The organism is Serratia quinivorans, from assembly GCF_052113645.1.
GTDB lineage: Bacteria > Pseudomonadota > Gammaproteobacteria > Enterobacterales > Enterobacteriaceae > Serratia > Serratia quinivorans_B.
Genome location: NZ_JBIEIU010000005.1, coordinates 1 through 57,671 on the forward strand (window position 1 = coordinate 1; position 57,671 = coordinate 57,671).

53 protein-coding genes, 2 tRNA genes, 1 other RNA gene and 1 other annotated feature (1 of these 57 running past the window's edge) are annotated in these 57,671 nt (G+C 54.5%); of the genes, 18 read left to right on the top strand and 38 right to left on the bottom strand.

Annotated elements, in window-relative coordinates:
• Positions 1-95: 95 nt before the first annotated feature.
• From ACGS9J_RS10910 to ACGS9J_RS10930, 5 genes are all read left to right on the top strand, one after another.
• Positions 96-172: transfer RNA gene (locus tag ACGS9J_RS10910), tRNA-Val, on the top strand.
• A 20-nt stretch (positions 173-192) separates the two neighbouring features.
• Positions 193-269 (top strand) — tRNA-Val (locus ACGS9J_RS10915).
• A 143-nt stretch (positions 270-412) separates the two neighbouring features.
• Positions 413-718: a cupin gene (locus ACGS9J_RS10920; RefSeq protein ID WP_442230948.1), complete on the top strand. Its 306-nt coding sequence runs from the start codon at positions 413-415 to the stop codon at positions 716-718.
• Positions 719-1,121: 403 nt separating this feature from the next.
• On the top strand, positions 1,122-2,534 hold the full coding sequence (pykF, locus tag ACGS9J_RS10925; RefSeq protein ID WP_442230949.1) for a pyruvate kinase PykF: 1,413 nt from the start codon (positions 1,122-1,124) through the stop codon (positions 2,532-2,534).
• A 308-nt stretch (positions 2,535-2,842) separates the two neighbouring features.
• Positions 2,843-3,079, top strand: coding sequence for a major outer membrane lipoprotein (locus ACGS9J_RS10930; protein ID WP_004943717.1), 237 nt, complete (start codon positions 2,843-2,845; stop codon positions 3,077-3,079).
• A gap of 144 nt (positions 3,080-3,223) precedes the next feature.
• On the opposite strand, the gene ACGS9J_RS10935 is transcribed toward ACGS9J_RS10930, so the two are convergent.
• The 7 genes from ACGS9J_RS10935 to sufA all read right to left on the bottom strand — a co-directional run bounded on the left by ACGS9J_RS10935 (position 3,224) and on the right by sufA (position 10,332).
• Positions 3,224-4,237: a L,D-transpeptidase family protein gene (locus ACGS9J_RS10935; RefSeq protein WP_442230950.1), complete on the bottom strand. Its 1,014-nt coding sequence runs from the start codon at positions 4,235-4,237 to the stop codon at positions 3,224-3,226.
• 292 nt (positions 4,238-4,529) lie between these two features.
• Entirely contained in the window at positions 4,530-4,943 is a 414-nt protein-coding gene (gene sufE / locus ACGS9J_RS10940; protein WP_442230951.1) for a cysteine desulfuration protein SufE, read from the bottom strand.
• 233 nt (positions 4,944-5,176) lie between these two features.
• Complete coding sequence (gene sufS / locus ACGS9J_RS10945) at positions 5,177-6,397, bottom strand: cysteine desulfurase SufS (RefSeq protein WP_442230952.1); 1,221 nt, start codon at positions 6,395-6,397, stop codon at positions 5,177-5,179.
• Entirely contained in the window at positions 6,394-7,686 is a 1,293-nt protein-coding gene (gene sufD, locus ACGS9J_RS10950; RefSeq protein ID WP_442230953.1) for a Fe-S cluster assembly protein SufD, read from the bottom strand. Before sufD ends, sufS begins: the two co-directional genes overlap by 4 nt.
• Positions 7,661-8,407 carry a Fe-S cluster assembly ATPase SufC gene (gene sufC / locus ACGS9J_RS10955; RefSeq protein WP_442230954.1) on the bottom strand — a complete coding sequence of 249 codons (747 nt, stop codon included), beginning with the start codon at positions 8,405-8,407 and terminating at the stop codon, positions 7,661-7,663. Before sufC ends, sufD begins: the two co-directional genes overlap by 26 nt.
• Positions 8,408-8,449: 42 nt before the next feature.
• A complete protein-coding gene (gene sufB / locus ACGS9J_RS10960) occupies positions 8,450-9,946 on the bottom strand; it encodes a Fe-S cluster assembly protein SufB (RefSeq protein WP_442230955.1) in 1,497 nt (498 codons plus the stop codon).
• Between the two features lie 14 nt (positions 9,947-9,960).
• Positions 9,961-10,332: a Fe-S cluster assembly scaffold SufA gene (gene sufA / locus ACGS9J_RS10965; protein WP_442230956.1), complete on the bottom strand. Its 372-nt coding sequence runs from the start codon at positions 10,330-10,332 to the stop codon at positions 9,961-9,963.
• Positions 10,333-10,889: 557 nt separating this feature from the next.
• Between sufA and ACGS9J_RS10970 the strand changes: the two genes are divergently transcribed.
• Positions 10,890-11,294, top strand: a complete 405-nt coding sequence (locus tag ACGS9J_RS10970) for a hypothetical protein (protein ID WP_041415357.1) — start codon at positions 10,890-10,892, stop codon at positions 11,292-11,294.
• Positions 11,295-11,347: 53 nt separating this feature from the next.
• Here the strand turns inward: ACGS9J_RS10970 and menI are convergent, their stop codons facing one another.
• Complete coding sequence (menI, locus tag ACGS9J_RS10975; protein WP_442230957.1) at positions 11,348-11,764, bottom strand: 1,4-dihydroxy-2-naphthoyl-CoA hydrolase; 417 nt, start codon at positions 11,762-11,764, stop codon at positions 11,348-11,350.
• On the bottom strand, positions 11,761-14,817 hold the full coding sequence (gene ydiJ / locus ACGS9J_RS10980; protein WP_442230958.1) for a D-2-hydroxyglutarate dehydrogenase YdiJ: 3,057 nt from the start codon (positions 14,815-14,817) through the stop codon (positions 11,761-11,763). The genes menI and ydiJ overlap by 4 nt, the downstream gene beginning before the upstream one ends.
• 244 nt (positions 14,818-15,061) lie before the next feature.
• Here ydiJ and ydiK point away from each other — a divergent pair, with 244 nt between their 5' ends.
• Positions 15,062-16,162, top strand: a complete 1,101-nt coding sequence (gene ydiK / locus ACGS9J_RS10985; protein ID WP_442230959.1) for an AI-2E family transporter YdiK — start codon at positions 15,062-15,064, stop codon at positions 16,160-16,162.
• A gap of 251 nt (positions 16,163-16,413) precedes the next feature.
• An RNA gene (gene rprA / locus ACGS9J_RS10990) (antisense sRNA RprA) lies at positions 16,414-16,524 on the top strand.
• 112 nt (positions 16,525-16,636) lie between these two features.
• Here rprA and ppsA read toward each other — a convergent pair.
• On the bottom strand, positions 16,637-19,015 hold the full coding sequence (gene ppsA, locus ACGS9J_RS10995; protein WP_442230960.1) for a phosphoenolpyruvate synthase: 2,379 nt from the start codon (positions 19,013-19,015) through the stop codon (positions 16,637-16,639).
• 533 nt (positions 19,016-19,548) lie between these two features.
• Here ppsA and ppsR point away from each other — a divergent pair.
• The 9 genes from ppsR (at position 19,549) to ACGS9J_RS11040 (ending at position 28,425) form a co-directional block, all read left to right on the top strand.
• Positions 19,549-20,370 carry a posphoenolpyruvate synthetase regulatory kinase/phosphorylase PpsR gene (ppsR, locus tag ACGS9J_RS11000; protein ID WP_442230961.1) on the top strand — a complete coding sequence of 274 codons (822 nt, stop codon included), beginning with the start codon at positions 19,549-19,551 and terminating at the stop codon, positions 20,368-20,370.
• A 194-nt stretch (positions 20,371-20,564) separates the two neighbouring features.
• Positions 20,565-21,611, top strand: a complete 1,047-nt coding sequence (locus ACGS9J_RS11005) for a 3-deoxy-7-phosphoheptulonate synthase (RefSeq protein ID WP_442230962.1) — start codon at positions 20,565-20,567, stop codon at positions 21,609-21,611.
• A gap of 92 nt (positions 21,612-21,703) precedes the next feature.
• Positions 21,704-22,189, top strand: a complete 486-nt coding sequence (locus ACGS9J_RS11010; protein ID WP_442230963.1) for a glutathione peroxidase — start codon at positions 21,704-21,706, stop codon at positions 22,187-22,189.
• A gap of 168 nt (positions 22,190-22,357) precedes the next feature.
• Entirely contained in the window at positions 22,358-22,543 is a 186-nt protein-coding gene (hemP, locus tag ACGS9J_RS11015) for a hemin uptake protein HemP (protein ID WP_442231236.1), read from the top strand.
• A 93-nt stretch (positions 22,544-22,636) separates the two neighbouring features.
• On the top strand, positions 22,637-24,718 hold the full coding sequence (locus tag ACGS9J_RS11020) for a TonB-dependent hemoglobin/transferrin/lactoferrin family receptor (protein WP_442230964.1): 2,082 nt from the start codon (positions 22,637-22,639) through the stop codon (positions 24,716-24,718).
• Between the two features lie 63 nt (positions 24,719-24,781).
• Entirely contained in the window at positions 24,782-25,816 is a 1,035-nt protein-coding gene (locus ACGS9J_RS11025) for a hemin-degrading factor (protein ID WP_442230965.1), read from the top strand.
• Positions 25,813-26,643 carry a heme/hemin ABC transporter substrate-binding protein gene (locus ACGS9J_RS11030; RefSeq protein WP_442230966.1) on the top strand — a complete coding sequence of 277 codons (831 nt, stop codon included), beginning with the start codon at positions 25,813-25,815 and terminating at the stop codon, positions 26,641-26,643. Before ACGS9J_RS11025 ends, ACGS9J_RS11030 begins: the two co-directional genes overlap by 4 nt.
• Positions 26,643-27,647, top strand: a complete 1,005-nt coding sequence (locus ACGS9J_RS11035; RefSeq protein WP_442230967.1) for a FecCD family ABC transporter permease — start codon at positions 26,643-26,645, stop codon at positions 27,645-27,647. Before ACGS9J_RS11030 ends, ACGS9J_RS11035 begins: the two co-directional genes overlap by 1 nt.
• Positions 27,640-28,425 carry a heme ABC transporter ATP-binding protein gene (locus ACGS9J_RS11040; RefSeq protein WP_442230968.1) on the top strand — a complete coding sequence of 262 codons (786 nt, stop codon included), beginning with the start codon at positions 27,640-27,642 and terminating at the stop codon, positions 28,423-28,425. The genes ACGS9J_RS11035 and ACGS9J_RS11040 overlap by 8 nt, the downstream gene beginning before the upstream one ends.
• Positions 28,426-28,543: 118 nt before the next feature.
• On the opposite strand, the gene ACGS9J_RS11045 is transcribed toward ACGS9J_RS11040, so the two are convergent.
• The 15 genes from ACGS9J_RS11045 to ACGS9J_RS11115 all read right to left on the bottom strand — a co-directional run bounded on the left by ACGS9J_RS11045 (position 28,544) and on the right by ACGS9J_RS11115 (position 44,026).
• Positions 28,544-29,986, bottom strand: a complete 1,443-nt coding sequence (locus ACGS9J_RS11045) for a protein adenylyltransferase SelO (protein WP_442230969.1) — start codon at positions 29,984-29,986, stop codon at positions 28,544-28,546.
• A gap of 236 nt (positions 29,987-30,222) precedes the next feature.
• Positions 30,223-30,960 (bottom strand): EAL domain-containing protein, encoded by a 738-nt coding sequence (locus ACGS9J_RS11050; protein WP_442230970.1) that lies wholly within the window; start codon positions 30,958-30,960, stop codon positions 30,223-30,225.
• Positions 30,961-31,514: 554 nt separating this feature from the next.
• Positions 31,515-32,528 (bottom strand): lipoate--protein ligase A, encoded by a 1,014-nt coding sequence (locus ACGS9J_RS11055; RefSeq protein WP_442230971.1) that lies wholly within the window; start codon positions 32,526-32,528, stop codon positions 31,515-31,517.
• Between the two features lie 57 nt (positions 32,529-32,585).
• Entirely contained in the window at positions 32,586-33,050 is a 465-nt protein-coding gene (locus tag ACGS9J_RS11060) for an NlpC/P60 family protein (RefSeq protein WP_442230972.1), read from the bottom strand.
• A gap of 174 nt (positions 33,051-33,224) precedes the next feature.
• On the bottom strand, positions 33,225-33,617 hold the full coding sequence (arnF, locus tag ACGS9J_RS11065; RefSeq protein ID WP_442230973.1) for a 4-amino-4-deoxy-L-arabinose-phosphoundecaprenol flippase subunit ArnF: 393 nt from the start codon (positions 33,615-33,617) through the stop codon (positions 33,225-33,227).
• Complete coding sequence (gene arnE, locus ACGS9J_RS11070; RefSeq protein WP_442230974.1) at positions 33,614-33,961, bottom strand: 4-amino-4-deoxy-L-arabinose-phosphoundecaprenol flippase subunit ArnE; 348 nt, start codon at positions 33,959-33,961, stop codon at positions 33,614-33,616. Before arnE ends, arnF begins: the two co-directional genes overlap by 4 nt.
• Positions 33,958-35,622, bottom strand: a complete 1,665-nt coding sequence (arnT, locus tag ACGS9J_RS11075) for a lipid IV(A) 4-amino-4-deoxy-L-arabinosyltransferase (protein ID WP_442230975.1) — start codon at positions 35,620-35,622, stop codon at positions 33,958-33,960. The genes arnE and arnT overlap by 4 nt, the downstream gene beginning before the upstream one ends.
• Complete coding sequence (gene arnD, locus ACGS9J_RS11080) at positions 35,619-36,524, bottom strand: 4-deoxy-4-formamido-L-arabinose-phosphoundecaprenol deformylase (RefSeq protein ID WP_442230976.1); 906 nt, start codon at positions 36,522-36,524, stop codon at positions 35,619-35,621. The genes arnT and arnD overlap by 4 nt, the downstream gene beginning before the upstream one ends.
• Positions 36,521-38,503: a bifunctional UDP-4-amino-4-deoxy-L-arabinose formyltransferase/UDP-glucuronic acid oxidase ArnA gene (arnA, locus tag ACGS9J_RS11085; protein ID WP_442230977.1), complete on the bottom strand. Its 1,983-nt coding sequence runs from the start codon at positions 38,501-38,503 to the stop codon at positions 36,521-36,523. Before arnA ends, arnD begins: the two co-directional genes overlap by 4 nt.
• Entirely contained in the window at positions 38,503-39,483 is a 981-nt protein-coding gene (arnC, locus tag ACGS9J_RS11090) for an undecaprenyl-phosphate 4-deoxy-4-formamido-L-arabinose transferase (RefSeq protein WP_442230978.1), read from the bottom strand. Before arnC ends, arnA begins: the two co-directional genes overlap by 1 nt.
• Positions 39,470-40,624 (bottom strand): UDP-4-amino-4-deoxy-L-arabinose aminotransferase, encoded by a 1,155-nt coding sequence (gene arnB / locus ACGS9J_RS11095; RefSeq protein WP_442230979.1) that lies wholly within the window; start codon positions 40,622-40,624, stop codon positions 39,470-39,472. Before arnB ends, arnC begins: the two co-directional genes overlap by 14 nt.
• Positions 40,625-41,035: 411 nt before the next feature.
• Entirely contained in the window at positions 41,036-41,791 is a 756-nt protein-coding gene (gene btuD / locus ACGS9J_RS11100; RefSeq protein WP_442230980.1) for a vitamin B12 ABC transporter ATP-binding protein BtuD, read from the bottom strand.
• A gap of 20 nt (positions 41,792-41,811) precedes the next feature.
• Positions 41,812-42,363, bottom strand: coding sequence for a glutathione peroxidase (locus ACGS9J_RS11105; RefSeq protein ID WP_442230981.1), 552 nt, complete (start codon positions 42,361-42,363; stop codon positions 41,812-41,814).
• A gap of 40 nt (positions 42,364-42,403) precedes the next feature.
• A complete protein-coding gene (btuC, locus tag ACGS9J_RS11110) occupies positions 42,404-43,411 on the bottom strand; it encodes a vitamin B12 ABC transporter permease BtuC (protein ID WP_442230982.1) in 1,008 nt (335 codons plus the stop codon).
• A 174-nt stretch (positions 43,412-43,585) separates the two neighbouring features.
• A complete protein-coding gene (locus ACGS9J_RS11115) occupies positions 43,586-44,026 on the bottom strand; it encodes a DUF2502 domain-containing protein (RefSeq protein WP_442230983.1) in 441 nt (146 codons plus the stop codon).
• A 232-nt stretch (positions 44,027-44,258) separates the two neighbouring features.
• On the opposite strand from ACGS9J_RS11115, the gene ACGS9J_RS11120 reads away from it, so the two are divergent.
• The gene (locus ACGS9J_RS11120; protein WP_442230984.1) at positions 44,259-44,390 is read left to right on the top strand and encodes a hypothetical protein; all 132 of its coding nucleotides are present in this window, start codon (positions 44,259-44,261) and stop codon (positions 44,388-44,390) included.
• A gap of 213 nt (positions 44,391-44,603) precedes the next feature.
• Here the strand turns inward: ACGS9J_RS11120 and ihfA are convergent, their stop codons facing one another.
• The 13 genes from ihfA to ACGS9J_RS11185 all read right to left on the bottom strand — a co-directional run.
• A complete protein-coding gene (gene ihfA / locus ACGS9J_RS11125; RefSeq protein WP_004943604.1) occupies positions 44,604-44,900 on the bottom strand; it encodes an integration host factor subunit alpha in 297 nt (98 codons plus the stop codon).
• A gap of 4 nt (positions 44,901-44,904) precedes the next feature.
• Positions 44,905-47,292 (bottom strand): phenylalanine--tRNA ligase subunit beta, encoded by a 2,388-nt coding sequence (gene pheT / locus ACGS9J_RS11130; RefSeq protein ID WP_442230985.1) that lies wholly within the window; start codon positions 47,290-47,292, stop codon positions 44,905-44,907.
• A gap of 14 nt (positions 47,293-47,306) precedes the next feature.
• Positions 47,307-48,290 carry a phenylalanine--tRNA ligase subunit alpha gene (gene pheS, locus ACGS9J_RS11135; protein ID WP_085116449.1) on the bottom strand — a complete coding sequence of 328 codons (984 nt, stop codon included), beginning with the start codon at positions 48,288-48,290 and terminating at the stop codon, positions 47,307-47,309.
• 118 nt (positions 48,291-48,408) lie between these two features.
• Positions 48,409-48,531: a sequence feature (Phe leader region), on the bottom strand.
• Positions 48,483-48,527 carry a pheST operon leader peptide PheM gene (gene pheM / locus ACGS9J_RS11140; RefSeq protein WP_121626058.1) on the bottom strand — a complete coding sequence of 15 codons (45 nt, stop codon included), beginning with the start codon at positions 48,525-48,527 and terminating at the stop codon, positions 48,483-48,485. It overlaps the preceding feature by 45 nt.
• 114 nt (positions 48,532-48,645) lie before the next feature.
• The gene (rplT, locus tag ACGS9J_RS11145) at positions 48,646-49,002 is read right to left on the bottom strand and encodes a 50S ribosomal protein L20 (RefSeq protein ID WP_004943595.1); all 357 of its coding nucleotides are present in this window, start codon (positions 49,000-49,002) and stop codon (positions 48,646-48,648) included.
• 43 nt (positions 49,003-49,045) lie between these two features.
• Positions 49,046-49,243 (bottom strand): 50S ribosomal protein L35, encoded by a 198-nt coding sequence (gene rpmI, locus ACGS9J_RS11150; protein ID WP_004931418.1) that lies wholly within the window; start codon positions 49,241-49,243, stop codon positions 49,046-49,048.
• A 98-nt stretch (positions 49,244-49,341) separates the two neighbouring features.
• Positions 49,342-49,893 (bottom strand): translation initiation factor IF-3, encoded by a 552-nt coding sequence (infC, locus tag ACGS9J_RS11155; protein ID WP_013812633.1) that lies wholly within the window; start codon positions 49,891-49,893, stop codon positions 49,342-49,344.
• A gap of 3 nt (positions 49,894-49,896) precedes the next feature.
• Positions 49,897-51,825, bottom strand: a complete 1,929-nt coding sequence (gene thrS, locus ACGS9J_RS11160; protein ID WP_041414516.1) for a threonine--tRNA ligase — start codon at positions 51,823-51,825, stop codon at positions 49,897-49,899.
• Positions 51,826-52,096: 271 nt separating this feature from the next.
• Positions 52,097-52,804 carry a hypothetical protein gene (locus tag ACGS9J_RS11165; protein WP_442230986.1) on the bottom strand — a complete coding sequence of 236 codons (708 nt, stop codon included), beginning with the start codon at positions 52,802-52,804 and terminating at the stop codon, positions 52,097-52,099.
• A gap of 2 nt (positions 52,805-52,806) precedes the next feature.
• Entirely contained in the window at positions 52,807-54,726 is a 1,920-nt protein-coding gene (locus ACGS9J_RS11170; protein ID WP_442230987.1) for an SGNH/GDSL hydrolase family protein, read from the bottom strand.
• Between the two features lie 59 nt (positions 54,727-54,785).
• Positions 54,786-56,075 (bottom strand): glycine-rich domain-containing protein, encoded by a 1,290-nt coding sequence (locus ACGS9J_RS11175; RefSeq protein WP_442230988.1) that lies wholly within the window; start codon positions 56,073-56,075, stop codon positions 54,786-54,788.
• A 1-nt stretch (position 56,076) separates the two neighbouring features.
• On the bottom strand, positions 56,077-56,664 hold the full coding sequence (locus ACGS9J_RS11180; RefSeq protein WP_442230989.1) for a DUF2612 domain-containing protein: 588 nt from the start codon (positions 56,662-56,664) through the stop codon (positions 56,077-56,079).
• Positions 56,664-57,671 carry the 3' portion of a baseplate J/gp47 family protein gene (locus ACGS9J_RS11185; RefSeq protein WP_442230990.1) on the bottom strand. The gene runs 231 nt beyond the window's last position, so the window shows 1,008 of its 1,239 coding nt (coding positions 232-1,239); its start codon lies beyond the right edge, outside the window; the stop codon is at positions 56,664-56,666. The genes ACGS9J_RS11180 and ACGS9J_RS11185 overlap by 1 nt, the downstream gene beginning before the upstream one ends.

Below are 57,671 nucleotides of genomic sequence, written 5' to 3' on the forward strand. Positions count from 1 at the left end.
GTCCGTAGCTCAGTTGGTTAGAGCACCACCTTGACATGGTGGGGGTCGGTGGTTCGAGTCCACTCGGACGCACCAAATTCCTAAAGCAGTACAGTGCGTCCGTAGCTCAGTTGGTTAGAGCACCACCTTGACATGGTGGGGGTCGGTGGTTCGAGTCCACTCGGACGCACCAAAATTCTAAAGCAGTGCAGTGCGTCCGTAGCTCAGTTGGTTAGAGCACCACCTTGACATGGTGGGGGTCGGTGGTTCGAGTCCACTCGGACGCACCAAATCATAATTTCCGCAGATTCACCCTATCGGCACCACGCTTCCCCTACTGTTAATCAGCCTGACGAACCCGTAAAACTTTGCTCCTGTCACCGCAAGCCGTATCAGGTATCATCAAGGCCAATACCCAATCAGGACAGATCCCATGCTGAAATTTACCGCAGAGACTGCGTTTGAAAAACTGGATACCGGCCTCTCCCGTCGACATGGGGTCATGAGCGACGGCAGCAAAGCGACGGAAGTGAAGTTCGACGCAGGAACCTTCGGCCAACTGCAAAAGCGCACTTACGCTCTGCAAACGCAGGTGGTTTCCGGTGAGTTTGAATTCACCGTAGGCAATGACATACAGTTGGTGGTAGCCGGTGAAACTGTCATCATCCCCGCTAATATCGCCAGCGGTTGCTTCTGCCTGACCGCCGGCACGCTGTTGGAAATCATCACGGCACGCTGAGCCGGCTAATGGTACGTTCACATTAAGGTTATTTGCGCAACAAACACCTGCTGTCGGTTTGCATTTGCGCCACATTTGCTGCTGATTTGACAGATCCGAGGGATAGCACCGGTTTTTTATTTTGTTTCCCGTCGCTTAGCCTTTATAATGCGCAACGTCTTTCAGTTGAATGGTTTCAGCCCTTGATCTGCGAAAACGCAATAACAACACATTTTCATCTCATCACGTTGCGCAGCATCCCCGCACTCTGGCGCGGGCTGAATTTTTCCGCCCCATTTCGACTCCGGTCACCTATCCTTAACTATGTTTTGCACCATCAGGCACGACTCAAATCCCTTATCAGTGGCTTGACCGCTGGTTTTATTCGTTTTTTTATCCATCACAACTTGTAGAAAACTCCGTCATGAAAAAGACCAAAATTGTTTGTACCATCGGTCCAAAAACCGAATCGGAAGAAATGCTGACCAACCTGCTGAACGCCGGCATGAACGTAATGCGTCTTAACTTCTCCCACGGCGATTACGCAGAGCACGGTAACCGCATCAAGAACATGCGCGCCGTGATGGCGAAAACCGGTCAGAACGCCGGCATCCTGTTGGATACCAAAGGCCCTGAAATCCGCACCATGAAACTGGAAGGCGGCAAAGATGCTTCGCTGGTTGCCGGCCAGACCTTTACCTTCACCACCGATCAGAGCGTTATCGGCAACAACGAACGCGTTGCGGTCACCTACGCCGGTTTTAGCGCTGACCTGAAAATCGGCAACACCGTATTGGTTGACGACGGCCTGATCGGCATGGAAGTCACCAACGTGACCGAACACGAAGTGATCTGTAAGGTGCTGAACAGCGGTGATCTGGGCGAAAACAAAGGCGTTAACCTGCCAGGTGTTTCCATCCAACTGCCGGCATTGGCTGAAAAAGACAAACGTGACCTGATCTTCGGCTGCGAACAGGGTGTGGACTTCGTTGCCGCTTCCTTTATCCGCAAGCGTTCCGACGTGCTGGAAATCCGCGAACACCTGAAAGCCCACGGCGGCGCGCAGATCCAGATTATCTCCAAGATCGAAAACCAGGAAGGCCTGAACAACTTCGACGAAATCCTCGAAGCTTCTGACGGCATCATGGTTGCTCGTGGCGATCTGGGCGTAGAAATCCCGGTAGAAGAAGTTATCTTCGCGCAGAAGATGATGATCGAAAAATGTAACCGTGCACGTAAAGTGGTGATCACCGCCACCCAAATGCTCGATTCCATGATCAAAAACCCGCGCCCTACCCGCGCAGAAGCCGGCGACGTTGCTAACGCCATTCTGGACGGTACCGACGCGGTTATGCTGTCAGGCGAGAGCGCCAAGGGCAAATATCCGCTCGAGGCCGTCACCATCATGGCGACCATCTGTGAGCGCACCGATCGCGTGATGCCAAGCCGTATCGACAGCCTGAATGACAACCGCAAGCTGCGCATCACCGAAGCCGTATGCCGTGGCGCCGTTGAAACCGCAGAAAAACTGGATGCTCCACTGATCGTGGTGGCCACCAGCGGCGGTAAATCAGCCAAGTCCGTACGTAAATACTTCCCTAACGCCGTGATCCTGGCGCTGACCACCAATGAAGTCACCGCTCACCAGCTGATCCTGAGCAAAGGCGTGATCCCGCAGATGGTCAAAGAAATCGCCTCTACCGACGACTTCTACCGCATCGGTAAAGAAGCGGCGCTGGCCAGCGGTTTGGCACAAAAAGGCGACGTTGTGGTGATGGTTTCCGGTGCTCTGGTACCGAGCGGCACAACCAATACTGCCTCGGTTCACGTGCTGTAATATAAAACGTGACATAATTATTTTGATGAAAACGCCGCTTTGCGGCGTTTTTTTTAGCACCAGTAAACTGTTTTCTCAAAAACGCAACCACCGATTGCTCATTATTTAGCTAATTGCAAATCGGAGTTGTCCCATGGAATCCGGCTGTTTTCCCTACATTTTTTAACTATTCTTCAAAAGAAGATGTAAGTTTGAGCGAACGATCAAAATAAAGCACTCCAATACAAAAAAATTATTCTCTTTCGAAAAAAGTTTGTGTAATACTTGTAACGCTACATGGAGATTAACTCAATCTAGAGGGTGTTATAATGAATCGTACTAAACTGGTACTGGGCGCGGTAATCCTGGGTTCCACTCTGCTGGCAGGCTGCTCTAGCAATGCTAAAATCGATCAACTGTCTTCTGACGTTCAGACTCTGAACGCTAAAGTTGACCAGCTGAGCAACGACGTGAACGCAATCCGTTCTGACGTTCAAGCAGCTAAAGACGACGCAGCACGTGCTAACCAGCGCCTGGACAACCAAGCTCACGCTTACAAAAAGTAAGATAGCTTCGGTTATTGAAAACGGCGCACATTGTGCGCCGTTTTTTTTGCCTGTCATTCCCGCTCATTTCCCCCTCCCGCCTCCAGGCGAAAAAAAAGGGCTCAGCAAGCTGAACCCCTCAGTATTGACCGTTATGGCGGCTTTTTAATTCACCGAACTGATAGGTGCGCTCTTGAATGGGCCCTTATTCGCCTCCTGCGAGGCTACAGGCGTTAAACTGACCTCAGAGGGGTTCTGCCCCACGTTAACCAACACCGGCATGCCAGAGCGGCGTACAACCGCACTGTCGAACACTGCCTGATCGGTCTGCGCATCACCGACAAAAGCTTTCTCGGCTTTAGTCAAGGTAATCGGCATGGTCTGCGGATCGTCGCTTTCGACTTTCGACAACGGCTGATGCACTTCTACATAGCGTTTGCCGTCCGGCTCAACGGAAATTTTCACCGGATCGTTAATCACCTGAACACGGGTACCGCGCGGCACCATATTGAACAGCGCTTCGATATCCGTTGGACGCAGACGGATACAGCCGGAGCTGACGCGCATGCCGATACCGAAGTTGGCGTTGGTGCCGTGGATCAGGTATTCACCGTGCCCCATGGCCAGACGCATGGCGAACAAGCCCATTGGGTTCTCCGGACCAGCCGGCACCACTCCTGGCAGTTTCACACCTTTCTCCAGGTAGCGCTTACGGATGTTGGCGGTCGGCGTCCAGGTCGGGTTGGGAATTTTTTGGCTGACGGAGGTCACCTGCAGCGGAGTGTGCATTCCCGTCTGGCCGATACCGATAGGATAAACGATGACCTTGTTCTCGCCTTTCGGGTAGTAATACAGGCGCAACTCGGCCAGGTTGACCACAATCCCCTCGCGCTTGGTGTCCGGCAGCAGCATTTGGGTCGGGATGGTTAATACCGAACCTGGCTTGGGCAAGAATGGGTCGGTGCCCGGGTTGGCTTCCAGCATGCCCAGCAGACCAATTTTATAGTCGGCGGCAATCGCCTCCAACGGACGCCCATCGTTCGGTACGGTATAAGTGGTGTTCTCGCCAATCAGACGGCTGTCCGGCGGCGGCAGCGGGTACTCGCTCGCACTGGCGGCTTGGGTGCCGGCCAGTACGGTGGCGAATAGCATGCCCATTAAACTCAACGCACGTTTCATTATCATCCCTATATGCTTATTACGGTTCGGCCACAAGGCTATCTGGCGCTTGGCGACGGGTAAATCAGACAAGACCTGATTAATACTAGCAACGCTGGCGTTAAAGGCAATAAGTCCTCTAAAAATCAACATGTTATAACGTAATCGCTTTGTCCATTTGTCAATATAACGTCAATGGGTAAGCTGCTGATATGTCACTGATTTGCGGGGTGAATGGCGGGGCCGGGTGGGGTTTGTAAAGACTCATTGACATAAGAAATACAAGCGGCGTATCAATGAGCCTTAAAGAATATCAGAGCTTGGCAGCCTGACTGCGGATCGCGCGGATCATCGCTTCCAGCCCCTGAGAACGCGAAGGCGTCAGGTGTTGGCTCAACGCCAGTTCGGCGAAAAACGGCCGTACGTCCAAGGCGACAATCTGCTGCGGCGTCATTTGGTGATAAAGAATAAACACCACGGCCAGCAGCCCTTTGACGATGGCCGCGTCGCTGTCGCCGTGAAACTCGACCTGCCCTTGTGCGTCAAGCTGCATCACAATCCACACCTGGCTCTGGCAACCGGAAATCAGATTGCTCGCCTGACGTTCGCTCTCGTCAAGCGCCGGCAGCTTCGCGCCCAGTTCAATTACATACAGGTACTTGTCTTCCCAGTTCAGGCAACGGGAAAAATTACGCACCAACTTATCTTTGTCCGGCAAGTTCGCCATGAGGTTCCTTTCAATAATTCAGGGGCCGGCATGCCGACCCACAGACTGCTGACAAAGCCGGTCATTAGGGAGAGCGTGCCGATGGGGTCGTAGCGGCTTGTCCGCCGGAGCGCCCCTCGGTGCGCTAGGCCCGGGTATCTCGGATTCAAAAGCAACTTTGCCATCAAAATCAGGGGCCGGCATGCCGACCCCATGTCACTGGCTACCGGCGTTCAGCCGCCCGGCAGTCTAGCCTATCCCAGCAGTTTTTGAATTCGCTGCAACCCGGCCACCAGCCGATCAACTTCTTCGCGCGTATTATATAACGCCAACGAAGCGCGGCACATGCTCGGCACATTATAAAACGCCATCAGCGGCATCGCGCAATGGTGTCCGGTACGAATAGCAATACCGTACTGATCCAGGAAGCTACCGACGTCATAGGCGTGGTGCTCACCCAGATTGAAGGCGATCACCCCAGCGCGATCCGCCGGGCCATAGATTTTCAGCGTCGGCACCTGCTGCAACGCTTCCAGCGCATAGTGCATCAGCGATTGCTCATAATCAGCAATCGCCTCCAGCCCCAGCGCATTCACATAGTCAATGGCCGCCCCCAGTCCCATCATACCGGCGGTATTGGGCGAACCGGCCTCAAAGCGCCACGGTGGCTCGGCATAGGTGGTACCGTGGGTCAGACTGACCTGCTGGATCATCGAACCGCCCCCTTCCCACGGCGGCATTTGCTGCAACAGCGCCTGACGGCCGTAGAGAATGCCGATGCCGGAAGGCCCATACAACTTGTGGCCGGAGAACACATAGAAATCGCAATCCAGCGCCTGCACGTCAACCCGTTGGTGCATTACCGCTTGCGCGCCGTCAATCAGCACCTTCAGACCGGCAGCCTTGGCCTGTGCCGTAATGGCTTGCACCGGGTTCACCGTGCCCAGCACGTTGGAAACCTGAGTCAGCGCCAGCAGCTTGGTGGAAGCATCGATCAACCCAGGCAACTGCGCCAGATCCAGCGTGCCGTCTTGCTGCAGCGGCCAGACTCGCAAAGTCAGCCCTCGTTCTTGCGCCAGCATCTGCCAGGGCACGATATTGGCATGGTGCTCCATCTCGGTGATGATGATGCTGTCACCGGGCTGCAGGAAATGGCGGCCGAAGCTGTTGGCCACCAGATTGATGCCTTCGGTGGTGCCTTTGACGAAGACAATCTCTTCCGCCGAGCCGGCATTGATAAACGCCGCCACCTTTTCACGCACCGCTTCCATTTCCTGAGTCGCTTCGGCGCTCATGGTATGGATGCCGCGATGCACCGCCGCATAACCGTGACGGTAGAAATCCAGTTCACGATCGATCACCGCCTGCGGCTTTTGCGCGCTGGCGGCACTGTCGAGATAAGCCAGCGGCCGGCCGTTGACTTCGCGTGCCAGGATCGGGAAATCGCTGCGCACCCGTTCAATCGGAAAACTCATGCTGCCTCCCCCGGCTCCGGCAGGCGCTGTGCAATGCGCGCCAGCACCGATTCGCGGATAGTCTCGTTGCCGATCCCCTCAGTCAGCTCAGCGGCAAAAGCAAAGATAATCATCTGCTGCGCCGAGTGCTTGTCGATGCCGCGCGATTGCAGATAAAACAGCTGCTCTTCATCGATGCGCCCGACGGTGGCACCGTGACTGCACTTCACGTCATCGGCATAAATTTCCAACTGCGGCTTGGTATCGACTTCCGCCACCTTGCCCAACAGCAGATTGTGGTTGGTCATCTGCCCATCGGTTTTAATCGCGTGCTTGGCCACTTTGATCATGCCGTTAAACACCGCTTTGGCACGATCGCTGACCACCACCTTGTGCAGTTGGCGGCTCTCGCAGTAACCCTTGTTGTGCTCCAGGTAAGTACGGGTATCGCACACCTCTTTGCCGACCGGCAGCACCAAACTGTTGATCACCAGATTGGACCCTTCACCATTGAGCTGCGCGCTGGTGTTATGCCGCGTCAATCCGGCGCCCAACAGGAAGCTGTCGCTTTTCACCTGCGCGTCGCGGCCAATCACCAAATCGTTATGGGCAAAGTGGTAACTCGGCTGGCTTTCAAACGCCAGTTTGCAGTGATGCAGTTGAGCATTGTCCGCCACATTGGCGGTCAGGCGTGCGCCGGTGAAATGCGAGCTGTCGTTCAGACTCACGTAATGCTCGATCACCTCCGCCTGCGCACTGCGCCCAATCTCAAGGTGATGACGGTGATGCACGGTATTCACTTCGCCTTCAGCACCGCGCCCACTGCTGATATGCAACAGGTATAAAGGGCGAGCCGCGCTTTTGCCGGCCGCCACGCGGATAATGCTGGTTTCCTGCGCCAGGCTTTCGGTCAGGTGCAGAAAAATCTCTGGCTGAACGGGCTCAGGCAACGCCTGTGGCGTCCCATAGGAGGCAACGTCGAACTGGTAATCGCCCAGATCGCCATCGCTCAACGCCGAACTGAAACGCCCGTCGATAAACACCAACCGATAAGCGTCGATGGCCAACGCCAGCGCATCCACCTGCGCGGTGGTGATCTGCTCTACCGGTGGCTCCAGAAACTGTTGTTCCAGCAGGCCTTCCAGCGGAGTGTATTTCCAATTCTCATGCTTGCGGGTCGGCCAGCCCAGGCGCAAAGCCTGTTGCCAATGCGCCAGCGCATGTGCCGAATGCTCGCCGCCGCGCTCTTCGAACAGGCTGTAAAGCTGCTGCAGCGCGCGGGAATTATTGTTCGTCGGTAAGCCAGCCATAGCCCTGCTCCTCCAACTGTTTCACCAGGGAGAAATCGCCGGATTTGACGATGCGCCCCTGAGAAAGAACATGGACGTAATCCGGCTTGATGTAATCCAGAATACGCTGGTAATGCGTGACGATAATGAACGAACGCTTGCCGTCCCGCAGCGAATTAACGCCATTGGCGACGATCTTCAGCGCATCGATATCCAACCCGGAGTCGGTTTCATCCAGAATGCACAGATCCGGCTCCAGCGCCGCCATCTGCAGAATATCATTACGTTTTTTCTCACCGCCGGAGAAGCCGACGTTAACCGAACGGGTCAGCAGATCGGCCGGCATGCTCAGCAGTTCAATTTTCTCTTCGATAAAATCAGCGAAATCGAAGCGATCGAGCGCCTCCTGCTGGCGGTATTTGCGCACCGCATTCACCGAGGTCTGCAGGAAGAAATGGTTACTGACGCCGGGGATCTCCACCGGATACTGGAACGCCAAAAACACGCCTTCGCCGGCACGATCTTCCGGATCCAGCTCGAGCAGGTCCTTACCTTTGAAGGTCACCTCGCCCGCGGTCACTTCATATTCTTCGCGCCCTGCCAGGGTCGCCGAAAGCGTACTTTTGCCCGAGCCGTTCGGCCCCATGATGGCATGCACTTCGCCGGGTTTGATCTCCAGGTCCAGACCCTTGAGGATCTCATTGCCTTCCGCGCTGACTTTTAAATTCTTGATACTTAACATGCTGTGTCCTTAGGTCGCGCTTTCGCGCTGTCAATCCGGCGATTAGCCCACGCTGTGTTCCAGGCTGATGGCCAATAACTTCTGTGCCTCGACGGCGAACTCCAGCGGCAGCTCAGAGAACACGTCCTTGCAGAATCCGTTGACGATCATCGAAATGGCATTGTCTTCGCTGATGCCGCGCTGCAGGCAATAGAACAGTTGGTCATCGCCAATTTTTGAGGTGGTGGCTTCGTGTTCCAACTGCGCACTGTTGTTGCGGGCCTCAACGTAGGGGAAAGTGTGAGCGCCGCTGTCCGGCCCGATCAGCATCGAGTCGCACTGGGTGAAGTTACGCGCGTTTTCCGCCCCCGGCAGGATCTTCACCAGGCCGCGGTAGGTATTCTCGCTGTGCCCGGCAGAAATGCCCTTGGCGATGATGGTCGAACGGGTGTTCTTGCCGATGTGGATCATCTTGGTACCGGTGTCCGCCTGCTGATGGCCGCTGGTCAGCGCCACCGAGAAGAACTCACCGATAGAGTTGTCGCCCTGCAGGATCACGCTCGGGTATTTCCAGGTGATCGCCGAGCCGGTTTCCGACTGGGTCCAGGACATTTTCGATCCTGCGCCTTCACACAACGCACGCTTGGTCACAAAGTTCAGGATCCCGCCCTTGCTGTCGCCGCCGGAGAACCAGTTCTGCACCGTCGAGTATTTCACTTCGGCGTCTTTGTGCAGGATCACTTCCACCACCGCCGCGTGCAGCTGGTAGCTGTCGCGTACCGGGGCGGAACAGCCCTCGATATAGCTGACATAACTGCCTTCATCGGCAATCAGGATGGTGCGTTCGAACTGGCCGGTTTTGGCGGCGTTGATACGGAAATAGGTCGACAGTTCCATCGGACAACGCACGCCCTTCGGCACATAAACAAAGGTCCCGTCGGAGGCTACCGCAGCGTTCAACGCGGCGAAGAAGTTGTCGTTGGACGGCACTACGCGACCAAGGTATTTGCGCACCAGATCCGGGTATTCCTGGATCGCCTCGCCGAACGAGCAGAAAATCACCCCGCTCTCGGCCAACTTTTCGCGGTAGGTCGTGGAGACCGATACCGAGTCAAAGATCGCGTCCACCGCCACTTCACTGCCTTCACGCACCGGCACGCCGAGCTGGTTAAACGCCAGTTCAACCTCGCTGGTCAGGTAGCTGTTGTCCGTGGCCGCGCCGGGTTGCTGTTCGGCACCGGGCTGCGAGCCGCAGGCGTCATCACAGCTGCCGCAGGAGGGGGCAGAGTAATAGCTGTAGTCCTGGTAATTGAGCCGGTCGTAGTTGGCTTTCAGCCAATGCGGCTCTTCCATTTGTAGCCAGGCACGGTAAGCCTCCAGGCGGAATTCCAGCATCCACTCGGGTTCATTACGCTTGGCCGAGATGGCGCGCACCACGTCTTCGTTGATGCCCGTCGCTAATTCATCGGTGGCCAGTTGGGTAAAAAAGCCTTCTTTGTAGCGACCTTCGCTGACCCAAGCCTGCACTTCATTAGGCATTTCTACATTGCTTCGTGTCATGTTGATTGCATCGCTCAAACGCCAAAACTCTCGCCGCACCCGCAGGCATGCTGAGCTTTAGGGTTATTAAATTTGAATATCTGATTCAGCCCTTCACGGACGAAATCCACCGTGGTGCCATCGATAAACGGCATGGCTTTCAACGGCACATACAGTTTGGCGCCATCGCGCTCAAACAGCAGGTCGTCGTCAGCAGGCTCACGGGTGAGATCCAGCACATAGGCAAACCCGGCGCAGCCTGACTGCTTCACCCCGAGTTGCAGCCCCTTCACCTGCGGATCCTGCTGCATTAATTTAGTAATTTGTTGTACGGCGTCATCACTGAGCAAAATGCCTTGCCAGACATTTTCGTCCAGAGAAAAGGTGCCGACATTTTCCGTTTGCATATGGCCTACCTCACACTCGTGTTTTTCCACAGCCAATCTGGGTTGCTTCTATGTTAGTGATAACAATTATCACTTCAACCGTTTGTTTTGCGGGGGTATCCGCCAAAAACCCGGATTTTCGCTTCGATATGCGGCAAGCGCGCGGGACAGTCAGCGAAGCCATCGCTGCAGGTCGGTAAGGAGATCAAATTATCCCTATGAATTTACAGCACATCCTGTACCACCTTCGCGTTTGCCCATTGGCTCGAACGCTTTACAGGGCCGGGTTTTTACTCTTGCTTTAAACATTCATAGAAAATACCTATTTCTGAATTTTGTCTGTCTTAAAAATGCGTTTATCGACAATAAGGCACATTTCTCGTCCTTTCGATCATCGACACAGGCCAATAACTCTGGCGCTCTATAAGTAAAGTTTAGTCGTTACTGACCATATTGGGTTGCCGCACGCCGATTGCATCCCCTCTGCCGCGATAAAACTTTCAACAGAAGGATTGATCGCAAACGCGCCAGTAAATATGATAATGATTATCATTCAATTACAAATTGAGCGCGGGCAAATGAATATCTCGATGAATGCGTGGCTGCTGGGCAAAATTGATGACTATAAGTTCAGCGTGCGCGACGCCACGGTAGATTTCTATATGGCGGAAGCGTCGCTCAAGCGGCCGGAATGCAATATCAACCACCTGAAACGCTACAACAACGTCAGCCTCAACATGGCCAATCTGTGCCTGGAAAACGGCGACGATGAAAGCTATCTGCACGCGTTGAGCAAGCTGCATAACCGGCTGATCGTGGAAATCAACAATCCGCAGCGCTGCCAGCTGTTTCGGGTGCAGAGCTACCATTTTGCCCGTCATACCCTGACCCTGATCTGTCAGAAATATGCGATGGAAGGCACCTGGGAGAAGGCCAATGCCTTCCAGAAGGATTTCGTCAAGCGGGTGCCGTTTCAGCTGTAACCCCGCTGAGCGGCAAGAAACCCGCAGGCCGGGATGCCTGCGGGGGAAGAAATTTAGTCGATCACCGCGGTGGTCAACCGTGAAGTGCAGCACAGGCGATCGCGCGAATCGAAAATTTCGATCTGCCACACCTGATGCCGACGGCCAACGTGCAGCGCGCGACAGACGCCGCGCACCTGCCCTTCAAACACCGCCCGCAGATGGTTGGCGTTGATTTCCAACCCCACCACTTTTTGCTCGCCTTCACTGCACAGGTAACCGGCCATCGATCCCATCGACTCCGCCAGCACCACCGAAGCCCCGCCATGCAGCAGGCCAAACGGCTGCCGGGTACGCTGATCCACCGGCATGGTCGCCTCGAGGTAATCTTCCTCCAGTCGGGTAAACTGGATCCCCACATGGCTGACCATACATCCTTCACCGGACTGGTTTAATTGGTCCAGCGTCGTTTCTCGTTTCCACAGTTTCACGCAATCATCTCCAGAAGTGCCTGTAATGGGTGCCGTACACCGTTACCCTCAATGCGTTTGACCTGGCTGCGGCAGGAATAACCGGTCGCCAGACAACGTTGCCGTGGCAGACGTTGCAATGCCTGGTGCCATGATAACTCATAAATGCCGAGCGAATTCTGCAGGTTCTTCACTTCGTGACCGTAAGTGCCAGCCATGCCACAGCAGCCCACGCTGACATTTTCCAACCTGGCGCCAAAGCGCGCAAAGATCGACGTCCAATGCTGGCCACTGGCCGGCAAGGCTGTGGTTTCGGTGCAATGACCAAACAGATACCAGGCTTCACCGGTTGCCGGCTGTTCAGCCCGCTCGGCCAGCAGTTGCTGCAACCATTCGTGCACCAACTGCACCTGGAAATCACCACGGGTTTCGCCCAGGATCTCGTTGTATTCGTCGCGATAACAGAGTACCAACGCCGGATCGACCCCCACCAGCGGCATACCCAGTTTTGCCACCCGATTGAGGAAATCTGCGGTCTTGCGCGCGGTGTGGGCAAAACGTGTCAGGAACCCTTTGATATGCTGAGCCTTGCCATTCGGTGAGAACGGCAGCAGTACCGGCCGATAGCCGAGTTTTTCCACCAGCCGAACAAAATCCGCCACCACTTTGGCATCGTAATAGCTGGTAAAGGGATCCTGCACGATCAGCACGTACTGTTCGCGTTGTTCGGCGTTCAGCGCTTCGAGCTGTTCCAGCGTCATGGTCATGGCGCCATGGCCGGAAAGTTGCTGACGCAGCGTCGGGCTCGACAGCATCGGCAAATCCACCATGCCGATAGTATTGCGGCTCAGTTCACGCACCCAGGGCTGTCGGAAGAAGAAATTGAACACCTTCGGCGCTTTCGCCATCAGCGGCGTATAGCTCTCTACCCCGGCGACCATATAGTCACGTGCCGGCCGCAGATAACGGGTGTGATAAAGCTGCAGGAAGCGGGAACGGAAGCCCGGTACGTCAATCTTGATCGGGCACTGGGTGGAACAGGCTTTACAGGCCAGGCAGCCGGACATCGCCTCTTTCACCTCGTGCGAGAAATCATATTCGCCTTTTCCGGCGTACCAGCTGTTGCGGGTTTTTTCGATTAGCGTTCGGAAGCTGAGCCGCTGCTGCGGCAACTGTTTTTCCAATACCAAGGGATCGACACCCTGCTCGGACAGCAGGCGTAACCATTCGCGCACCAACGCCGCCCGGCCTTTTGGCGAATGAATGCGACTGCCGGTGATTTTCATCGACGGGCACATAGGGCTGCGCACGTCAAAATTGAAGCACAACCCGTTGCCGTTACACTCCATGGCACCGCGGAACGAAGTGCGCACCTCGATTGGAATACGGCGGTCGAGCGTACCGCGCTTGGCGGCATCCACTTTCATCATCGGCGCATCGACGCCCAACGGCGAACAGATTTTACCGGGGTTGAGCCGGTTGTTCGGATCGAACGCGGCCTTGATGCGACGCAGCTCCAGATACAGCTGGTCACCGAAAAACGCCGGGCTGTATTCGGCGCGGAAGCCTTTGCCATGTTCGCCCCACAGTAACCCGCCATATTTGGCGGTCAACGCCACCACCTGGTCGGAGAGCTGCTTCATCAGCACTTCCTGCTGGGGATCGCACATATCGAGCGCGGGGCGCACATGCAACACACCGGCATCAACGTGGCCAAACATGCCGTAACTGAGGTTATGGCTGTCCAGCAACTGGCGGAACTCGACGATGTAATCGGCCAGGTGCTGCGGCGGCACGCAGGTGTCTTCGGCAAAGGGGATCGGTTTGGCGCGCCCTTTGGCGTTGCCCAATAACCCGACGGCCTTTTTGCGCATGTTGTAAATTCGTTCGATGCCGACCAGATCGCCGCAAATTTGATAGCCGATCACGCCGCCCTGCTTCCCGACGATCAACTCGTCCAACCGCAGGCACAGGCTCTCCATCTGCTGGTCGATCAGCTCCTTGTCATCGCCGGCAAATTCGACGATGTTCAGGCCGAGCATCTCTTTATCCGGCACGTTGGTGATCAGTTCGCTCACCGAATGCCAGACGATATCCTCACGCGCCAGGTTCAAGACTTTAGAGTCGATGGTTTCTACCGACAGCGCCTTGGCTTCCACCATAAAGGGCGCGTTGCGCAGCGCAGAATCAAAGGAGTCATATTTCACGTTGACCAAGCGGCGTACCTTCGGCAGCGGCGTAATGTCCAGCCGCGCTTCGGTGATAAACGCCAACGTCCCCTCGGCGCCGGTCAAGATCCGCGTCAAATCGAAGGTTTGCAGATCATCGCTGAACACGTGGCGCAGGTCGTAGCCGGTCAGGAAGCGGTTAAGCTTGGGGAATTTTTCCAGGATCAGCGCACGTTGGTCACGGCAACTGTTGAGCACCGTCCGGTAAATGCGGCCTTCAAGGGTATCCTCGCAGGCAATCGTTTCCGCCAACGGCGTCGGCATGGCGCGGGTGTCTATCATGTCCCCGCCCAGCAATACCGCCCGCAGGCCCAAGACGTGATCGGAAGTTTTGCCGTACACCAGCGACCCCTGCCCGGAAGCGTCGGTATTGATCATGCCCCCCAGGGTGGCGCGGTTACTGGTGGACAGCTCCGGCGAGAAGAAATAGCCGAAGGGCCGCAGATACTGGTTAAGCTGATCCTTGATGACCCCGGCTTCGACCTTCACCCAACCCTGCTCGACGTTGATTTCAAGAATGCGGTTCATGTGGCGTGACATATCCACCACGATGCCGCAGTTGAGCGACTGTCCATTGGTGCCGGTGCCGCCACCGCGCGGGCTGAAGGTCAGCGCGCTGAAGCGCTCCTCTGCCGCCAGGCGCGCAATCAGCGCCACATCTGCGGTTGAACGGGGAAACACCACCGCGTCGGGCAACAACTGATAGATACTGTTGTCGGTCGCCATCGTCAACCGGTCGGCGTAGCTGGTGGCGATATCGCCATTAAATCCGTTTTGCTTTAACGCTTCCAAAAAGTCGAGCACCCGTTGAACGAGGCCGGGTGCCTGAGAAATCTGTGGGATCATTCGCTTTTTGACCCTGTCTGTCTGTTTTTTATGCGCTTATGCACGCTGAATCAGGCCTTTATTCAGACCCACCCTACTTTTTATTAGGCATAAAAACTAACATACTCGTTTAGTGAAGGCATGCACATTATTAGGCTGGCGAACGACGCGCGACAAAAGGTGCGCCGCATTGTGAAAAGTGACGAAAATGCACCATGCTTAACGTCTATAAAGGATTTAACTTACCAGGATGAGAACCTAATTCATGACACTCCCGCAATCCCGATACGATTTGCCACGGATTATTTTTGGTGTGCTGTTTATCGCCATTATGATCGTCGCCTGTTTTTGGGTCATTCAACCGTTTATTCTCGGCTTTGCCTGGGCCGGCATGGTGGTCATCGCCACCTGGCCTTTATTAATCAAGCTGCAAAACATACTTTGGGGTCGACGCTCGCTGGCGGTGATTGTCATGACGTTGCTGCTGATCCTGCTGTTCATCCTGCCGATTTCTCTGCTGGTCAGCAGCGTGGTGGACAACAGCGCGCCGGTGGTTGCCTGGGCCAGCACGCCCGGCAAGCTGCATATTCCCGATCTGCTCTGGCTGCAATCGATCCCGATGATCGGCGATAAGATTTACAACAGCTACCATACGCTGGTGAGTGCCGGTGGGACCGCCCTGGTGGCGAAAGTGCAGCCCTACTTCGGCCAGACCGCCACCTGGTTTGTGGCACAGGCGGCGCATATTGGTCGCCTGTTGCTGCATTGCACGCTGATGCTGCTGTTTAGCGTGTTGCTCTATGCACGGGGTGAGCAGGTTGCTCTGGGCATTCGTCACTTTGCGACCCGTCTTGGCGCCGAACGTGGCGATGCTGCGGTAGTGCTTGGCGGTCAGGCGATCCGCGCGGTGGCGTTGGGGGTCGTGGTGACGGCGCTGGTGCAATCGGTACTGGGCGGCATTGGCCTGGCGGTAACCGGCATTCCTGCCGCGACCCTGCTGACGGTGCTGATCTTTATCTGCTGCGTCGCGCAGTTGGGGCCGCTATTGGTGCTGGTGCCGGCCATTATCTGGCTGTACTGGAGCGGTGACACCACCTGGGGAACCGTGTTGCTGGTCTGGAGCTGTGTGGTTGCCACGCTGGATAACGTGCTAAGGCCGGTACTGATCCGCATGGGGGCCGATTTGCCGATGCTGTTGATCCTCTCCGGCGTGATCGGCGGTTTATTGGCTTTCGGCATGATTGGCCTGTTTATCGGCCCGGTGGTGTTGGCGGTGTCTTACCGTTTGCTCACCGCCTGGATGGATGAAGCGCCGGAACCGACGACCGATCTGGAAGAGGTCGCCGAAAACCTGGAACAGAAGTAACACCGATCTCTGCCCGGGCTGCCGGGCAGAATCTCCCCTTTCCCATTCCCCTGCCATTGAACCCATTGTCGCGATAATAAAAATCACCGTTCTGAACGCGGTGCAGAGCATTAATTAAACATACGGAATAAATACATCTTTTTTAGCCCAGAGATAAAATTGAGCAGGGTTAAAAATAAATGAGAATGCGGATATTGATTAGGATGATTCTTAATGACTAATTTCATTTAAATATCTAGTATTATGGCCATCTATTGCTTCAAACATCTGATTTAAAGCAAGATTTCCAAACAATGTAATGCCATACATGTGAATTGCTGTGTGTAGTCTTTGCCCGTCTCCTATGATGGGCTTTTTTTTATTCTTTTTTTGGCTAAGGTTATTCCCGAACCTCCTGTTATTTACATTCAGAAATAATAAAGCCGTAACCAGAGTTACGGCTTTAGCGTCAGTGTCGGATGCGATGCCGAAGAATTACTTTTTCTTCGACAGATTGACCCAGGTTTGCACGACGGTATCCGGGTTGAGCGACAGGCTGTCAATGCCTTGCTCCATTAGCCATTCGGCGAAGTCTTCATGATCGGAAGGCCCCTGCCCGCAAATACCGACGTACTTGCCATGGCGCTTGGCCGCCTGAATCGCCATCGACAGCAAGGCTTTCACCGCCTCGTTACGCTCGTCAAACAGTTCAGACACCACGCCCGAGTCGCGGTCCAGGCCCAGCGTCAGCTGAGTCATGTCGTTGGAACCGATGGAGAAACCATCGAAGTGCTCGAGGAACTGATCCGCCAACAGGGCATTGGAAGGGATCTCGCACATCATGATCACTTTCAGGCCGTTTTCGCCACGTTTGAGCCCCTGGCGCGCCAACTCGGCGACCACCGCTTCCGCCTGCGCTACGGTGCGAACGAAAGGCACCATAATTTCGACGTTGGTCAGGCCCATTTCATTACGCACGCGTTTTACCGCGTCACATTCCATCGCAAAGCAGTCGCGGAAGCTGTCGGCCACGTAACGGCCGGCCCCGCGGAAGCCCAGCATCGGGTTCTCTTCGTGCGGCTCATACTTCTCACCGCCAACCAGGTTGGCATATTCGTTGGACTTGAAGTCAGACAGACGCACAATCACCCGCTTCGGCCAGAATGCCGCCCCCAGCGTGGCGATCCCTTCCGTCAGGCGCCCTACATAAAACTCGACCGGATGGTCGTAGCCCTGCATCAGCGCCTTGATTTCTTGTTGCAGCTCCGGGGTCTGCTGATCAAACTCCAGCAGCGCCCTCGGATGCACCCCAATCATGCGGTTGATGATAAATTCCAGACGGGCCAGGCCCACGCCTTCATTCGGCAAACGCGCGAAGTCAAACGCACGGTCCGGGTTACCGACGTTCATCATGATTTTCAGCGACAGCTCAGGCAGTTCGGTCACTTCGGAGCTCTGTACGCTAAAGTCGAGCATATCGCTGTACACAAAACCGGTATCTCCTTCTGCGCAGGAGACGGTGACTTTCTGGCCCGCTTTCAGCAGATCGGTAGCGTTGCCGCAGCCAACCACAGCCGGAATGCCCAGTTCACGTGCGATGATCGCCGCGTGACAGGTACGGCCGCCACGGTTGGTGACAATCGCCGCCGCTTTCTTCATGATCGGTTCCCAATCCGGGTCGGTCATGTCCGTCACCAGCACATCGCCGGGTTCAATAAGATCCATTTCGCTGATGTTGTGGATGACTTTTACCGGGCCTGCGCCAATGCGGTGGCCGATGGCGCGTCCTTCCACCAGCACCGGACTGCTGCCGTTAAGCTGGTAACGCTCCATCGTCTGCTCGTTGGAACGTACGGTTTCCGGGCGGGCCTGCACAATCAGCAGTTTGCCGGTGTGGCCGTCTTTGGCCCACTCGATATCCATCGGGCGGCCATAGTGTTTTTCGATCAGCAGTGCCTGATGCGCCAGCCCCTGCACTTCTTCATCGGTCAGAGAGAAACGATTGCGTTGCTGCTCCGGCACGTCTTCAATTTGTACCTGTTTGCCGTGATCCTGCGAAGGTGCGTACACCATGCGGATTTTCTTCGAGCCGAGGTTGCGACGCACGATCGCCGGGTTGCCTTTGAGCAGCGTCGGTTTATGCACGTAGAACTCGTCAGGGTTGACTGCGCCCTGCACCACCATTTCACCCAGGCCGAAGGCGGAAGTGATAAACACCACCTGATCAAAGCCGGATTCGGTATCGATGGTGAACATCACGCCAGAAGAAGCCAGGTCGGAACGCACCATGCGCTGTACGCCGGCCGACAAGGCCACGCCACGGTGATCGTAACCCTGATGCACACGGTAGGAGATGGCGCGATCGTTGAACAGCGAGGCGAAAACATGCTTGATCGCCACCATTACGGCGTCGATGCCCTGCACGTTGAGGAAGGTTTCCTGCTGGCCGGCAAAGGAGGCGTCCGGCATGTCTTCTGCGGTGGCGGAGGAACGCACGGCAAAAGAGGCTTCCGGCTCGCCGTCTGCCAGTTGCTGGTAAGCCAGGTTGATTTCGCGTTCGAATTCCGCGTGGAACGGCGTATCTATAATCCATTGACGGATTTGCGCGCCGGCCTTGGTCAGTTGAGCAATGTCGTCAACGTCAGTTTGATCCAGTAACTGATAGATGCGCTGGTTAACACCGCTTTGCTCGAGGAAATCGTTAAACGCCTGCGCGGTGGTGGCAAAACCGTTTGGCACGGCAACGCCCAAATCGGAAAGATTGGTGATCATTTCACCGAGGGAGGCATTCTTGCCGCCGACACGGTCAACGTCATGCATGCCGAGCTGGTTGTACCAAAGCACATTACGCAAGTCTGGGCCATTGTTGGACATCGAGACAATCCTTATTGCTATCAGTAGGGTATAGACGGATTTAATTCGCTTGCTTTCTCTGCGCCGCCAAAACGGTGCCGATTCAGACTAGCACAATGATCCATAGGAAATGGAAAGGTGAATCGATCAACCCGGCGAAGAAAATGGATTTTAGGAAAACTTCCTGAAATGGAAAATGGGGATGGAATCGTTCCCTGTCGCACTAATAGCTTAAATCTCAACAAATTAAGTATTTTTTAAACTTCATTTTTAAAAACCATACCCTTTATAATGCATTTGGCTAAAATAACGCCGCAATGCCGAATAATGCCTCATGAAAAAGAAACTTCTATTTTTCATAAAATTTAAAATAGTGTTTCACTTTATCATTGCGCGGCGTTCCGCTTATTCCCTTGTCGCTGAAATTAAGGGCCGACTCTGCCCCCACTATCACATTTTTTTTACCCGCCCCTTTACCGTTCGATCATCTCAAGCCCATGATAAGAGCAAGCAGGCGTGATAACTGCATCACCGTTTCAGGTAAGGAGCCTCGGGTGGAAAGAAGCGTTTTTTATATTTCGGATGGCACGGCGATCACCGCCGAGGTTTTGGGCCATGCAGTGTTGTCGCAATTCCCGGTGAAGGCCACCACCTTTACGCTGCCCTTTGTCGAAACCGAGGCGCGCGCGCGCGGAGTCTGCCAGCAGATTAACGACATCTATCGGGATACCGGCGTGCGGCCACTGGTGTTTTACTCGATCATTTCGCCGGAAGTACGCAACGTCATCACCCAAAGCGAAGGGTTCTGCCAGGATATCGTGCAGGCGCTGGTCGGCCCGCTGCAGGGTGAACTGGAGGTGGATCCCACCCCGGTGCCCAACCGCACTCATGGACTGACGGCCAGCAACCTCGGCAAATATGATGCCCGTATCGCCGCCATTGACTACACGTTAGCCCATGATGACGGCATTTCGCTGCGCAATCTCGATCAGGCGCAGGTGATTTTGCTCGGGGTATCGCGCTGTGGCAAAACCCCCACCAGCCTGTATCTGGCGATGCAATTCGGCATCCGTGCCGCCAACTACCCATTTACCGCCGATGATATGGACAATTTGCACCTTCCCGCCGCGCTGAAGCCGTTTCAGCACAAGCTTTTCGGTCTGACAATTGACCCGGAACGTTTAGCGGCCATCCGTGAGGAGCGCCGGGAAAACAGCCGTTATGCCTCTATTCGCCAGTGCCGAATGGAGCTGGCGGAGGTGGAGGCGCTGTTTCGCAAAAATCAGATCCGCTATCTCAATACCACCAATTATTCGGTGGAAGAGATCTCGACCAAAATCCTGGATATTCTGGGCATGAGCCGTCGAATGTTCTAGCCTTCACGCGGCAGGCCCGTCCCCTGCCGCCTGTTGTTCATTTCTCCACCGTCCGCGTTTTTTGTGCTTTTTTTAGCGATTCTGATCAACAGAACACAGTTTCTCCGGTTGAATTCATCGGTTTTTACGTTATTGTGATCGCCATCACTTCCCGGCACTCCTGCCGCAGCGAAGAAAAGTCTTTAGAGAAAATCATGCACAAAACAGATGAACTGCGGACCGCGCGCATCGACAGCCTGGTCACGCCGCAAGAACTGGCGGAGAAGCTGCCGATCTCGGCGGAAATCGCGGATAACGTGACGGCCTCCCGGCAACGCATTGAAAAAATCCTGACCGGCGAAGATCGCCGTCTGCTGGTGGTTATCGGCCCATGCTCCATTCACGATCTCGACGCTGCCGTCGATTATGCCGGCCGACTGAATGCGCTGCGCATTCGTTACCAGGATCGTCTGGAAATTGTGATGCGCACCTATTTTGAAAAACCGCGCACCGTGGTGGGCTGGAAAGGCCTGATCTCCGATCCGGCGCTGGATGGCAGCTTCCAGGTGAACCGGGGGATCGAAATGGCGCGTCGGCTGTTGCTGGAAGTGAACCAGCTCGGCCTGCCTACCGCTACCGAATTCCTCGACATGGTGGTCGGTCAATACATCGCCGATTTGATCAGTTGGGGCGCGATTGGCGCACGCACCACCGAAAGCCAAATCCACCGCGAGATGGCTTCGGCCCTCTCCTGCCCGGTGGGCTTCAAGAACGGTACCGACGGCAACACCCGCATCGCCATTGATGCCATCCGGGCGGCACGTGCCGGGCACATGTTCCTGTCACCGGACAAACATGGGCAGATGACTATCTATCAGACCAGCGGCAACCCTTACGGCCATATCATCATGCGTGGCGGTAAAACACCGAACTACCATGCTACCGATGTCGTCGCCGCTTGTGACAGCCTGCGCGAATTCGACCTGCCGGAGCACCTGGTGATCGACTTCAGCCACGGCAACTGCCAGAAACTGCATCGCCGCCAGTTGGATGTGGCAGAAAATGTCTGCCAGCAAATCCGCGCCGGTTCCGCTGCCGTGACCGGTGTAATGGCGGAAAGTTTCCTGGTGGAAGGCACACAGAAAATTGTGGCCGGTCAACCGCTGACTTATGGTCAATCCATTACCGACCCTTGCCTGAGCTGGGCCGACAGCGAACAGCTGCTGGCGATGCTGGCCGATGCGGTAGATACCCGCTTCTGATCTGACCCGGGGTGCTCACCCCGGCTTTTCCGTCCATCATCCGCTCTTCTATACTGGTAGCAATTCTTCTGGAAAGGATTTGGAACCTCGGCATGATCCATTCACTGTTATCCATCCCTTGCGTCACCCTGCAAGGCGAGCACAAAACCCTGGGAGATTTCCCGGCCCGGGCTTATCTGGTGGTTAACACCGCCAGCAAATGCGGTTTTACGCCGCAGTATCGCGGGCTGGAAAACCTGTGGCAGTATTATCGCGAGCGTGGGTTGGTGGTGCTGGGCTTCCCATGCAATCAGTTCGGCGCGCAAGAGCCTGGTGATCCACTGGAGATCGCCAACTTCTGCACCTTGAACTACGGCGTCAGTTTCCCCTTGTTCAGCAAGATTGAGGTTAATGGCCCCGGCGCGCACCCGCTGTTCAACGAATTGAAACGTCTGGCACCGGGCGTGCTGGGCAGTCAACGCATCAAATGGAACTTCACCAAATTCCTGCTGACCGCCGACGGGCAACGGGTAAAACGCTTTGCGCCGATCACCAAACCCGAGCGCCTGTTTGATCGCATCGAAACCCTGCTGAAATAACCCTGATTTTGACAGGCCGAGGGGCCTCGGCCCCTGTCACCTCACCTTCCTGCAAAAAGCTTCCATCGGTAAGAAAATTTTCCTTGATGTAACCTTTCGTTCACATGATAATGATTCTCACTTTGATATTAATTACTATTTAACGGTCTGTTTTGTAAACACATGACGATGGATAATCACAACCCTAACCTGCCCGCCAAAGCCACCAGCCCTGCGGCAAGTGGCCTGGCCTCGCCTCCTTGCTACAACAGCGCACAGCTGCTGGATGCCGACGGCGTGGCGATCATCATCCATCAGGGCCAGCGCTACCAACTGCGGCAGACCAAAGCCGGGAAATTGATCCTGACCAAATAATACCCATCCCTTAACGCCAGCCACCCCGATCGCTTTTGATCCAGGCAGCCAGCAAATCTATTGATATGTTTAAAACATACGGAGAGTTGCGACATGCCTCTGACCCCTTACACCCGGCTGCGTTTATCCGCATTGAGTCTGGCGATTGCCTGCACTCTGCCGACGGTGACTTTTGCACAAACCAACAGCACGGCTTCTTCTTCCACTGCGGTATCGGCTAAAACCGACAAAACCCGCGATGAAACTCTGACCGTCGCCGCCACCGGCAACGCACGCAGCAGTTTTGAAGCGCCAATGATGGTGACGGTGATCGAGGGCAATACGCCTGAAAGCCAAACCGCCACCAGCGCCGCCGATATGCTGCGCCGCGTACCTGGGGTGACCGTCAATGGCACCGGCCGCACCAATGGGCAGGACGTTTTCATGCGCGGCTACGGTAAAAACGGCGTACTGACGCTGGTGGACGGTATTCGCCAAGGCACCGACACCGGGCATCTTGGCGCCACCTTCCTGGATCCGGCGCTGGTGAAACGCATCGAAGTGGTCCGTGGCCCTGCGGCCCTGCTGTACGGCAGTGGCGCTCTGGGCGGCGTGATTGCTTATGAAACCGTGGACGCCGCCGATCTGCTGTTGCCCGGCCACGACACCGGTTTCCGGGTTTACGGTACCGCCGGCAGCGGCGATCACAGCCTGGGTATGGGCGCCAGCGCCTACGGCAAAACCGACAATCTCGACGGTCTGCTGTCGTTCGGTACCCGCGACGTTGGCGATCTGCGCCAGGGCAACGGCTTTGATGCGCCCAACGACGAAACCATCAGTAATCTGCTGGCCAAAGGCACCTGGAAAATTGATGATGCCCAATCGTTGAGCGGCGATTTGCGTTATTACAATAACCGGGCGCAGGAACCGAAAAACCCGCAGGAGTCCGCCAGCAGCAGCGGTAACCTGATGACCGATCGTTCAAGCATCCAGCGCGACAGTCAGCTCAGTTATAAACTGAAACCGCTGGGCCAGGATTGGCTCGATGCCGTCGCCAAAGTCTATTACTCCGAGGTGGAGATCAACGCTCACACCAATGGCAGCGAAGACGAGGCACGCAAGCAGACCACCCGTGGCGCGAAGCTGGAAAACCGCACCCGATTGTTTGCCGATACCTTCGCTTCTCACCTGTTTACCTATGGCAGCGAAGCTTACAAGCAGGAACAAACGCCAGGCGGCGCAACAGAGAGCTTCCCACAAGCGAAAATCAATTTTGCTTCCGGCTGGTTACAGGATGAAATTACCCTGCGCGACCTGCCGGTGACCCTGCTCGCCGGGACCCGTTACGATAACTATAAAGGCTCCAGCGACGGTTATGCGGATGTGGATGCTGACAAGTGGTCATCTCGCGGTGCGATCAGTATTACGCCCACCGATTGGCTGATGTTGTTCGGTTCTTACTCGCAGGCCTTCCGCGCACCGACCATGGGTGAAATGTACAACGACTCCAAACACTTCTCTATTCCCATGGGCCCCACCACCATCACCAACAACTGGGTGCCAAATCCGAATCTGAAACCGGAAACCAATGCAACTCAGGAGTACGGTTTCGGGCTACGCTTTGACGATCTGCTGTTAGCCGACGATAGCCTGCAATTCAAAGCCAGTTACTTCGATACCAAGGCCCGAGACTACATCACCACCGATGTCACCATGGAGTTGGGACGCGGCCCCCGTGGCCCTTATTGCATCAGTTGCACCACTTTCTCGACCAACATCGATCGTGCAAAAATCTGGGGTTGGGATGCCACGTTGAGTTATAAAACGCCGATTTTTGGCTGGGACCTGGCGTACAACCGCACTCGCGGCAAAAACGAAACCAGCGGCGAATGGTTAAACAGCATCAATCCTGACACCGTTACCAGCACGCTGGATATCCCGTTGGGTGAAACCGGCCTGTCTACAGGTTGGGTGGCGACGCTGGCCCAACGCGCCAGTCGTGTGGAAACCGGTACCGCTGAGCAAGGCGGCTACGGCGTCAACGATTTCTATCTGAGCTATCAAGGCCGCGATCGCCTGCAGGGCGTCACCACCACGGTGGTCCTGGGCAACGCCTTCGACAAAGAATATTACTCACCGCAGGGCATTCCGCAGGATGGTCGCAACGCCAAACTGCTGGTCAGCTATCAGTGGTAACGTTTTGAATCCGGCGGGCAACCCCAATGCCCGCCGATTGAACCTCACACAGGAGAACTATCTATGAGCAATACCCTTTACGAGCGTTACCAGCAGGCAAAAATCGATAACCCAGGCAAATACGCACGCGATCTGGCGGAACTGCTTGGCGTCAGCGAAGCGGAACTGACCCAGGCGCGCGTCGGTCAGGATACCCGTCGCCTGCAAGCCGATGCCCGTACCCTGCTGAGCGAGTTGGAACAGGTTGGCGTCACCAAATCCATCACCCGTAACAGCTACGCGGTGCATGAGCAGATGGGCCGCTACCTTAACCAACATCTGAACGGTCACGCCGGGTTGATCCTCAATCCGCGCGAGTTGGACTTGCGTTTGTTCCTCAACCAGTGGGCCAGCGCCTTCGCCATGAGCGAAACCAACAAGCGCGGCGTACGCCATAGCATTCAATTCTTCGATCACCAGGGTGACGCGCTGCATAAGGTGTACACCACCGATGAAACCGATCTGTCCGCCTGGATGGCGCTGGTGGAACGTCACCTGAGCGCAGAAAACCCGGCGCTGGAACTGAAAGCTCCGGACGCTACCGTCAGTAACGCCGCACCGGACAACCACAAGATCGACCGTGAATGGCGTGAAATGACCGACGTTCACCAGTTTTTCCAGTTGTTGAGCCGCAATAAGCTGACGCGTCAACAGGCCTTCCAGGCCGTCGGCAACGATTTGGCCTATCGGGTGGATAACAGCGCCCTGTCCCAATTGCTCAACGCCGCGCTCGGCCTGCAAAACGAAATCATGATTTTTGTCGGCAACCGTGGCTGCGTGCAGATCTTCACCGGCCAGATCGAACGTCTGATGCCGCAGGAAGGCTGGATTAACGTGTTTAACCGTCGTTTCACCCTGCACCTGATCGAAGACTCAATTGCCGAAAGCTGGATCACCCGCAAACCGACCAAAGACGGTTTCGTCACCAGCCTGGAGCTGTTCGCCGCGGACGGCACGCAAATCGCCCAGCTTTACGGCCAACGTACCGAAGGCCAGCCGGAGCAAACCCAGTGGCGTGAGCAGGTTGCCGCGCTTGAACCCAAGGATATTGCCGCATGAAACCTTCATTGACCCGTCGCCTGGCGTTGTGCATGGCGCTGGCGTTCCCCTTCACCGCTGCGGCGGCGGAACGTATTGTCTCGATAGGCGGTGACGTCACCGAAATTGCCTTCGCACTGGGCGCGGGCGATGAAGTGATCGCGCGCGACAGCACCAGCCTGCAGCCGGAGGCCGTCAAAAAGCTGCCGGATGTCGGCTATATGCGTCAACTTAATGCCGAAGGTATTCTGGCGCTGAAACCCTCGCTGGTGCTGACAACCGAACTGGCCGAACCGGCGTTGGTGTTCAAACAGCTGGAAGACAGCGGCGTTAAAGTGGTGCGCATTCCGGGCGAAACCACCTTGCAGAACGTGCCGGAGAAAATCGGCGCGATCGCCAATGCGCTGCAACGAACCGAGCAAGGCAAAAAGCTGAGCGAGCGCTACCAGCAACAGTTGGCGGCGGTGAAAACCGATGCGCTGCCGGTCAAGGTATTGTTCGTCATGAGCCACGGTGGCATTACGCCGATGGCTGCCGGGCAACATACCGCTGCCGACGCGGTCATCACCGCGGCAGGGCTGAAGAATGCCATGCAGGGATTCAGCCGCTATCGCCCGCTGTCGCAGGAAGGCGTGATTGCCAGTGCGCCCGATCTGTTGTTGGTCACCACCGACGGGATAAAAACGCTCGGCGGCCCACAACAACTGTGGAATTTGCCGGGTGTGGCGCTCACCCCGGCAGGCAAAAACCACCGCGTGCTGGTGGTTGACGATATGGCGTTACTGGGCTTCGGGCTGGAAACACCGGCCGCATTGGCCAAACTGCGCCATGCGGCGGAGCAAAAGTAATGCGCAGTCGCACTTTCCCCCGTCTGGCGATTGCCGGCCTGCTGGTGTTACTGACGCTGCTGGCACTGGGTGCTGCCAATCTGGGTGCCTTGACCCTGTCGTTCCGTACCCTGTGGCAGCAGCCATTCAGCGACACCACCTGGCATATCTGGCTGAATATCCGTCTGCCACGCGTGCTGTTGGCGGTGGTGATTGGCTGCGCGCTGGCGGTGTCCGGCGCCGTGATGCAGGGGTTGTTTCGTAACCCGCTGGCCGATCCCAGCCTGCTGGGCATCAGCAGCGGCGGTGCCTTGTTTGTCGCGCTGATTATCGTGATGCCGCTGGCATTGCCGCCGGTGATTGCCCTGTATGGCCATATGCTGGCGGCGTTCCTCGGCAGCATGCTGGTGTCACTGTTGATCTACGGCATCAGCCGCAGCGACCATGGCAGCCTGTCGCGCCTGTTGCTGGCGGGGATTGCCATCAACGCCCTGTGCATGGCGGCGATTGGCGTGCTGTCTTACCTCAGCAACGACCAACAGCTGCGCCAGTTTTCACTGTGGATGATGGGCAGCCTGAGCCAGTCGCAATGGCCCACGCTGGTGGTTTCTGCCTCCCTGATCCTGCCGGCTACCCTGCTGACGCTGTTACAGGCGCGTCGCCTGAACCTGCTGCAACTGGGAGATGAAGAAGCGCATTACCTCGGGGTGAATGTTCAGCGCGCCAAGCTGCAACTGTTGCTGTTAAGCGCATTGCTGATTGGCGCTGCCGTGGCGATGAGCGGTGTGATTGGCTTTATTGGCCTGGTAGTGCCGCATCTGGTGCGCATGCGCCTCGGCGGCGACCACCGCTGGCTACTGCCCTGCTCCGCGCTGGGTGGCGCCTGCCTGCTGCTGGTCAGCGATACGCTGGCGCGCACGCTGGTGGCGCCGGCAGAAATGCCGGTCGGGTTGATGACCAGCTTGATCGGTGGCCCTTATTTCTTGTGGCTGGTGATGCGCCAGCGGGAGCCTGTGGGTGGATAATTCAGCAAGCCTGACGGCGCAGCAATTACGTTACAGTCTGGGCTCGCGCCGGTTGATCAACGACGTTTCGCTCAACATCGCCAGCGGCGAAATGGTGGCGATAATCGGGCCAAACGGCGCGGGCAAGTCTACGCTGCTGCGCCTGTTAACCGGCTATCTGGCGCCGGGCTGTGGCGAATGTCAGTTGCTGGGTCGGCCGCTGGAGCAGTGGCAACCGCAGCAGTTGGCGAAGGTGCGCGCGGTGATGCGCCAGCATAGCGATCTGGCCTTTCCCTTTACCGTAGAGGAAGTGGTCAGCATGGGCCGCGCACCGCACGGCAAACGCGATGCACGGCAGGCGGTACAACAGGTGATGGCGCAAACCGACTGCCTTGAGCTGGCCCAACGCGATTATCGCCGGCTTTCCGGCGGCGAGCAGCAACGGGTACAGCTGGCCCGCGTGTTGGCGCAACTTTGGCAGCCGCAGCCTACCCCATCCTGGCTGTTCCTGGATGAGCCGACGTCGGCACTGGATCTCTACCACCAGCAACATACTCTGAGGCTGCTGCGCACGCTCACGCGTCAACAGCCGATTGCGGTGTGCTGCGTGCTGCACGACCTCAACCTGGCCGCGTTGTATGCAGACCGTATTTTGTTGCTGCATCAGGGGCAGTTGGTGGCCTCGGGTACGCCGCAGGAGGTATTGCAGACGGAGATCCTCACCCGTTGGTATCAGGCGGATTTGGGCGTCGTACACCACCCGGAGGTGGCGTTACCGCAGGTGTATTTGCGCCAGTAGTTGCCGACCATTCATTTACCCGATGAATGTCGAGTTGCTGCGCCCCCGAAGGGGCAGACCCACGGATGGGTCTGGTAAAGCCGTGAACAACGCTGCGGCTTGCAATACGACGGGTATTTCAACTCGAGCAGGAAATTTCCAGGTGTTTGCCCCAATCCGGCGGCAATGCGGCGAGATCGTCATATTCCGGCGCGTCGGCAAAGGGGGTCAGCAAGGCCTGATGCAGGCGCGCCAGCTTGCTGACATCATCCTGTTCGGCACTTTCAATCGCCTGTTGCGCCAGATAGTTGCGCAGGATCAGCTTCGGGTTCACTGCCTTCATCGCCTGTTGACGTTCTGCGTCACTCACCTGCTCTTGCTGCAAACGCTGGCGATATTGTTGGTACCAGCCGTCGAACGCCGCACGGTCGATAAATTCATCGCGCAGCGGCGACTGTGCCTGTTGCTGTTCGGTTTGACTCAGCAAACGGAAAGTTCGGCTGTAGTCGCGCCCCTCTTGCGCCATCAGGCTCAGCAACCCGGTGAGCAAATCGTTATCCTGCTGCGATTGGGTGAAGAAGCCGAGCTTGGCACGCATCTGTTCCCCGTAAGCGCGCATCAGGGCCGGTTCATAGGCCGACAATGCCTGCTGCAACTGTTCGGTGCTCATCAGCCCGGACAGAGTCTGCGCCAGCCGGTGGAGATTCCACAGTGCCACCGCCGGTTGATTATCAAAGGCATAACGCCCCTGGTGATCCGAATGATTGCAGATATAGTCGGGCTTGTAGTCATCGAGGAAGCCATAAGGACCATAGTCGATGGTTATGCCAAGAATCGACATGTTATCGGTGTTCATCACGCCGTGAGCGAAACCGACGGTCTGCCAATGGGCGATGAGGCGCGCGGTACGTTCGACCACGTCGGTGAACCACGGCAAGTAGCCATCCGCGTGATCTTGCAACTGCGGCCAGTGGCGGGCAATGACAAAATCGGCCAGCTGCTGCACCTGCTCCGGCTGTTTACGGTAATAAAAATGCTCGAAGTGACCGAAACGCACGTGGCTTTCCGCGACGCGCAGCAGCATCGCCCCGCGCTCAGGCTGCTCGCGGTAAACCGGTTCCTCACTGGTCACAATGGTCAGCGCCCTTGTGGTGGGAATGCCGAGATGGTGCAACGCCTCGGAGGCAAGAAACTCGCGGATCGCCGATCGCAGCACGGCACGGCCATCGCCCATGCGTGAATAAGGCGTCATTCCCGCCCCTTTCAGATGCCAGTCCATGCTGCGGCCATCCGCCAGCCGTTGTTCGCCCAGTAAAATACCTCGACCATCGCCCAGTTGCCCGGCCCAGACGCCGAACTGGTGACCGCTGTACACCTGCGCCAGCGGCCGCATACCCGGCAGCAGCGTTTCACCCGCCCAAATCGGGGTTTTATCCTGAGTAAACCAGCTTTCGTCCAGCCCCAATTCGCGTGCCAGCGGCTCGCTGTGATACAGCAAACGAGCGCCTTTCAGCGGCGTGGGATTCAATTCGGTATAAAAACCGGCTAACTGATGTTGGTAAGCGTTTTCAAACTGCGGCATAGGCCCTCCGTTGCACCTAGTGTAGAGCCTGTGCGGGGTGATTAACACTGAGGAAATGCAGGGAGAACGCATCTGCCTGATACCTGGGCAGATGCGGGGATCAGCATGGGTGCTGATACGGCTTAAACGCCTTTTTATTACGCAGCCAGGAAAAATACCCGTTCAGCGAGAAAACCATAATGGATCACAGCAAAAATCATCCCGTCCATTATTGGCTCCATGGTGTGTGCAGTACTTCAATTATTGTTATCAAACTCATCGGGCGTTGCCCGTAATGCGGCCAGATTATCCACACCAACGCTGGGCCATAAAAAACCTTGCAGGCCAAAAACACCGGCGTGTCTGAGTTTATTAAAATATTCCCTTTTCTCTATTCCTCCGACGATCACCCCTTTGCACAGCAGATTGATATTCTTTAATAGCGAGTCAATGACCACGTCATAGCCCTGGTGGGTAAACAACTGCCAGTAAAAACGCTTGTCGATCTTCACGTAGTCGAACAGCCCGTCATACAAGGCGGTCAGGGTCGCCTGACCGGAGCCAAAATCATCCAACCACAGCGAAAATAATTCGCTAAGCCGGAGGATCTTTGCATTGTTCTTGCCGGCCGAAAGATTCGGAAAACCCTCACTGATTTCAAAGGCAATAAATGGCCACTGCCTGATACGGTCACACAGTTGAGCGTCAGCAAGAATCAAATCGACCAGGGTTTCTTCAATATTAAGCGTCAACAAAACGTCGTTCTCGGCAAACCATGGTGCATTTTGTTCTGCCAATTTCAATTGCTCATTAAATAACTCAATCTTTTGCTCAGCGGTCAGTAAATTAATCCCAATGTCAGCCGGCATAGCCAAATCACCGTCCAGGCTATTAAAGCGGTTCAAGATTTCCACCGCTAACAGCCTGCCCTCCATCGAGTAAACAGGTTGAAAAACATAGCTACTAATAAAGTCAGCTTCGAATTGTATTTTCATTTCAATGCCACAGGCTGAATGGCGAGCATCTCATCGTATATCAATATATTTTATCGATCAATCCCTCTGAGATTAATCGGAAATATCAATGCAATTAGTGATAACTTATCATTTAATTGATAGATTAAAACTATGCCAAACTCACTTGGCGCAGAAACAGAACTCATTTGGCTTAAGGCAAAATCACCGCCACGCCACTGAATTCAAGATATATTTAGGTTAAGTAATATAGTCTCGCTAAAAATTTGGCTTATCATCATTGTTTTCATTAAAGAAATTCTTAGTTAACTTTAAATATCAATTAAGCATGAAATCTATACAAGTGCAAGCCGGACGCCAACTGATTAAATTTAATAACACCTCAATTCCGTACGCTATTCTTTGCATTGAAACAGTGGGAAAAATGCTCCCCTTGATTTTTACGGAATTCATGCTAGCTGGGCGGTTAGGCTGATTTAGCTCGCAGAGAATGGATAACAGCGGGAAAGCGAGGAAAATTTGTGGCGTAAAAAAGGGATGAGCAACCCCATCCCCCGATATTTACCCTGTGATGACTATTTGATCGTTTCGGCCAGCCATTGCCGCAGCTCGGTTAATTCAACGGCCTGTTCCGGGAACTGAGCAATCAACGTATCGCAGCACTCTGCCAACGCTTCACTGCGGTAGGCGCAACCCACCAGCATCTCGGCCAGCCGCTGCAGCGGTGCCGGATGGAGGCTGTCGGTGAAAATTTGCGCCCGGCAGATCAGGCCTTTTTCTACGTCGAAGAAGATATCTACCCCACCCCAGACAAAGCGTTCATTCAGCAAATGACTAAACGCCGGCGCCTTGCCGAAATTCCACTCCCAACTGCTTTGTTTGGCAAACTGCGCGGCAAAATCCGGCAGGTCGGGATAAACATCCGGGGAAATGATTTCCGCCGTGGCGGTCTCGCCATAATGGTCGAAGAACGCCTGGATCACCGCATCGCAGACCTGCTGGTGGCTGATGTCGGGTTTAAACTCCACCAGATTGGCCACGCGAGAGCGCACCGAGGTGATGCCTTTGGCCTGCAATTTCTTGGGATCCGGATTAAGGTAGTCCGCCAGGCGGTCAAGATCGGCATCCAGCAACAAGGTGCCGTGATGGAACCCGCGATCCTGCGTTTCGCGGTAGGCCGAACCGGAAATTTTACGCACGCCTTCCGGCGTTTCGATCACCAGGTCATTACGGCCCGATGCCGTGGCCGAAATACCCAACTGCGCCAACGCCTGCAGGATAATGCCGGTGGAAAGCGTTTTATCGTAACCGGGTTTGCCCGCCATAAAGGTAAAACAAGTGTTGCCCAGATCGTGAAACACAGCACCACCGCCGCTGCTGCGACGCGCCAGACGAATACCGTCCTGCTCCATTCGGCGGGTGTTGCACTCTTTCCACGGGTTTTGTGACTGGCCTATGACCACGGTTTCGGCATTGCGCCATAAGAACAGGATTTTCTGCGTAGTCATTTCGCGGAAGATGCACTCTTCCACGGCCAGATTGAACCAGGGGTCGTAAGAATCGGAAATCAGTAAGCGTAAGCTGTTCATGGCAGTCACCGTGAGGAACGTGATGCCGCCATGATATACCAAATCAACGGCTTAAGGCTAAATGCGCCGTGCCTGCCAGTAGGCTTTCTTCCAGTACACATTGTCCAGCGAGGAACGCATCACGCCACGGCTGGTTGAGGCATGAATAAATTGATCGTTGGTATCATAAATGCCCACGTGCAAACCGTTTTCACCGCCGCCAGTTTTGAAAAACACCAGATCACCCGGCATCAGTTCATCACGTGAAACTTTGGTCCCCAGCGAGGTTTGTTCGACGGTAGAGCGAGGTAATTGCATGTCGAAGCGGTCACGGAAGGTGCGATAAACGAATCCGGAGCAGTCGACGCCGCCGCGGTCCACCCCACCATAGCGATAAGGTGCGCCATACCATTGACGCAGTTGCTCATTTAGCTGCGCCACCACCACGATAGAGTCCGCCAACCGGCCGCTCGGTGGTGGTGCATGGCTGCTGCAACCGGCCATAATTAAACTGGCTAATAAAAACCAAATACGCATCCGCATAATATCCCTTCATTGAACAGGTTGCCGCATCATGCCGCCCGGTAAAAGCATACCGCCTGCGAGGCAAAGCCGGCACCACGTAAGGAGAGCGCTATTTGGGGCTAATTTATCCCCCACCAGGGGAAAAAGGCAAGTGCGGTGAAGGAGATAATCGTATTGGCGCCACTTTTTGCGCTATTGAGGGGTTTTTACCTTGGCCTGGCTGTTAATCAGCCACACGCCAAACAGGATAAACAGCGTCCCCAACGTTTTCAGCAGGGTGGCGGATTCGTTAAACCAGGGCAAGATCACCGCGGCCAGGTACACCAGCGCATAACTCACGCTCAACAGCGGGTAAGCCCGATTCAACGGTAAATGGTGCAGCGCGAAGAACCAGCACAGCATGGACAACGCATAGCCGAAGATACCGCCGCTGACCGCCAGCAAAGGTAACCAGTATTGGGCAAACAGGCTCAAAGTGACATCGGCAAACGACATCAGTGGGATCTGCGCCATGCCCCACTTCATCAGCAACTGCGCCAACGTGACTAACAGCACGCTGGCTGCGCCCCAGGCGTAACCCCTCATGGATTGATACTCATCAGCAGGATCCCCAGCATGATCGAAGCCACGCCGCACCAATGGCGCAGGGTCGTGGGTTCCTTAAACAGCCAACGGGCGGCCAGCGTCACCAGCACAAAATTCAGGCTGAGCGTCGGATAAGCCAGGCTGAGCGGCAAACGCTGCAGCACGTTAAGCCAAACCGCCATGCCCAGCCCCAGCAGCAATACCGCCAGCGCCAGCCAGCGCAGCGTTACCCCCCTTCTGACGTCGGGGGGTAATTGCCAGCTCTGGGCGGCTTGTTTCTGGCACAGCTGCCCACCACAGGTGAGCAGGCTGACCACCACCACCAGCAAGTAGCCGACTATCATGGCTGCTGTTGGTACCAAAGCAGCGCCAAGCGGTTCATCTCAACCACCTTGTCCGCTGCCGGTAAGTTTTGCGGCACGTGATCCCCTCTCGACAGTTGCAATACCAATGAAACGTCACCTTGTTTACGTGCCTGTGCCAGCCACTGCGGGAAATCGGCATCGCTGATGAAATGGCTGCGGGCATCCGGGTAAGCCAGGCCATAAGCCACTTCGCCCTTCTCGCTAAACATCAGCACATCGCTGCGCTTCAACTCCCAGGCCAGCCCCGCCGCCACACCCGCACTGTCGGTCAAAACGTAACGGCTGTGACCCAACTGCGCCATATTCGCGCTAATAAAGTTTTGCGGCAGTTTGGAATCCGTCACCTGCTGCGGAATGGCGTAACCGATCAGCAAACAAAGCAGTACCGGGCAAGCCGCCGCCCAGCGCCAGCGCTGCGCGTTATTACGCGCCGACACCACGGCAAACAAGAGCCAACCGGCGAAGATAATAATGCCGATGACCATCTTCGGCCACTCCTGTGCACCAAACAGCTTCACCTTCGGCAACAATCCTGAGCCCAGCACCAGCAGCGCCACGACGCAAATCAGTCCAAACAGCCCATTGAGCAACGCGTTGATCTTGAACATTTTGCTGCGCAGCGTCGCCGCGTAGTCCTCGGCATAAGCAGCCATCAGCAGTGCCAACGGCGCCATGCACGGCAAAATATAGGTCGGCAGTTTACCCTTGGCAATACTGAAGAAGATCAGCGGCATCATTACCCAACTCAACAGGAAGAACAGCTCCGGCCGTTGGACACGTTCACGCCAGCCCTTGAGCAACGACCCCGGCAGTAATGCCAACCATGGCAACACCGCCGCCATCAAAATCGGGATGTAATACCAGAACGGCGCTTTGTGCTGGGCGTTATCCTCGGCGAAGCGCTGAATATGCTCCACCCAGAAGAAGTAGTTCCAGAAGTCCGGCTCACGCTGAGCAATGGCCAGCGCCCAAGGCAGACTCAACAGTACGGCGGTCAGGATCGCCAGCGGGCCGTAGATTAGCAAGTCCTTGACCCGCCGCTGCTGTATGACAATCGGGATCACCGCAATCACCGGCACCGCCAGCGCCAGGAACCCCTTGGTCATAAAGCCCATGCCGCAGGCCAGCCCCAGCAGCACGTAGCCGCCGATTTTGCCTTTAACCGTAGTGGCTTTCAGCGTCAGGTAGTAACTGACCATCGCCGCAGCCAGCCACAGTGAAATCATCGGGTCCAGGACGCTGTAAGTGCCGATACTGAACACCAGTACCATCGACAGGAAAATCAGCGTCGCCAGGCTGGCGCGGCGCGCGTTGCGCCACATCAGCATAGCCAGTGCAAACACCAGCAGCGCGGTCATGCCGGTACTGAATACCGAACCGAAACGCACCGCGAAGTTGGTATCGCCAAACAGCCATTGGCTGATGTTGTTGAACCAGTATCCGGCAACCGGTTTTTCAAAATAACGCAGCCCCAGCAGATGCGGCACCACCCAGTCGCCGCGTTGCAGCATTTCGCGGCTGATCTCGGCGTAGCGGGTTTCGTCCGGTTGCCACAACAGGCGGCCATTGAGAGGGATCAGGTAAACCAGAGCAAAAAAAATGGCCAACAAAATGGCCCAGGATCCTTTTAGCGCCTTCATGAATCGTCCTTCACATCGGTTTGACAACCCAGCCAACCTTCGCGGCCAGGGAAAGGAGCTCGCTCGACGCGGCCCAATGGCAATGACGCCAAATCCTGAGGCAGCAGTGCGCTTAACGGACAGAATTCTATGCCCTGCCGTTGCGCCCGCTGCAGTAACTGCTCAAACATCACCGCCTGCGACATCCCTTCTACCTCGGTATGAATGGTATACACCGGCACGCCACGATCGTTTTCAATCGCCTGCAGGATGTAATCATTGAAGTCGGCCATACTGACTTCACTGCCAATCACTTCATCAAAGGTCGGTAACGTCACCGGGATCTGTACGGTCCCCACGCGGCCATCGCTCAACACCGGACGGAAAGGATGGGTGCCGCGACAATCGCTGTTGTAGTGAAAACCAAAACGCTGCTTCACCTCCAGTACCCGCGTATCCGCACGCCACCCGGCAACTGCCGAGCATTTGACCGGCTGGCCGGTGCTGGCGACCAGCGCATCCACACCCAGCTGAACCTGTTGCGTCAGTTGCGCCTCGGACCAACGGCCGACTTTAGCCTGCCAGCCCTGATGATCCCAGGCGTGCAGGCCCACTTCATGCCCGGCCTGTGCCGTGAGTTTCATCAATGGCCCCAACGCGCGGGCAATATTGCGCCCCGGCCAGGCGGTACCGGCCAGCAAAATATCCCAGCCGTACAGCGATGCGGCGTTCGACCGCAGCATTTTCCACAGGAATTTCGGACGTAAAAGGCGCCACAGATGGCGCCCCATATTGTCCGGTCCTACGCTGAAGAAGAAACTGGCCTGAATGTGGTACTTGTCGAACAGCTCCAGCAACTGCGGTACCCCTTCCCGGGTACCGCTGAAAGTATCTACATCAACTCGCAGACCGACTTTCTTCATGCACCGTCACCTTCCTGAACGGTGGTGCGCAAGAAGTAATCCAACGTCTCGGCGACGGTTTGCTGCATCGCGATGGTCGGCTGCCAATCCAGCAGGCGGCGGGCATTCTTGATGCTCGGCGTACGGTGCTCGACATCCTGATAACCCTTGCCGTAATAGCTGCTGCTTTCAACATCCTTGAAGCCGGCAAACGGTGGGAAACGATCGCGCAGCGGGTGGTTGTTAAAGCTTTCGAGCAGCATTTCCGCCAGTTCGCGGATGCTGGCCTCATTGGTCGGGTTACCGATGTTGACGATCTGACCATCGCACAGGCCGTCGCGATTTTCGATGATGCGGAACAGCGCTTCGATACCGTCGTTGATGTCGGTAAAGCAACGTTTTTGCGCCCCGCCGTCCATCAGTTTGATTGGTGAACCTTCTACCAGGTTGAGGATCAACTGGGTGATGGCGCGTGAAGAACCGATACGGGCAGCATCCAGGTTATCCAGACGTGGCCCCATCCAGTTAAACGGACGGAACAGCGTGAACTTCAGCCCTTCTTTGGCGCCGTAGGCCCAGATGACCCGGTCCAGCAACTGCTTGGACACCGAGTAAATCCAGCGTTGTTTGTTGATTGGCCCGACGATCAGGCGTGAATGGTCTTCGTCGAATTCCTTGTCGTCGCACATCCCGTACACTTCGGAGGTGGACGGGAAGATGATGCGTTTGTTGTATTTCACGCAGTCACGGACGATCTTCAGGTTTTCTTCGAAATCCAACTCAAATACGCGCAGTGGATTGCGGGTGTATTCGATCGGCGTGGCGATGGCCACCAGCGGCAGAACGACATCACATTTCTTGATGTGATATTCGATCCACTCGGAATGGATGCTGATATCCCCTTCCACAAAGTGGAAGCGCGGGTTATCCAGGAAACGGCTGATGGCGTCAGAGCCAATATCCAGACCATAGATATCGTAACGGTCGTCGCGCAGCAGGCGTTCGGTCAGGTGGTTGCCGATAAAGCCGTTAACCCCGAGGATCAGCACGCGGGTGCGACGTTTCATCACTGCGTTTGGCTTGGCCGCCAGGCGCACGTCGGTGACAATGCCCATTTCCTGTGCCAGTCGGCGGCCCTGCACATACAGGCCCGCGTCGTTTTGACCGGCAACGATTTCCAGTGCGCCTTCACCGCAGGCGATGATCAACGGAGAAGTGCTGAGCACGGTACCGGGCTGTTTGTCATGCTGGGTATCCAGCACGCGAGCACGCCAGACAATCATTTTACGCTGGCCGAGATAGCTGAAAGCGCCAGGGTAAGGTTCGGTCACCGCACGGATCAGGTTGTTGATTTCCTGTGCCGATTTATGCCACAGGATCTCACCGTCAGCCGCAGTCCGACGGCCAAAATAGCTGGCTTCGGCTTCGTTTTGCGCGCTGAATGAGGCCGTGCCGTTTTTCAGTTTTGGCAGTTCGTCTTTCAGCAGTGATTGCGCCGCTTCCAGTACTTTTTTGTGCAACGTCAGCGCTGTATCTTCAGCGCTGATTGCCACTTTGCGTTGGCCAACGATGTCACCGGCGTCCGGACGCTTAACCATTTTGTGCAGCGTAGCGCCGGTTTCTGTTTCGCCGTTAACCAGCGCCCAGTTCACCGGTGCGCGGCCACGGTAGCGAGGCAGCAGGGAACCGTGCAGGTTGAAACCGCCAAGCGGCGCCAGTGACAGGAGCTCGTCGCTCAGCAGGTTGCGGTAATAGAAGGAAAAAATAATGTCCGGCTGCATCTGGCGAATACGCTCGATCCACAGCGGGTGGTTCACGTCCTCCGGTGCGTAGACCGGCAACTCCAATTCGGCACCCACACGAGCAACGGAGGAGAAGAAGTTGTTCTCACCAGGATCGTCGGTATGCGTGAATACCGCCTGAACGTCATAGCCTGCGTCAGTCAGCGCTTTCAGACCCGCGCAGCCAATATCATGGTAAGCAAATACGATAGCTTTCATTATTCTTCTTCCTGAGTATTGTGGTTCGGCTGTTCACCGACCACTTTCTGAACAAAATAACGGGGGCGAGCACGCACGTCGGTGTAGATACGACCGATGTACTCTCCCAACAAACCCATGCCGACAAATTGGGCACCAATAAAGGAAAACAGCACGGCAAACAGGGTGAACACACCGCCGCCCGCCCATTCAGGGCCCATAATCAAACGCAGGGCGATCAACAGTACCGCCAGCACAAAACCCGCAAGCGCAATCACGCTGCCCACCACGCTGAGCAAACGCAGCGGCGTCGTGGTCAGACAGGTGATCAGGTCATACATCAGATTAATCAGCTTCATCAGGCTGTATTTGGAATCGCCAAACTCGCGTTCAGCGTGCAACACGTCAATTTCAGTGGTGCGGCGGGCGAAGGTATTCGCCAGGATAGGGATAAAGGTACTGCGCTCGTGGCAGTTCAGCATCGCCTCGATAATATGACGACGATAGGCGCGTAACATGCAGCCATAGTCGCCCATCGATTTACCGGTGGCGCGCTGGATCATCATATTGATGATGCGGGAAGCGCTTTTGCGGAACCAGGAGTCCTGGCGATTAGCACGTACGGTGCCCACCACGTCGTAGCCCTCTTCCGCTACCCGTACCAAACGCGGGATCTCTTCCGGCGGGTTTTGCAAATCGGCATCCAGCGTGATCACCAGATCGCCGCTCACCTGATTGAAGCCGGCCATGATCGCCGAGTGCTGCCCGTAGTTACGGTTCAGCAACACGGCAATCACGCAGCTGCCAGGCTGTTCGGCGGCGGCCGTCAACATATCGGCAGAGTTGTCGCTGCTACCGTCATCGACCAGAATAATTTCATAAGGCTGGGTCAGTTGTTTACAGGCGGCGGTAGTACGTTCAAGCAAGGCAGGCAAACTTTCCTGCTCGTTATACACCGGGATCACCACCGAAACTTTTTTTATCGGTTCAACGCGAGACACGTAACGACTCCACAATAGAAGACAAGGCTTTGACCACGCGATCAACATCGGCGTCGGTCATATCAGGGAATAGCGGCAAGGTGCACAAGCGCGCCGAGTTCCATTCGGTATTCGGCAAAGACAATTGCGGATAACGTTCACGGTAAAACTTCTGAGTGTGCGCGGCACGAAAATGCAAACCGGTACCAACGCCCACCTCTTTCAGGCGTTCCATCAGTTGATCACGATCGATACCGCAACGCTCCGCATCGACGCGCACCATAAACAGGTGCCACGCGTGGTCGTGCGGGTAATCAGGCAACCCCAGCGGCAGGAAAGGCGAACCTTCCAGCGCGGTGAGATAGCGCTGCGCCAGTGCTTTGCGGCGAGCGTTAAGCTGTGGCAGGCGCCCCAGTTGCACCACCGCGATGGCCGCGTGAATATCGGAAAGATTGTATTTGTAGCCGGGCTCTACCACTTCGGCCTGCGGCTTGCGCCCCAGTTGCTGGCGGTCAAAGGCATCGACGGCCAGGCCGTGAAACTTCAGGCAACGCACGCGATCCGCCAGGGCATCGTCGTCGGTGGCAATCAGGCCACCTTCAGCGCAGGTCAGGTTTTTAATCGCGTGGAATGAGAAGATTGCCGTGCCGCGTGCGCCGACCCATTCACCGTTGTAACGGGCCCCCACCGCATGGGCGGCGTCTTCAATCAGCGGAAGGTTGTGGCGTTGGGCTACCTCGCGCAAGGCATCCATTTGCAGCGGCGCGCCGGCGTAATGCACCGGGACAATGGCTTTGGTTTTGAGAGTAATGGCGGCTTCAACATCGCTGGCGCTGACCATCAGCGTATCGCGGTCAACATCAATCATCACCGGCGTAGCACCCAGCAATTCGATCATGTTGAGGGTGGAAACCCACGTTTGTGAAGGTGTGATGACTTCGTCGCCTGGGCCAATATCCAGGGCCATCAGAGTGATATGCATACCGGCGGTAGCGGAACAGACGGCGATGGCGTGTTTGCAGCCGAAGGTGGCGCAAAACTCACTTTCCAACTGCTGATTTTGCGGCCCGGTGGTGATCCAACCTGAGCGCAATACCTTTTCTACCGCCGCAATTTCTTCATCGCCAATCGCCGGGCGTGAGAAAGGTAAAAATTGATCCATGGTTAACCCCAAACGTATCGAATTACGTATCAAACTTCTTTAATGACACTGTAGATCTCTTTTATTTAACGAATATTAAACGCCAGAGAGAATCGTTCCTGATGGATTAACTGCCAATGTACGGCCGCAAGCTTAACTAAACCTTAAGGCGAGATTTATTATCAGCGAGCTATCTGATCTGCGGGGGCCATCATCATTATTTAATATTGATTTAAAAATCAATTAGTTATAGTTATTAATAATTATTTACTTATTTTATTCGAACACAATCATCGTAGCACGTCAGCGACGGTTTTCAAGATTGTTGGGGGGATTTTAAGGAAAGAAGGAAATAATGCCGGTCGTTACCCGGCTATTTATATCAGGTCCGTTTAATTTTCGTTTAGGCCGACTTTTCGAGGCGTCCGCGCCCTATGCCGTTTTCGTCATAATCCAGCGTTGTTCGCCCACCGCCTGCAGGTGAAAATCCACATCGTAAATCTGTGAAAGCAGAACCGGCTCCATCACTTCCCGCGTCGTCCCCTGCGCCACCAAGCGCCCTGCATGCAACAACCAGACACGATCGGCCTGCTGCAAGGTGTGGTTAAGATCGTGGGCGCAGACCAATGCGCTGCGCCCACTCTGGCAAAACTCACGCAATAACCGATCCAGCGCCACTTTCTGCGCTACGTCCAGGCTATTGGTGGGTTCGTCCAGCAACAGCAGTTGGCTGTGCGGATTGACCGTCGGCCAAACCTGCAATAACACCGCCGCCAGTCGTACCCGTTGCCATTCACCGCCGGATAACTGAGTCAGCATGCGCGACAGCTTGTCCATCAGTTTTAAACGCTGGCACAGATAAAGAATGGCACTCTCCAGCGCCGCTTCTGTGGCCCCCGCCGGTTGGTGCAACGCCAGATACTGAAACACCGGCATCAGCGCGACCGGGGGTTGCTGCTGGCTTAAATAGGCCCGGCGCAGCGCCAGTTCATTCCCCTGAAAATCCTTCAGGGGATGCCCGTTCAGCAGGATGTCGCCCGTCCCGGGCAGGATACCCGCCAGGCAGGCCAGCAACGTACTTTTACCGGCGCCGTTAGGACCAATAAGGTGAAACTGCAACCCAGCATCGACCCGTGCTGAAAACGGGGCCAAACGCCCTTCTACCCCAACCTGACTGAGTTGCAGCATGATGAATTACCGCTCCTTCCTTAGTCGGCCAAGGCCTGTTTGACAGCCGCCACCAACGCAGGATCTTCCGGCGTAGTATCCGGGGAGAAGCGTTGGATCACCTGACCGTCGCGTCCGATCAGGAACTTCTCGAAGTTCCACAGGATATCGCCGGTTTGCTTCGGTGCCCGGCCCTTGCTGCTCATCCGCGCCAGGAATTCACTGCCTTGCGGCGCAACGGCTTGCGGTTCGGCGGTGATCAACGCCTGATACAACGGGTGGCGGTTTTCGCTGTTCACTTCCAGCTTGGCAAACATCGGGAACTGAACACCAAAGGTGCCACGGCAAAATGCCAGGATCTCTTCGTTACTGCCCGGTTCCTGCCCCAGGAATTCGTTGGAGGGAAAGCCCAGCACCTCAAAACCTTGCTCGCGGTAGGTTTCGTACAAGGCTTCCAGCCCTTCATATTGCTTGGTCAGACCGCACTCCGATGCCACATTAACCACCAGCAACACGTGATCTTTGTACTTGCCCAGCGTGGTGGATTGGTTTTCGATAGTGTTTAACGGAATGTCATAAATAGCTTGAGTCATGGATTTATCCTCTTGTTTTACTTGCAGGTGAACAGAGAAACTACCTTACGCTTTTTACCCGGGTCAGCAACCAGATAAACAGAGGTGCCCCGAGCGTGGCGGTCACCACCCCAATCGGCAACTCCGCCGACAGCAGCGTAATGCGTGCCACCACATCGGCCGCCAGCAAGACACCGGCACCGGCCAGTGCACAACCCGGTAATAAATAACGCTGATTGGTCAAGCCGCTCAGGCGCAGCATATGCGGTATCACCAGCCCGACAAATCCGATCACCCCCGCCAACGCCACGCTGACGCCGACCAGCCAGCCGATTGCCAGAACCAACAGATTGCGCCACAGGTGCAGCGAAAGGCCAAGCTGACGCGCCTGTATCTCGCCCAGCGCCATAAAGTTCAGCGCCTTGCCTTGGCAGCACAACCACAGCACCACCGGTACCAGCGCCAATACCAACCATTTCTGGCGCCAGTCTACGCCGCCAAAACCGCCCATCATCCAGTACATCAGCTGACGCAAGTCCAGACTGGTACTGAAGTACACCGCCCAGGTCATCACGGCGCTGCACAGGATGCCCAAGGCAACCCCGACCAACAGTAATCGCACATTGGTCAGGCGTTTTCGGCGGGCAAAGCTCAGCAGCATAAAGGTCATTATCAACGCGCCGGCAATCGCGCTCAGGCTCATCAACGCCACCGGCAGCAGACCGTTACCCAGCAGCACCGTTAACACCAGTGCTACCCCGGCACCGTTCGCTACCCCCAGCAAGCCGGGTTCGGCCAACGGGTTCTCAAACAGCGCCTGCATCACCGCACCGGCCACCGCCAGACTGGCCCCCACCAACATCACCGCCAGCGCACGCGGCAGGCGTAATTGCCAGACAAACAGCTGCGCCGCTTCACTCGACCACTGTGAAGGCCAAAGCCAGACATCGCCCGCACTGAGGCTAAAAACAAAAGCCACGGCAACGCCCAGCGTCAACAGCAATAAATGGCGTTTATCGCGATGGCGCTGTTTGTGCAGCAATAAGGTAAAGGTCTGGCTGGTTGACATAGGTGTGGCGATTCCCTGCGGGCCGTGCTCGGCGGCCGAATAATTGACGTCAGGGTCAAATATTAGGGGGTTAGCGTCAGAAGGGAAAGCATTGCCTAAGGATAATGACGGGAAAACAGCGGCTGATCCTGCCCGTCACCTGCAGAATGGCAAAATCAGCCGCCGTGGGATCCATTAGCGTCGGGAGTCGTGATCGTTTTGCGGGTAGGGTTTGCCGTGCCCCTGCTCGTTGCCACGGCCATTCCCATTGCCGCGGTCATTATCACGACCGCCATTATCATGGCGATTACCGTCGTTACGATTATCACGTTCACCGTGGAACGGATTACCGCCCCGATCAGGGCCTGAATGGCCGTTGCCACGTGGCGCTGAAGCTTGCCAACGGCCGCCGTCCCAATACATGCCGCGATTGTTGCGCTCACCCATGCCGCGCCCCTGATGCGCATGCCACCACTGTGGTGGACGCCAGTCGTAACCGTCCCAGTAGTAGCCGCGTCGGTCCTGATCGCCCAGATGAACCGTCACGCCCGGCACGTTGATATCAATAGAAACATCCGCCTGCGCCGCTACCGGCAGCAGCAGCGGTAAACACACCAGCAACAGGATCTTTTTCATTTTTTACTCTCGCTTTATTTTCTCGCTGTGGTGGTTATATCAGCGTGATTATTTTACGCCTATCGTCTCGATGCCTATTTTCAGATCGTTTTCATCTCCCTTACGCAATCCATACACTCTATTTTATTTATTTAATTAAAATAGCTCCTAACAACGTTTAACGAATAGCTGACATACCGAGCACCTCGTCGCTATTTATAATTATGCTGACACCCACCAGAGAGAAATTATTATGATTAAACGCATTGGAATGCTATTGACCGTCGCCGTGATGACTACGGCGCTCAGCGCCTGCTGCTTCGGGCCCCACGGTGGCGGCCATCGTGGCGGCGGTGGCCCGGGTCACTACTACAACCATTATTAATATTCAGGGGCTTCGGCCCCTTTAAATTTAAATTAACACCCAAATAAAATAACCATAAGAATAATCCGCAAAGAATGGATTGTTTAAGTATTAAAAACCAGCCCCACAATAAATAGTCGAGAATTAGCATCCAACCACAATTTAAGAATAAACCGAATTTAACCCCATAAAAGAAAAAGGCCGCAGAAGCGGCCTTTTTTGGTTTCACCTAACTTACTCTTTCGGACTTGCGTTCTCTACCCGACTTTTCAGTTTTTGCCCTGGACGGAAAGTGACCACGCGACGCGCCGTAATCGGAATGTCCTCGCCGGTCTTCGGGTTACGCCCCGGACGTTGGTTCTTGTCACGCAAATCAAAATTGCCAAAACCTGACAGTTTCACCTGCTCACCGTTCTCAAGAGCACGACGGACCTCTTCGAAAAACAGTTCTACCAGGTCTTTGGCATCCCGTTTGCTAAGCCCAAGCTTTTCAAACAGGTGTTCTGACATTTCAGCTTTAGTAAGCGCCATAGGTTCAATCCCTCAAGGATGCTTGGAATCGCTGTTTTAGAGCCTCTACACATTTTGCAACGGTAACGGCTATCTCCTCTTCTTCCAGTGTACGAGCGGTATCCTGCAATACCAGACTGATAGCCAGGCTCTTATAACCCTCTGCCACGCCCTTGCCACGGTACACATCAAACAAGTTTACGCCAACTACCTGATTTGCGCCAACTTTCTTACACTCTGCCAAAATATCTTCTGCGGGGACGTTTTCAGCCACCACAACGGCGATATCTCGACGGTTTGCCGGGAAGCGAGAAATCTCCCGCGCCTGAGGCACGGCGCGGCTTGCGACCTTGTCCCACTCCAGTTCAAACACCACTGTACGGCCGTTAAGATCCAGTTTACGTTCAAGTTCCGGATGAACGACGCCGATGAAACCGACACGTTGGCCCTGGAAATAAATCGCCGCGCTTTGCCCTGGGTGCAAGGCCGGATTGGCCTCTGCCTTGAACTGAATTTCGGATAATTTACCGGTCAGCTCCAAGACAGACTCCAGATCCCCTTTCAAATCATAGAAGTCGACCGGCTTACGCGCCAGATCCCAATGTTCTTCGTGCGTATGACCGGCGATCACCCCTGCCAGCATGACATCCTGACGGATACCCAGATTTGCCGCAGTATCAGGCACAAAGCGCAGGCCGCTTTCGAACAGGCGCAGACGGGTCTGCTGGCGATTCTGGTTATAAACCACCGCAGACAGCAAGCCGGTCCACAGCGACAGGCGCATCGCGGACATTTCTACCGAGATGGGGCTCGGCAGGATCAGCATTTCTTCACCCGGGTGCAGCAAGGCCTGAACCTTAGGATCAACAAAGCTGTAGGTGATCGCTTCCTGGAAGCCGTGATCGACCAGCATGGTTTTCACGCGCTTGAGCGTCAGATCCGCTTCGCGATGCTTGGTCATGATCAGGTCGGCACGTACCGGCACGTCAGGAATATTGTTGTATCCGTAAACACGCGCCACTTCTTCCACCAGATCTTCTTCGATTTCCATATCGAAACGCCAGCTCGGCGCGACCGCCAGCCAGTTGTCACCCTGCTCGGTCACCTGGCAACCCAGACGACGCAGAATGTCGCTCACCTGCTCGCTTGGCACTACGTGGCCAATCAGACGATCCAGCTTTTCGCGACGCAAGGTGATGGTGGCACGTTTCGGCAACTCGGCTTCGGCGGTCACATCGATCACCGGGCCGGCCTGGCCGCCACAGATATCAATCAGCAGGCGGGTCGCTCGTTCCATCGCTTTATACTGCAACGCAGGATCAACACCGCGCTCGTAACGATGTGAAGCGTCAGTGTGCAGGCCATGACGACGCGCACGACCAGTAATGGACAACGGGCTGAAGAACGCGCATTCCAGCAGCACGTCCTGTGTGGTTTCATTGACACCTGAGTGTTCGCCACCAAAGATGCCGCCCATTGCCAGCGCTTTCTGGTGATCGGCGATCACTAAGGTATCGGCATTCAGTTTGGCTTCGTTGCCGTCCAGCAGCGTCAGGGTTTCGCCTTCGCTCGCCATACGCACCACGATACCGCCTTCAATACGGCTCAGATCGAAGGCATGCATTGGCTGACCCAGCTCCAACAGCACGTAGTTGGTCACATCAACTACCGCATCAATGGAACGGATGCCGCAGCGACGCAGCTTCTCGCGCATCCACAGCGGGCTGGCCGCTTTGACGTCGATGCCTTTCACTACGCGGCCCAGGTAGCGCGGGCACGCCTGTGGCGCGTCAACGCGGATAGGCAGCGTGTCAGTAATGGTCGCGGCCACCGGGCTCATGTCCGGCTCGGTCAGGGTAACCTGGTTCAGAACCCCAACGTCACGCGCCACGCCAATAATACCCAGACAGTCGGCACGGTTCGGCGTTACGCTGATTTCGATTGCGTTGTCGTTAAGCTCAAGATATTCACGGATGTCGGTGCCAATCGGCGCGTCTTCCGGCAGCTCAATGATGCCATCGTGATCGTCGGTAATACCCAGCTCGGAGAACGAACACAGCATCCCTTCGGAAGGTTCGCCGCGCAGTTTGGCGGCTTTGATCTTGAAGTCGCCCGGCAGCACGGCACCCACGGTGGCTACGGCCACTTTCAGGCCGGTACGGCAGTTTGGCGCGCCGCAGACGATGTCCAGCAAGCGATCGCCGCCCACGTTGACCTTGGTCACGCGCAATTTGTCTGCGTTCGGGTGCTGGCCGCACTCAACTACATGGCCTACCACTACGCCGTTAAAGGCGCCGGCGACCGGCTCCACGCCGTCCACTTCCAGACCGGCCATGGTGATTTGATCGGATAATGCTTCGCTGCTGATGGCCGGGTTTACCCACTCGCGCAACCAGAGTTCACTGAATTTCATGTGATATTCCCGCCTTACTTAAACTGTTTGAGGAAACGCAGATCGTTTTCGAAGAACGCACGCAGGTCGGTGACGCCGTAACGCAGCATCGTCAGACGCTCCATCCCCATACCGAAAGCGAAGCCGGAGTAGATTTCCGGATCGATGCCCACGTTGCGCAGAACGTTCGGGTGCACCATGCCGCAACCCAGAACTTCCAGCCACTTGCCATTTTTACCCATCACATCCACTTCAGCGGAAGGTTCGGTAAACGGGAAGTAAGACGGACGGAAACGAACCTGCAAATCTTCTTCAAAGAAGTTGTTCAGGAAATCATGCAGCGTGCCCTTCAGGTTGGTGAAGCTGATGTCTTTATCGACAATCAGGCCTTCCATCTGATGGAACATCGGGGTGTGCGTCTGGTCGTAATCGTTACGGTAAACGCGGCCCGGAGCAATAATGCGGATTGGCGGCTGCTGGTTCTTCATGGTGCGGATCTGCACGCCGGAAGTCTGGGTGCGCAGCAAGCGCGTGGCGTCGAACCAGAAGGTATCGTGATCGGCGCGCGCCGGGTGGTGACCCGGAATATTCAACGCGTCGAAGTTATGATAGTCGTCTTCAATCTCGGGCCCGGTCTCCACGGAGAAACCCAGTTCACCGAAGAAGGCTTCGATACGGTCGATAGTGCGGGTTACCGGATGCAGCCCGCCGTTTTCCATACGACGGCCCGGCAGGGAAACGTCGATGGTTTCTGCTGCCAGACGCTCGTTCAGCGCAGCCGATTCCAGCGTGTTTTTACGGGCGTTCAGCGCATCCTGCACTGCCTGTTTGGCCTGGTTGATTACCGCGCCCGCTGCCGGGCGATCTTCCGCCGGCACTTCACGCAGCGATTGCATCTGCAAGGTAAAATGGCCTTTCTTGCCTAAATATTCGACGCGTACCAAATCCAACGCGGCAACATCCTGGGCATCTTCTACGGCTGCCTTGGCATTGGCAACCAGCTCTGCGAGATGTGGCATTGCTTTCCTCTTCCTCTGGCCGATATGGCTCTAAGTAATTGTTATCTATTATTCGAACACGCCTTTGGCACATCTTCAAAGCATTTAACGCTTTAATCCGGCTCTGGAGATGGCCAAAAACAAAAAAGCCTCCACAGGGGAGGCTTAGGCGCTACTTTTCGTTTCTTTTCTTACGCGCAAAGCCTCCTGAAATCAGGCGCTAAAGTAAAAAAAGAAACGAAAAATAGCAGCGTGCATGATTGCGTTACCTTGTCGATGATTGTCCACCAGTGATATAGCGGCAGGCAATAAAAGTCAATATTTGTAGCTGAAAACTAAAGATTAAAAGAGGGAGCAAGCTCCCTCTTCAACTGACTTACGCCAGTGCTGCTTTCGCTTTCTCGACCAGTGCGCCGAAGGCCACTTTGTCGAAGACTGCGATGTCAGCCAGGATCTTACGGTCAATTTCAATAGAAGCTTTTTTCAAGCCGTTAATGAATTTGCTGTAAGACAGGCCGTTCACACGAGCAGCTGCGTTGATACGTGCAATCCACAGCTGACGGAACTGACGCTTACGTTGACGACGGTCACGGTAAGCATACTGACCTGCTTTGATTACTGCCTGGAAGGCAACACGATAAACGCGCGAACGGGCACCGTAGTAACCTTTCGCTTGTTTTAAAATTTTCTTGTGACGTGCGCGTGCAATTACACCACGTTTTACGCGAGCCATATGCTCTCTCCTAAAGTCTTATTCTAGATTCAAAAAAAATGGCTTAAGCGTACGGCAGGCACGCAGTAACCAGGACCAGATCGTTTTTAGACACCATGCCTTTCGGACGCAGGTGGCGTTTACGCTTGGTTGCTTTTTTGGTCAGAATATGACGCAGGTTAGCATGTTTACGCTTAAAACCACCGCTGCCGGTTTTTTTGAAGCGTTTGGCTGCACCACGTACAGTTTTAATCTTTGGCATTTTAATTAAATCCACTTCGCATTGTTAATTAACGAATCAGTGAGGCGAATAAAACCCACACAACGCAAGCGCTGCGTGGGTTCGATTACTTGGAAGCCTTACTGCCTCTTCTTCGGTGCGAGCACCATGATCATCTGACGGCCTTCGATCCTCGTAGGGAAGGATTCGACAATGGCCAGATCAGAATCTTCACACAGATCTTTACGGACGCGGTTAAGCACTTCCATACCGATCTGTTGGTGCGCCATCTCACGCCCACGGAAACGCAGGGTGATTTTGGCTTTATCGCCATCTTCCAGAAAGCGAATCAGGTTGCGTAGTTTGACCTGATAGTCGCCATCATCGGTACCAGGACGGAATTTGATTTCCTTGACCTGAATAACTTTTTGCTTCTTCTTCTGTTCTTTTGTCGACTTGCTCTTCTCGTAGAGGAATTTGCCGTAATCCATGATTCGACAAACTGGCGGTTCGGCATTTGGGCTGATTTCTACTAAATCAACACCCGCTTCCTCAGCTTTTTCAAGAGCTTCATTCAGACTGACAATACCAATCTGCTCGCCATCGACGCCGGTTAGGCGAACTTCTTGCGCGCGAATTTCTCTGTTAATGCGATTAGGACGCGCCGGTTGAACTCGTTTTCCGCCTTTAATACTTTATTCCTCCAGTTGATGAAGACTACGGCTGCGAATCTCTTTTTGCAGCTTGTCTACGACTTCGTTTACGTCCAGGCTTCCCAGGTCTTTGCCACGGCGGGTACGAACGGCAACTTTGCCTGATTCGACCTCTTTATCACCGCACACCAACATGTAAGGAACCCGTCGTAAAGTATGTTCGCGAATTTTAAAGCCAATCTTCTCATTTCTCAAGTCCGCTTTAACGCGAATCCCTGCGTCCTGCAGTTTTTTGGTCAATTGCTGGACATAATCAGACTGGCTGTCGGTGATATTCATCACCACCACCTGCACCGGAGCAATCCAGGTTGGGTAGAACCCTGCGTATTCTTCGGTAAGAATACCGATGAAACGCTCCATGGAGCCCAAAATAGCGCGGTGAATCATTACCGGGACCACGCGATCGTTGTTTTCGCCAACATACGATGCGCCTAAACGGCCAGGTAAGAAGAAATCGAGCTGCACGGTACCACATTGCCATGCACGATCCAAACAATCATGCAGAGTAAATTCAATTTTCGGTCCGTAGAAGGCACCCTCACCCGGCTGATATTCAAACGGAATCCCGTTTTCAGTCAGCGCCGCAGCCAGATCCTCTTCCGCACGGGTCCACATATCGTCAGTCCCGATGCGCTTTTCAGGGCGGGTAGAAAGTTTTACCGCAATCTTGTCGAAACCAAAGGTACCGTAAACATCATAGACCATTCTGATGCATTCGTTCACCTCGGCACGCACCTGCTCTTCAGTACAGAAGATGTGGGCATCATCCTGGGTGAAGCCGCGTACACGCATCAGACCATGCAGAGAACCCGAAGGCTCGTTGCGATGGCAGCTGCCGAATTCACCCATACGCAGCGGCAAATCACGGTAGGATTTCAGGCCCTGGTTGAAGATCTGCACGTGTCCCGGGCAGTTCATCGGCTTGATGCAATACTCGCGGTTTTCCGACGAGGTGGTGAACATGGCGTCTTTATAGTTTTCCCAGTGGCCGGTTTTTTCCCACAGCACACGGTCCATCATAAAGGGCCCTTTCACTTCCTGATACTGGTACTCTTTGAGCTTCATGCGCACAAAAGCTTCCAGTTCACGGAAAATAGTCCAGCCATCGTTGTGCCAGAACACCATGCCCGGCGCTTCTTCCTGCATATGATACAGGTCGAGCTGCTTGCCGATCTTGCGGTGGTCGCGCTTGGCGGCTTCTTCCAGACGCTGCAGATAGGCGTTCAGCTGTTTCTTGTCAGCCCAGGCCGTCCCGTAGATACGCTGCAGCATTTTGTTTTTGCTGTCGCCACGCCAGTAGGCGCCCGACGTTTTCTGCAGTTTGAAATGATGGCAGAAACGCATGTTCGGCACGTGCGGACCGCGGCACATGTCGACATATTCTTCGTGGTGATACAGGCCAGGACGGTCGTCATGGCTGATGTTCTCATCCAGAATCGCCACTTTGTAGTTTTCACCACGGGCAGCAAAAGTGTCGCGGGCTTCTTGCCAGCTCACCTTCTTCTTGATGACGTCATAATCTTTGTCGGCCAACTCATGCATCCGCTTTTCCAGCAGATCCAGGTCTTCCTGCGTCAGGGTGCGGTCGATATCAACGTCATAGTAGAAACCGTTGTCGATCACTGGACCGATAGCCATTTTGGTGTCTGGCCACAGTTGTTTGATCGCATGGCCCAACAGGTGCGCACAGGAGTGGCGCATGATTTCCAGGCCTTCGGCATCCTTGATGGTGATGATCGCCAACTGCGCGTCTGATTCGATCAGATCGCCGGCATCAACCAGTTCACCGTTTACACGGCCGGCAATACAGGCTTTCGCCAGACCAGGGCCGATATCGCGGGCAACATCAAGGGGGGAAACAGGGTGATCAAAGTGACGCTGACTTCCGTCAGGAAGAGTAATAACAGGCATTAATAATTCCTTATCTACAGTGGTGACCCACACGACAGATCACATGAAGAAATACAATATTGTTTAATTACATGATGTTATAGGCGCTATCCAGCTTTACCCTGCAAGATATGTACACTCATATGTACACAATTTCAAATGTACTATGTTGTTACGCCATAACTGAGTGTTCAGTGTACCAGCTACCATTACTCCATGACCATCCCCGGAGTGACACAATGGCAGCATCAAAATCCCATAGTTAAACATCCACGGGCGATCCCAGTCCTGGTTATGGGATAACCACACCCTTCGTCGCCATAAACACTCTCATATTGTTAATCTCCTGAGCCATTTCAGTGGTGTTCATTGCTTTGTTATATACAGCAAGGCCACCGATCGTCCCTGTAATCCCATCGGTTAATGGGCTACCTGTTGGTGCGCCATTAATCACAATGTTGCTTGTACTGACAGAGCGAGATGGAGTGATAGTCGCGCTACCGGTAGCGCCATTCCCGCGGACATAGGTGATGGTCGTGTCAGAAACACTCACCGCGAACGCCGTCCACCCCCCTGTAATTCCCCCCATCACAAGACTAGTCCCGGATGGAGATGCAATTCCGGTCGCCACCAGGATTGAACCAGTTCCGTTTGTGCCCTGAACAATGCGCAGCCCAGTAAATGGCGCAGAGGCTGGCGTCAATGTTGAAATGATGTTTGCTGCAGAGGCTGGGTTTGCCGGGATATTGATGGCGATCACAAATGTAAACAGAGCTGCCTCGGCAATAGGCATTGTAGCCGCAGAGCCCGTTGCGGTACAAACCATACCCGATGAGTTAAACGTTGCAGATGTGGATAGATTATTACCAAGGCCGCTATAATCCTTTATCGTACTCATCGAATAAGTTCCGATGCTGTTTGCTGTGTTCAATTGCATAACAGGATATGAAGGAGGATATGAGGTGTCATAATCTGAGTTTTGAACTATATAAAGTGGCATTATTAAGCACCCGTTGTATCTGAGATATTGAATACGCCAGCTTGGGCAACGTTTAGTGTCCCATCTTGCGCCTTAGCAATTATTGTCATCGATGTTTCACCCACCGGCACTACAAACTCGAAGTAGTAATAACCCCATCCAGAAGTAGTAAGTTTCCAGTTTCTCATTCCTCCCAAATACACCGTGCTTGAAGTCTCTGTTGTCGATGTGCCAGCAATGGCATAGAAAGACACCCATGAACTTATATTTGCAGTGATATTTGCTTCGAATCCGAACCCATATCTATTACCAGAGGTAACTGTCAAAGTATTATGGGCGGTGGCGATTGATGAGCCAGAGCCTGACATAGTGAAAGCATTGCCCAAAACATTTGGGTCAGATGCTACAGAGAAGGTTCCTGATGAATCCACAGTCCAGCCATTAGGAACGCCTGATGACGAGTCAATAAACAACGGATTGGATAATATGTTATCGCTTCCGGCAGGTGTGGTTACGGAAACTGATTTTCTTGGGGTGGTTGGCGCTTGCCATTGCACCATGGCATCAGCTACAGCCTGACCCATTACGGAAGCCCCTAGTGGCGTTGGGTGAGAAACGTCCTGGTTATAGTTGGCTTTCCATTCGCCGGTGAGCGGATCAGTTGTCGCAGCATGCAAATCAACAAAAGGCAGGCCATATTTAATGGCATAAGCCCGACAGAACGAATTTATTTTATATCGAGCAACGTTCATTGCGTCCGTGTTACCGCTCTGAGCAGACATACTGCAAATTACAGGAACAATGCCAGCAAATCGCAACTGACGGAAAATGCTTGTCATGGCAGGAATGGTAACGGTGTCCACATCAATTCCCTTAACCACATCATTTCTGCCACACATGACAATACAAAATGACGGTTTTGCTGCAATCGCCTTAGGAACATGAACTGCGAGAATCTGCGAGGCGGTATATCCGCCTGTAGCTGACATTCCTACATAACGATATCTTGCCCCAGTTTTAAGCATTGCCCAACCCGACCAACACTGGGCGTTAATCAAGGGGTAATACGACGTTCCCGTCGCGTTAGTTCCTGACCACGAAGTACCAAATGCGGTAATTGAGTCACCGATGCTAAATACATCGTTTGGCATTTGTCCGCGCTGCGTGGTAATTGGCACGCCATGAAGCTCCAGCGTTTTATCGTCATTTCTGAAACCAACACCAACACGGTTATTTCTACCAGAAACACACCATCTATAAGCGGAATCATCTGAAGGTACCTGGTCAATGACACCCATGGTCACGCGCTCAGAAACAGAAATATCATTTGCAACTGATTTCCCATAAAGAGCCTTCTCCCCATTCGCCTTTATTTCAAGCGACATTCTTCCCTTGATATCGGTAAAAATATGTCGTCCATCATCTGGATTTACCGTATTAACGCCAAGGGTGCGTTTATCAACGACCGCTGAAATTGCCTTAGCTTCATCTACAACCTCAGAGCTTGGATAGCTCTTGCCTGTGGGGGTTGCCACTCCAGCTACGTTTTTGTATTGGTCAACATAGTTTTCGGCAACTGTCGAAGCTACGTTGAAAAGAGCATCCAAAGGGATTGTTCCGGCAGTGATCGCGTCCTGCGCAGCCTCGGCTGTAGGATAGATATTGGAGGCCAGAGTTGCGGCAGAGGCGGCGGCCGTAGCCACTTCCGCGGCGCTATTGGCGCTTGTTGCTGCATCATCCGCAGTGCTGGCCGCTACTTCTGCCTGGGCTGCTGATTCAGACGATGCCGTTGATGATGCTTCGGCGGCGCTTGCGCTCTCAGCTGCTTGCGAGGAGAAGTCTTCAGCTTGTCGTGTGTAGTCTGCAAATGCCTGGGCTTCGCTAGCTGCCACCTCGGCGATCGCAGCGTATTTCTTTGCAGCGGCTGTATCTGAAAAGGACATATGTTTATTTATCCCAATAAAAAAGGCCGCCTAAGCGACCTTGTTTTTAATTATTGTCTTTACCATTCAATCGTCACGACACCTGATTTGCCGCCACCACCTGAGTAAGATGTTGACGTAAAACCAGAGTCATAAGCCCCTCCACCGCCCGCACCATAAGCTGCGGCCGCAATGCCACCGGCAGCTCCAGCTCGACCGCCCCCACCCCAGTAAGATGCGCCGCCGCTCCCAGTTAGAAGGGAAGCGCCAGCTTGGCCATCGCTACCAAATCCCCCAGGGATGTTGATGTATCCACCGGCTGCACCGCCGCCATCACCACCCGCAGTATTTGTTGTTGTGGGTTTGAGACCCGCAAGCCCTCCGGCGGCGCTACAAAGGGAGCCAAATGATGAACCCCCACCATTACTGGCTACTGATGGACCATTGGAACCGCCTCCGCCTGCGCCAACCACGACTGATATAGACGCGCCTGGGGATACCTGGAAAATTCCTATAGATGTCCCTCCTGCACCGCCCCCACTTCCTGAGAATGTCTGGCTAGTAGAGTTAGCCTGGCAGCCCATGCCGCCAGCGCCGCCTGCAGTACAGGTTACTTTTACAGAGGTGACGTTTTGAGGAACCACAAAGGTGCCAGATGCTGTATAAGTGGACATGCCATGAGGCGATGAATAGCTGCTCATGTTAGTGCCATCACAATGAATCTGGATCACCGATTTTGGATAGGAAGTTACGCCAACCGCGCCTACAGCCGTTGTTGTGCAAACCACGCTAAATGCGCCAGTCGCTTTATTTTCAATAGTCCAGTCTTTCAACCATGGCGGGAAGTATAAATACAAGTTAGCAGTCAACGCCCCGCTGATCACAATCCTTTCTTTCGATGCCTGCAGCGTTGTCAGCGTTGTATTTGTGGACGTCATAGTAATGGCGGTATCACCATATCCACCCAACGGAACCCATCCAGTTGCAGTTGCAGTAGACACTTCTGGGTTATTAGCGTTGGCTTCCGTCAGGTTTATCCAGACGCCGCTATAGGTACTATTGGGAATTAATGCGCCCTTTGGGTATCCAGTAATTGACGTCGAGAAAGCGGCGTTATATGGATAACCCATGCCTGCATCCTGCCACTGCTGCTTTTGAGTGATGGCATAAAGGATGCCATTCATGTCTTTGCCTTTTGGTGGTTTCCCACCTGCGCCAATCGGAGTCATTGTTAGCGGCGGGAATCCGCTATCAAAGGTGGCATCACCATCAGCCAGCGTAGTTCCTGTGGAATCTACTGGAATGCTATTTTTGTCACCATTAACAGAGAACGCCTTTGTCGTGCGAGAGGGAATGTCTGAAGAATTCATTTTATACCTGCTGTTCGATGTTTACTGTGACACCCGCTGGTGACGGCAGAGCACCGGAGCTTTGGACAATTGCCAGCTCTACCGTAGAAAGTTGGAACTCAAAAACATAAGTCATCACCATTCCGCCATCATTTCTGACATATGCCTTTCCACTGCTACCAAACATATACATCAGCATCCTGTTCATGCTGGGTATAGTACAGTCAGTAATATTTGCCATAGCCTTTAACATTATCAACTTTCTGTATGCGTCGTTTGTCAGTGATACTGTTGAGGTTTGTTGTTCACCGGTATAAAAAGGTGCTTGGTCGAAAGGCTCTGGGTCATCTATAACTGGAGTGGAATTTGTTGCTTCGTCATAACCAAAAAACTTTTCACTAAGCGTAACTGTAAGCAGTCGGCTAACTACGACTATTTTCCCCCAGACATCCAAGCCATACGTGTCCGCTGTATCTATGTTCCAAATGACATCGTAAAAATCATCCAGAAACTTTCCAGTATCCATCGTTGTATTGAACGTTTCGATGATGCTTCTTAGTTTTGGGCTTCCTGCATATTGTGCAAGAATTGTGTCTGCTGGACTATCCATTAAGCCACCAATTCAACAACGATGTTGCTTTCATCAATAGTTGGGATTTCATCTATCCCGAACTCAACGGATGATGAAAATGTTGTTCCATTTTTTGAAATGGTAATTCCTAAAATGTTAATGTTTGATTGGTCTATTGACTGAACGCCAGCATAATATCTACCTGCGAATATCTTCGAGCCAATACGCGCTCTTGTGCCACCATCTTCTCCATTAAACGCATTGATAATGGCCTGCTGAATAAGCGATGTAATATTTGATGGCAGAGAGTCATTGCTCTCAATGTCTACATTAAAATGAACGCTTACCGCCGTCGGAATTACCCATTTTATGGTGTATTCAGGGTATGGATAAACATAGTTTTCCGTATCCTGCACCACAAATGTGGTAGACCCGTTCATATTGACGCCTGGAGGGGCGGAATTGAATATTGCGTTACCGATACCGCTTTCTGAACCGCCATACACTGCAACATAAATAGAATGAGCTAATACGCTGTAGTTCGTCACGCCCTTGTTTACTGCGGCGCTGGTCTTATTGTCAATCACATAGGCATCTGAAACGCCATCTACCGCCAACACAGCCGCATATACAGAAGCCAATGTGTTCCTGGCGTTCTTGGCTACGGATTGCTTGCGGCGATATTCAAAGTTAGCCCGCCCCTCCACGTCATTACCCAAAACACCGGCCGCCAAATTGCTTACGCCAGACCATCCGGTTACGGCCCTGTAAATTGAATTTAGTGCTCCTATCGGGCAAGCAATGGGCCCGGTAGCCTGGTTCTGGAATACGACATCAATGGTTCCAGACGCTGGAATGGTTGCTGCTGCCAATGAATAATAGAGATACCCGCTATCGTCCTGGGCAATGCTGTTTGCCGGTATCACAGTGCCAACTAGACCCTCGCATGTGCCAGTTACGAGGGTTCCCGTGGCGGCAATTCGGTCGATGAAATAAATCCGGGCAATCCCGTCCTGATAGCGGCCGTAGGTGTAATCAGGATTGAT

Bases quoted from the DNA above. Each gene is read 5' to 3' on its own strand.
- ACGS9J_RS10970 (WP_041415357.1), top strand. From the start codon at position 10,890: ATGAATATCTCGATGAATGCGTGGCTGCTGGGCAAAATTGATGACTAT.
- sufE (WP_442230951.1), bottom strand. From the start codon at position 4,943: ATGGCGAACTTGCCGGACAAAGATAAGTTGGTGCGTAATTTTTCCCGT.
- ACGS9J_RS10930 (WP_004943717.1), top strand. From the start codon at position 2,843: ATGAATCGTACTAAACTGGTACTGGGCGCGGTAATCCTGGGTTCCACT.
- btuC (WP_442230982.1), bottom strand. From the start codon at position 43,411: ATGTCAACCAGCCAGACCTTTACCTTATTGCTGCACAAACAGCGCCAT.
- arnB (WP_442230979.1), bottom strand. From the start codon at position 40,624: ATGGATCAATTTTTACCTTTCTCACGCCCGGCGATTGGCGATGAAGAA.
- ACGS9J_RS10920 (WP_442230948.1), top strand. From the start codon at position 413: ATGCTGAAATTTACCGCAGAGACTGCGTTTGAAAAACTGGATACCGGC.
- sufS (WP_442230952.1), bottom strand. From the start codon at position 6,397: ATGAGTTTTCCGATTGAACGGGTGCGCAGCGATTTCCCGATCCTGGCA.
- ACGS9J_RS11060 (WP_442230972.1), bottom strand. From the start codon at position 33,050: ATGCGGATGCGTATTTGGTTTTTATTAGCCAGTTTAATTATGGCCGGT.
- sufC (WP_442230954.1), bottom strand. From the start codon at position 8,407: ATGTTAAGTATCAAGAATTTAAAAGTCAGCGCGGAAGGCAATGAGATC.
- btuD (WP_442230980.1), bottom strand. From the start codon at position 41,791: ATGCTGCAACTCAGTCAGGTTGGGGTAGAAGGGCGTTTGGCCCCGTTT.
- ACGS9J_RS11025 (WP_442230965.1), top strand. From the start codon at position 24,782: ATGAGCAATACCCTTTACGAGCGTTACCAGCAGGCAAAAATCGATAAC.
- pheS (WP_085116449.1), bottom strand. From the start codon at position 48,290: ATGCCACATCTCGCAGAGCTGGTTGCCAATGCCAAGGCAGCCGTAGAA.
- arnA (WP_442230977.1), bottom strand. From the start codon at position 38,503: ATGAAAGCTATCGTATTTGCTTACCATGATATTGGCTGCGCGGGTCTG.
- pykF (WP_442230949.1), top strand. From the start codon at position 1,122: ATGAAAAAGACCAAAATTGTTTGTACCATCGGTCCAAAAACCGAATCG.
- hemP (WP_442231236.1), top strand. From the start codon at position 22,358: ATGGATAATCACAACCCTAACCTGCCCGCCAAAGCCACCAGCCCTGCG.
- ACGS9J_RS11105 (WP_442230981.1), bottom strand. From the start codon at position 42,363: ATGACTCAAGCTATTTATGACATTCCGTTAAACACTATCGAAAACCAA.
- ACGS9J_RS11010 (WP_442230963.1), top strand. From the start codon at position 21,704: ATGATCCATTCACTGTTATCCATCCCTTGCGTCACCCTGCAAGGCGAG.
- sufD (WP_442230953.1), bottom strand. From the start codon at position 7,686: ATGGCTGGCTTACCGACGAACAATAATTCCCGCGCGCTGCAGCAGCTT.
- ACGS9J_RS11180 (WP_442230989.1), bottom strand. From the start codon at position 56,664: ATGGATAGTCCAGCAGACACAATTCTTGCACAATATGCAGGAAGCCCA.
- ACGS9J_RS11020 (WP_442230964.1), top strand. From the start codon at position 22,637: ATGCCTCTGACCCCTTACACCCGGCTGCGTTTATCCGCATTGAGTCTG.
- ACGS9J_RS10935 (WP_442230950.1), bottom strand. From the start codon at position 4,237: ATGAAACGTGCGTTGAGTTTAATGGGCATGCTATTCGCCACCGTACTG.
- ACGS9J_RS11115 (WP_442230983.1), bottom strand. From the start codon at position 44,026: ATGAAAAAGATCCTGTTGCTGGTGTGTTTACCGCTGCTGCTGCCGGTA.
- arnD (WP_442230976.1), bottom strand. From the start codon at position 36,524: ATGAAGAAAGTCGGTCTGCGAGTTGATGTAGATACTTTCAGCGGTACC.
- ihfA (WP_004943604.1), bottom strand. From the start codon at position 44,900: ATGGCGCTTACTAAAGCTGAAATGTCAGAACACCTGTTTGAAAAGCTT.
- sufA (WP_442230956.1), bottom strand. From the start codon at position 10,332: ATGCAAACGGAAAATGTCGGCACCTTTTCTCTGGACGAAAATGTCTGG.
- sufB (WP_442230955.1), bottom strand. From the start codon at position 9,946: ATGACACGAAGCAATGTAGAAATGCCTAATGAAGTGCAGGCTTGGGTC.
- ACGS9J_RS11005 (WP_442230962.1), top strand. From the start codon at position 20,565: ATGCACAAAACAGATGAACTGCGGACCGCGCGCATCGACAGCCTGGTC.
- ACGS9J_RS11030 (WP_442230966.1), top strand. From the start codon at position 25,813: ATGAAACCTTCATTGACCCGTCGCCTGGCGTTGTGCATGGCGCTGGCG.
- ACGS9J_RS11035 (WP_442230967.1), top strand. From the start codon at position 26,643: ATGCGCAGTCGCACTTTCCCCCGTCTGGCGATTGCCGGCCTGCTGGTG.
- arnE (WP_442230974.1), bottom strand. From the start codon at position 33,961: ATGATAGTCGGCTACTTGCTGGTGGTGGTGGTCAGCCTGCTCACCTGT.
- ydiK (WP_442230959.1), top strand. From the start codon at position 15,062: ATGACACTCCCGCAATCCCGATACGATTTGCCACGGATTATTTTTGGT.
- ACGS9J_RS11045 (WP_442230969.1), bottom strand. From the start codon at position 29,986: ATGCCGCAGTTTGAAAACGCTTACCAACATCAGTTAGCCGGTTTTTAT.
- ACGS9J_RS11055 (WP_442230971.1), bottom strand. From the start codon at position 32,528: ATGAACAGCTTACGCTTACTGATTTCCGATTCTTACGACCCCTGGTTC.
- ACGS9J_RS11165 (WP_442230986.1), bottom strand. From the start codon at position 52,804: ATGCCACTTTATATAGTTCAAAACTCAGATTATGACACCTCATATCCT.
- thrS (WP_041414516.1), bottom strand. From the start codon at position 51,825: ATGCCTGTTATTACTCTTCCTGACGGAAGTCAGCGTCACTTTGATCAC.
- pheT (WP_442230985.1), bottom strand. From the start codon at position 47,292: ATGAAATTCAGTGAACTCTGGTTGCGCGAGTGGGTAAACCCGGCCATC.
- arnT (WP_442230975.1), bottom strand. From the start codon at position 35,622: ATGAAGGCGCTAAAAGGATCCTGGGCCATTTTGTTGGCCATTTTTTTT.
- ydiJ (WP_442230958.1), bottom strand. From the start codon at position 14,817: ATGATCCCACAGATTTCTCAGGCACCCGGCCTCGTTCAACGGGTGCTC.
- ACGS9J_RS11170 (WP_442230987.1), bottom strand. From the start codon at position 54,726: ATGTCCTTTTCAGATACAGCCGCTGCAAAGAAATACGCTGCGATCGCC.
- ACGS9J_RS11050 (WP_442230970.1), bottom strand. From the start codon at position 30,960: ATGAAAATACAATTCGAAGCTGACTTTATTAGTAGCTATGTTTTTCAA.
- ppsA (WP_442230960.1), bottom strand. From the start codon at position 19,015: ATGTCCAACAATGGCCCAGACTTGCGTAATGTGCTTTGGTACAACCAG.
- ACGS9J_RS11120 (WP_442230984.1), top strand. From the start codon at position 44,259: ATGATTAAACGCATTGGAATGCTATTGACCGTCGCCGTGATGACTACG.
- rplT (WP_004943595.1), bottom strand. From the start codon at position 49,002: ATGGCTCGCGTAAAACGTGGTGTAATTGCACGCGCACGTCACAAGAAA.
- arnF (WP_442230973.1), bottom strand. From the start codon at position 33,617: ATGAGGGGTTACGCCTGGGGCGCAGCCAGCGTGCTGTTAGTCACGTTG.
- rpmI (WP_004931418.1), bottom strand. From the start codon at position 49,243: ATGCCAAAGATTAAAACTGTACGTGGTGCAGCCAAACGCTTCAAAAAA.
- ACGS9J_RS11175 (WP_442230988.1), bottom strand. From the start codon at position 56,075: ATGAATTCTTCAGACATTCCCTCTCGCACGACAAAGGCGTTCTCTGTT.